52 protein-coding genes (2 of these 52 only partly in view) are annotated in these 57,671 nt (G+C 58.6%); 45 read left to right on the top strand and 7 right to left on the bottom strand.

All coding sequences use genetic code 11. The features are described 5' to 3' along the window. Window positions 1–407, bottom strand: partial view of a DUF349 domain-containing protein gene (locus IEV00_RS01720; protein ID WP_188358613.1) — the 5' portion only. Its footprint begins 880 nt before the window's first position; the window shows 407 of its 1,287 coding nt (coding positions 1–407); its start codon is at window positions 405–407; its stop codon lies off the left edge, out of view. Between the two features lie 995 nt (window positions 408–1,402). Between IEV00_RS01720 and hisS the strand changes: the two genes are divergently transcribed. The 30 genes from hisS to IEV00_RS01570 all read left to right on the top strand — a co-directional run bounded on the left by hisS (window position 1,403) and on the right by IEV00_RS01570 (window position 34,339). Further along, complete coding sequence (gene hisS / locus IEV00_RS01715; protein ID WP_188358612.1) at window positions 1,403–2,761, top strand: histidine--tRNA ligase; 1,359 nt, start codon at window positions 1,403–1,405, stop codon at window positions 2,759–2,761. Window positions 2,762–2,855: 94 nt separating this feature from the next. Then, window positions 2,856–4,634: an aspartate--tRNA ligase gene (aspS, locus tag IEV00_RS01710; RefSeq protein ID WP_188358611.1), complete on the top strand. Its 1,779-nt coding sequence runs from the start codon at window positions 2,856–2,858 to the stop codon at window positions 4,632–4,634. 200 nt (window positions 4,635–4,834) lie between these two features. Continuing rightward, window positions 4,835–5,272, top strand: a complete 438-nt coding sequence (gene dtd / locus IEV00_RS01705; RefSeq protein WP_188358610.1) for a D-aminoacyl-tRNA deacylase — start codon at window positions 4,835–4,837, stop codon at window positions 5,270–5,272. A 38-nt stretch (window positions 5,273–5,310) separates the two neighbouring features. Next, window positions 5,311–6,711, top strand: a complete 1,401-nt coding sequence (locus IEV00_RS01700; RefSeq protein ID WP_373868213.1) for a replication-associated recombination protein A — start codon at window positions 5,311–5,313, stop codon at window positions 6,709–6,711. Window positions 6,712–6,856: 145 nt separating this feature from the next. After that, window positions 6,857–7,648, top strand: a complete 792-nt coding sequence (locus IEV00_RS01695; RefSeq protein ID WP_188358609.1) for a hypothetical protein — start codon at window positions 6,857–6,859, stop codon at window positions 7,646–7,648. Between the two features lie 292 nt (window positions 7,649–7,940). After that, complete coding sequence (gene rpsD / locus IEV00_RS01690) at window positions 7,941–8,573, top strand: 30S ribosomal protein S4 (RefSeq protein WP_188358608.1); 633 nt, start codon at window positions 7,941–7,943, stop codon at window positions 8,571–8,573. Window positions 8,574–8,708: 135 nt separating this feature from the next. Then, a complete protein-coding gene (locus IEV00_RS01685; protein WP_188358607.1) occupies window positions 8,709–9,116 on the top strand; it encodes a DUF948 domain-containing protein in 408 nt (135 codons plus the stop codon). 50 nt (window positions 9,117–9,166) lie between these two features. After that, the gene (locus tag IEV00_RS01680; RefSeq protein WP_188358606.1) at window positions 9,167–9,358 is read left to right on the top strand and encodes a hypothetical protein; all 192 of its coding nucleotides are present in this window, start codon (window positions 9,167–9,169) and stop codon (window positions 9,356–9,358) included. A 51-nt stretch (window positions 9,359–9,409) separates the two neighbouring features. Continuing rightward, the gene (alaS, locus tag IEV00_RS01675; protein ID WP_188358605.1) at window positions 9,410–12,091 is read left to right on the top strand and encodes an alanine--tRNA ligase; all 2,682 of its coding nucleotides are present in this window, start codon (window positions 9,410–9,412) and stop codon (window positions 12,089–12,091) included. Window positions 12,092–12,124: 33 nt separating this feature from the next. Beyond that, on the top strand, window positions 12,125–12,658 hold the full coding sequence (gene ruvX, locus IEV00_RS01670; RefSeq protein WP_188358604.1) for a Holliday junction resolvase RuvX: 534 nt from the start codon (window positions 12,125–12,127) through the stop codon (window positions 12,656–12,658). 56 nt (window positions 12,659–12,714) lie between these two features. Continuing rightward, window positions 12,715–13,866, top strand: coding sequence for an endolytic transglycosylase MltG (gene mltG / locus IEV00_RS01665; protein WP_373868212.1), 1,152 nt, complete (start codon window positions 12,715–12,717; stop codon window positions 13,864–13,866). Then, window positions 13,866–14,825, top strand: a complete 960-nt coding sequence (locus IEV00_RS01660; RefSeq protein ID WP_188358602.1) for a shikimate dehydrogenase family protein — start codon at window positions 13,866–13,868, stop codon at window positions 14,823–14,825. The genes mltG and IEV00_RS01660 overlap by 1 nt, the downstream gene beginning before the upstream one ends. 111 nt (window positions 14,826–14,936) lie before the next feature. Next, window positions 14,937–16,151 carry a chorismate synthase gene (aroC, locus tag IEV00_RS01655; RefSeq protein ID WP_188358601.1) on the top strand — a complete coding sequence of 405 codons (1,215 nt, stop codon included), beginning with the start codon at window positions 14,937–14,939 and terminating at the stop codon, window positions 16,149–16,151. A 5-nt stretch (window positions 16,152–16,156) separates the two neighbouring features. Further along, the gene (locus IEV00_RS01650) at window positions 16,157–16,780 is read left to right on the top strand and encodes a shikimate kinase (RefSeq protein WP_188358600.1); all 624 of its coding nucleotides are present in this window, start codon (window positions 16,157–16,159) and stop codon (window positions 16,778–16,780) included. After that, a complete protein-coding gene (gene aroB / locus IEV00_RS01645; protein WP_188358599.1) occupies window positions 16,777–17,871 on the top strand; it encodes a 3-dehydroquinate synthase in 1,095 nt (364 codons plus the stop codon). Before IEV00_RS01650 ends, aroB begins: the two co-directional genes overlap by 4 nt. Before the next feature lie 101 nt (window positions 17,872–17,972). Continuing rightward, window positions 17,973–18,536 carry an elongation factor P gene (gene efp / locus IEV00_RS01640; protein WP_188358598.1) on the top strand — a complete coding sequence of 188 codons (564 nt, stop codon included), beginning with the start codon at window positions 17,973–17,975 and terminating at the stop codon, window positions 18,534–18,536. Between the two features lie 12 nt (window positions 18,537–18,548). Continuing rightward, window positions 18,549–18,959 (top strand): transcription antitermination factor NusB, encoded by a 411-nt coding sequence (gene nusB / locus IEV00_RS01635; RefSeq protein ID WP_188358597.1) that lies wholly within the window; start codon window positions 18,549–18,551, stop codon window positions 18,957–18,959. 149 nt (window positions 18,960–19,108) lie between these two features. Next, window positions 19,109–19,678 (top strand): bifunctional pyr operon transcriptional regulator/uracil phosphoribosyltransferase PyrR, encoded by a 570-nt coding sequence (pyrR, locus tag IEV00_RS01630; RefSeq protein WP_188358596.1) that lies wholly within the window; start codon window positions 19,109–19,111, stop codon window positions 19,676–19,678. Window positions 19,679–19,682: 4 nt separating this feature from the next. Further along, the gene (locus IEV00_RS01625; protein ID WP_188358595.1) at window positions 19,683–20,663 is read left to right on the top strand and encodes an aspartate carbamoyltransferase catalytic subunit; all 981 of its coding nucleotides are present in this window, start codon (window positions 19,683–19,685) and stop codon (window positions 20,661–20,663) included. 24 nt (window positions 20,664–20,687) lie between these two features. After that, a complete protein-coding gene (locus tag IEV00_RS01620; protein WP_188358594.1) occupies window positions 20,688–21,992 on the top strand; it encodes a dihydroorotase in 1,305 nt (434 codons plus the stop codon). A 35-nt stretch (window positions 21,993–22,027) separates the two neighbouring features. Beyond that, window positions 22,028–22,540, top strand: coding sequence for a PH-like domain-containing protein (locus tag IEV00_RS01615; protein ID WP_188358593.1), 513 nt, complete (start codon window positions 22,028–22,030; stop codon window positions 22,538–22,540). A gap of 39 nt (window positions 22,541–22,579) precedes the next feature. Further along, window positions 22,580–23,743 (top strand): glutamine-hydrolyzing carbamoyl-phosphate synthase small subunit, encoded by a 1,164-nt coding sequence (gene carA / locus IEV00_RS01610; protein ID WP_188358592.1) that lies wholly within the window; start codon window positions 22,580–22,582, stop codon window positions 23,741–23,743. 27 nt (window positions 23,744–23,770) lie between these two features. Beyond that, complete coding sequence (gene carB / locus IEV00_RS01605) at window positions 23,771–27,079, top strand: carbamoyl-phosphate synthase large subunit (protein WP_188358591.1); 3,309 nt, start codon at window positions 23,771–23,773, stop codon at window positions 27,077–27,079. After that, a complete protein-coding gene (pyrF, locus tag IEV00_RS01600) occupies window positions 27,072–27,926 on the top strand; it encodes an orotidine-5'-phosphate decarboxylase (RefSeq protein WP_188358590.1) in 855 nt (284 codons plus the stop codon). The genes carB and pyrF overlap by 8 nt, the downstream gene beginning before the upstream one ends. A gap of 246 nt (window positions 27,927–28,172) precedes the next feature. Further along, a complete protein-coding gene (mihF, locus tag IEV00_RS01595; protein ID WP_188358589.1) occupies window positions 28,173–28,487 on the top strand; it encodes an integration host factor, actinobacterial type in 315 nt (104 codons plus the stop codon). Between the two features lie 22 nt (window positions 28,488–28,509). Further along, window positions 28,510–29,076: a guanylate kinase gene (gene gmk, locus IEV00_RS01590; protein WP_188358588.1), complete on the top strand. Its 567-nt coding sequence runs from the start codon at window positions 28,510–28,512 to the stop codon at window positions 29,074–29,076. Between the two features lie 287 nt (window positions 29,077–29,363). Next, window positions 29,364–29,759, top strand: coding sequence for a DNA-directed RNA polymerase subunit omega (rpoZ, locus tag IEV00_RS01585; RefSeq protein WP_188358587.1), 396 nt, complete (start codon window positions 29,364–29,366; stop codon window positions 29,757–29,759). Window positions 29,760–29,780: 21 nt separating this feature from the next. Next, window positions 29,781–31,025 (top strand): bifunctional phosphopantothenoylcysteine decarboxylase/phosphopantothenate--cysteine ligase CoaBC, encoded by a 1,245-nt coding sequence (coaBC, locus tag IEV00_RS01580; protein WP_188358586.1) that lies wholly within the window; start codon window positions 29,781–29,783, stop codon window positions 31,023–31,025. Window positions 31,026–31,065: 40 nt separating this feature from the next. After that, window positions 31,066–32,271: a methionine adenosyltransferase gene (metK, locus tag IEV00_RS01575; protein WP_188358585.1), complete on the top strand. Its 1,206-nt coding sequence runs from the start codon at window positions 31,066–31,068 to the stop codon at window positions 32,269–32,271. Window positions 32,272–32,281: 10 nt separating this feature from the next. Beyond that, the gene (locus IEV00_RS01570; RefSeq protein WP_188358584.1) at window positions 32,282–34,339 is read left to right on the top strand and encodes a primosomal protein N'; all 2,058 of its coding nucleotides are present in this window, start codon (window positions 32,282–32,284) and stop codon (window positions 34,337–34,339) included. Here the strand turns inward: IEV00_RS01570 and IEV00_RS01565 are convergent. Further along, window positions 34,336–35,433, bottom strand: a complete 1,098-nt coding sequence (locus IEV00_RS01565; RefSeq protein WP_188358583.1) for a glycosyltransferase family 4 protein — start codon at window positions 35,431–35,433, stop codon at window positions 34,336–34,338. The genes IEV00_RS01570 and IEV00_RS01565 overlap by 4 nt on opposite strands. Then, entirely contained in the window at window positions 35,430–36,359 is a 930-nt protein-coding gene (locus tag IEV00_RS01560; RefSeq protein ID WP_188358582.1) for an alpha/beta fold hydrolase, read from the bottom strand. Before IEV00_RS01560 ends, IEV00_RS01565 begins: the two co-directional genes overlap by 4 nt. A 140-nt stretch (window positions 36,360–36,499) precedes the next feature. Here IEV00_RS01560 and leuS point away from each other — a divergent pair, with 140 nt between their 5' ends. The 6 genes from leuS to holA all read left to right on the top strand — a co-directional run bounded on the left by leuS (window position 36,500) and on the right by holA (window position 44,535). Next, complete coding sequence (gene leuS, locus IEV00_RS01555) at window positions 36,500–39,037, top strand: leucine--tRNA ligase (protein ID WP_188358581.1); 2,538 nt, start codon at window positions 36,500–36,502, stop codon at window positions 39,035–39,037. Window positions 39,038–39,121: 84 nt separating this feature from the next. Further along, entirely contained in the window at window positions 39,122–40,015 is an 894-nt protein-coding gene (locus IEV00_RS01550) for a DegV family protein (RefSeq protein ID WP_188358580.1), read from the top strand. A gap of 134 nt (window positions 40,016–40,149) precedes the next feature. Continuing rightward, window positions 40,150–41,007, top strand: coding sequence for a helix-hairpin-helix domain-containing protein (locus tag IEV00_RS01545; protein ID WP_188358579.1), 858 nt, complete (start codon window positions 40,150–40,152; stop codon window positions 41,005–41,007). Continuing rightward, the gene (locus tag IEV00_RS01540) at window positions 41,004–42,563 is read left to right on the top strand and encodes a ComEC/Rec2 family competence protein (RefSeq protein WP_188358578.1); all 1,560 of its coding nucleotides are present in this window, start codon (window positions 41,004–41,006) and stop codon (window positions 42,561–42,563) included. The genes IEV00_RS01545 and IEV00_RS01540 overlap by 4 nt, the downstream gene beginning before the upstream one ends. Next, window positions 42,560–43,468 (top strand): ComEC/Rec2 family competence protein, encoded by a 909-nt coding sequence (locus IEV00_RS01535; RefSeq protein ID WP_188358577.1) that lies wholly within the window; start codon window positions 42,560–42,562, stop codon window positions 43,466–43,468. The genes IEV00_RS01540 and IEV00_RS01535 overlap by 4 nt, the downstream gene beginning before the upstream one ends. Before the next feature lie 56 nt (window positions 43,469–43,524). Further along, window positions 43,525–44,535, top strand: coding sequence for a DNA polymerase III subunit delta (gene holA, locus IEV00_RS01530; protein WP_188358576.1), 1,011 nt, complete (start codon window positions 43,525–43,527; stop codon window positions 44,533–44,535). A gap of 85 nt (window positions 44,536–44,620) precedes the next feature. Here holA and rpsT read toward each other — a convergent pair whose 3' ends face one another. Both rpsT and IEV00_RS01520 read right to left on the bottom strand, forming a co-directional pair. After that, entirely contained in the window at window positions 44,621–44,884 is a 264-nt protein-coding gene (rpsT, locus tag IEV00_RS01525) for a 30S ribosomal protein S20 (RefSeq protein WP_188358575.1), read from the bottom strand. A gap of 181 nt (window positions 44,885–45,065) precedes the next feature. After that, window positions 45,066–45,629, bottom strand: a complete 564-nt coding sequence (locus IEV00_RS01520; RefSeq protein ID WP_188358574.1) for a type II toxin-antitoxin system PemK/MazF family toxin — start codon at window positions 45,627–45,629, stop codon at window positions 45,066–45,068. 174 nt (window positions 45,630–45,803) lie between these two features. Between IEV00_RS01520 and lepA the strand changes: the two genes are divergently transcribed. Beyond that, a complete protein-coding gene (gene lepA / locus IEV00_RS01515) occupies window positions 45,804–47,660 on the top strand; it encodes a translation elongation factor 4 (RefSeq protein WP_188358573.1) in 1,857 nt (618 codons plus the stop codon). Then, the gene (gene hemW, locus IEV00_RS01510) at window positions 47,657–48,910 is read left to right on the top strand and encodes a radical SAM family heme chaperone HemW (protein WP_188358572.1); all 1,254 of its coding nucleotides are present in this window, start codon (window positions 47,657–47,659) and stop codon (window positions 48,908–48,910) included. Before lepA ends, hemW begins: the two co-directional genes overlap by 4 nt. A 50-nt stretch (window positions 48,911–48,960) precedes the next feature. Here hemW and IEV00_RS01505 read toward each other — a convergent pair whose 3' ends face one another. Both IEV00_RS01505 and IEV00_RS01500 read right to left on the bottom strand, forming a co-directional pair. After that, complete coding sequence (locus IEV00_RS01505; RefSeq protein WP_229723010.1) at window positions 48,961–49,374, bottom strand: DUF4870 domain-containing protein; 414 nt, start codon at window positions 49,372–49,374, stop codon at window positions 48,961–48,963. Between the two features lie 140 nt (window positions 49,375–49,514). Next, window positions 49,515–50,381, bottom strand: a complete 867-nt coding sequence (locus tag IEV00_RS01500) for a DUF3097 family protein (protein WP_188358571.1) — start codon at window positions 50,379–50,381, stop codon at window positions 49,515–49,517. 153 nt (window positions 50,382–50,534) lie between these two features. Between IEV00_RS01500 and hrcA the strand changes: the two genes are divergently transcribed. The 7 genes from hrcA to IEV00_RS01465 form a co-directional block, all read left to right on the top strand. Next, window positions 50,535–51,533: a heat-inducible transcriptional repressor HrcA gene (gene hrcA, locus IEV00_RS01495; RefSeq protein WP_188358570.1), complete on the top strand. Its 999-nt coding sequence runs from the start codon at window positions 50,535–50,537 to the stop codon at window positions 51,531–51,533. A gap of 61 nt (window positions 51,534–51,594) precedes the next feature. Then, on the top strand, window positions 51,595–52,719 hold the full coding sequence (gene dnaJ, locus IEV00_RS01490) for a molecular chaperone DnaJ (protein ID WP_188358569.1): 1,125 nt from the start codon (window positions 51,595–51,597) through the stop codon (window positions 52,717–52,719). 18 nt (window positions 52,720–52,737) lie between these two features. Further along, window positions 52,738–53,502, top strand: coding sequence for a 16S rRNA (uracil(1498)-N(3))-methyltransferase (locus IEV00_RS01485; protein WP_188358568.1), 765 nt, complete (start codon window positions 52,738–52,740; stop codon window positions 53,500–53,502). A 152-nt stretch (window positions 53,503–53,654) separates the two neighbouring features. After that, window positions 53,655–54,743, top strand: coding sequence for a PhoH family protein (locus IEV00_RS01480; RefSeq protein WP_188358567.1), 1,089 nt, complete (start codon window positions 53,655–53,657; stop codon window positions 54,741–54,743). 3 nt (window positions 54,744–54,746) lie between these two features. After that, a complete protein-coding gene (gene ybeY / locus IEV00_RS01475; RefSeq protein ID WP_188358566.1) occupies window positions 54,747–55,253 on the top strand; it encodes an rRNA maturation RNase YbeY in 507 nt (168 codons plus the stop codon). Between the two features lie 9 nt (window positions 55,254–55,262). Continuing rightward, the gene (locus tag IEV00_RS01470) at window positions 55,263–56,537 is read left to right on the top strand and encodes a hemolysin family protein (RefSeq protein ID WP_188358565.1); all 1,275 of its coding nucleotides are present in this window, start codon (window positions 55,263–55,265) and stop codon (window positions 56,535–56,537) included. A gap of 107 nt (window positions 56,538–56,644) precedes the next feature. Beyond that, window positions 56,645–57,671, top strand: the 5' portion of a protein-coding gene (locus IEV00_RS01465; protein ID WP_188358564.1) for a GTPase Era. 59 nt of this gene lie beyond the right edge of the window; the window shows 1,027 of its 1,086 coding nt (coding positions 1–1,027); it begins with the start codon at window positions 56,645–56,647; the stop codon falls past the right edge of the window.

Genomic DNA, 57,671 nt, shown 5'->3' with positions numbered 1-57,671 from the left:
GCCTGCAGGGCAGCCTCACGCGCCTGCTCCTGGTTCTTCTTTTCTGTCTCTGCCAGCTCGTTAATCTGACCGATGATGGTGGTCAGGCGCTCCTGTAGGTTAGCGTAGTCACCCACCATGTTGCGGTTGGCAACCTGGGCACCCAGCTGCTCCACCGACTTGTGGAGATCTTCGGACGGCGCTCCGTGCTTCACGCGGGATTCAAGCAGGGCTACCTGCGCCTCAACATTTTCGAACTTGCGGGCAAAGTAGGCCAGAGCTTCGTCGGCGGTGGCGTTGGGTAGCTGACCTACCGCGTATTCTTCGCCTTCAACAATAACGAAAACGTGGCCGTCTTCGGAGACTCGGCCAAACTGGCGGGCCTTTTCAAGGTTTACCTTCTGGGTGTCGTCGGATTGAGTAGTCACCGCTATAACTCTTTCGCATCGGGGCACGAGTGCCTTTTAAACAAAGAAAAATCGCATTTGATGCCTGTACCCCTGCGTATCAGGGGTCTCGAAGCAATCGAATACGCACTGCCTAGAATATCGGGTTCCGGTGGGTGGAGGCAAGGCTGGCGGCTCGAAGGGTGGGGTATGGGGCAAATCTGTGTTCCGCCCCGGGTATCGCTCGAGATGTGCGCAGAAGAACACCTCTCTTCACATACTGGGTCTCTACCAAGAGCGGGCAAGCTCGCTGAGTCGCTGAAGCAACTCAGTGAGACAGAGCAACTATAAACTGCTTAGATTGCCGAGAGGCCATTTTTGTACCGTTTTTGGCTGATTTTCGGTATAAAAATGGCCTTTCGAGGGAGGGGCGGCAGAGAGAGTACAAGTTACTTCTTGCAGGGTAGTCAAGGGTACAAGCAGAGTCCCTGAGTACAAGTATTGTCTTGTACCTGGGGGCCCCGCTTGTACCTTGGGGCATTAGTGGGAGCTTGCTTGTACCCAGAGCCTGGTTCGGCTCAAAATTCAGAGGCACCGCACACCGCAGGTGCTGGAATTCTGGGTGCTAGAAGGTTGAGGACACAGATTTGCCCTATCACCCCCTTAACGCTAAAAAGCCTGCACACCGCGTCTAGGGGGAACGCGGCGTGCAGGCTTTTCAGTGCAGCCAATTATGGGGGACTTGGCTGCATTGAGGGGTATCAATCCTCATATCTTTTGATCACTGAGAGATCAAAATCAACAACACACAAATTATTGTGGGGCATGTTGGGGGTAAAAGTAAAGTTTCTAAGGAAAATTTTTTAAAAAAGTTCTGGCTACTCAGGGTACCCTTACCCGTGGGTAACATGCATTACACTCGGCTTGGCAATCCGGGAGCCTGGCTGTTAGGGGTTTTGCCCTTGGAGCGAGTAGGCTTTAAGAGACTGAATGTAAACCCGGTTCACCCGGTATCCGTGCTCATCTAAGGAGAGTTAATGGCTCGCAAGGCTTCACTGTCAGGTTTTCCAGAACTGCTTCCCGAGGAACGCCTGGTGGAGAACCACGTTCTTGATACCCTGCGCGAGACCTTTGAACTGCACGGTTTCTCCAACATTGAGACTCGCTCGGTTGAGACCGTAGACCAGCTACTGCGCAAGGGCGAGATTGATAAAGAGGTGTACGGTATCTCTCGCTTGCTCGACGACGAAGCCGACTTGGTGCCGTCCAAGAAGGAAAAAGAGAAGCTGGCCCTGCACTTTGACTTGACCGTGCCCTTCGCCCGCTACGTGGTGGAAAACGCCGGCTATCTGAACTTCCCCTTCATGCGCTATCAGATGCAGAAGGTCTGGCGCGGGGAGCGCCCCCAGGACGGTCGCTTCCGCGAGTTCACCCAGGCAGATGTTGACGTGGTGGGTGACGGCGCGCTGGACTTCCGCTATGACGTGGAGCTCGCTCTGGTGGTGGTTGATGCGCTTTCCAAGCTGAAGATTGGCGATTTCAAGCTGCGCGTGAATAACCGCAAGCTCTCCGAGGGTTTCTACAAAGGCATTGGTCTAGACGACACCGCCGGCGTGCTGCGCTCCATCGATAAGCTTGAGAAGATCGGTGCCGAGGCTGTGGCCCAGCTGCTCAAGGATGAGCTGGGCGCCACCGATGAGCAGGCTCAGGCAGCGCTGGCCCTGGCCCAGATTCGGGCAGAAGATACCTCTTTTGTGGAGCAGGTGCGCGCGCTGGGTGTTGAGCACGAGTTGCTGGAACAGGGCCTGATCGAGCTTGAAACCGTGGTGGGCCAGGCTGCCAAGCGGGCGCCGGGTAGGGTCATTGCCGATCTCTCTATTGCCCGCGGGCTGGACTACTACACCGGCACCGTCTATGAGACCGTGCTGGTGGGCCACGAGAAGCTCGGCTCTATCTGCTCGGGCGGCCGTTACGAGTCCCTGGCTTCTAACGGTAAGCGCACCTTCCCGGGCGTGGGTCTCTCCATTGGCGTGACCCGCCTGGTCTCCCGCATTATTGCTGAGAACATGGCAAGCGCTAGCCGCAAGGTTCCCACCGCCGTCTACATTGCCCTGACCAACGATGAGATGTGGGCAGATGCCCAGGATATTGCCGTTGCCCTGCGCGACCGCGGTATCGCCTGCGAGGTTTCGGCTAATGCCGCTAAGTTCGGCAAGCAGATTAAGTACGCTGAGAAGCGTGGAATCCCCTTCGTCTGGTTTACCTCCAAGGACGACGCGGGTCAGCTGGTGCACGAGGTCAAAGACATTCGTTCGGGCGAGCAGGTATCTGCTGACCCCGCTTCATGGGTACCGGCAGATGACGATTTGCATGTTCAGGTCACAGCCGCTGAATAAGGTACTCGGGCTTCAAAACCGCTAAAATAGCTCAAGAATTTGATAAAAACCCTCGCTGTTGAACCCAAGGAGAGCGGGGAAGGAAAGGACTCACGTGCTACGCACCCACACCCTCGGTGAACTCACCGCCGCCAACATTGGCGAAACCGTAACCCTGACCGGCTGGGTTTCCCGCCGCCGTGACCACGGCGGTGTTGCTTTCGTTGATTTGCGTGACCGCGAAGGCGTAACCCAGTGCGTGTTCCACAATGAAGCTGACTTTGATGCCCTGCGCAACGAGTACGTGCTTAAGGTGACCGGTGAGGTAACCAAGCGCCCCGAGGGTAACGAGAACCCCAACCTGACCACCGGCGAAATCGAGGTTGAGGTTAAGGAAACCGAGGTGCTGAACACCGCAGCACCCCTGCCCTTCCAGATCGACGAGCACGTTGAGGTGGGTGAGGAAGCCCGTCTGCGCTACCGCTACCTGGATCTGCGGCGTCCTGAGCCTGCCCGACTGATGCGCCTGCGTTCCGAGGCCAACCGCGTGGCTCGTGAGGTTCTGGCGGCTGACAAGTTCACCGAGGTGGAAACTCCCACCCTGACCCGCTCCACCCCCGAGGGTGCCCGCGACTTCCTGGTGCCTGCCCGCCTGGCTCCCGGTTCATGGTACGCCCTGCCCCAGTCACCCCAGCTCTTCAAACAGCTGCTGCAGGTGGGCGGTATCGAGAAGTACTACCAGATTGCCCGCTGCTACCGCGACGAAGACTTCCGCGCTGACCGCCAGCCCGAGTTCACCCAGCTGGACATTGAGGCATCTTTCGTAGACCAGGAAGACATTATCGACCTGGGTGAGCGCATTGTTGAGGCCGTGTGGAACCTGATTGACGTTAAGGTTCCCCGCCCCATCGAGCGGATTACCTACAAGGACGCCATGGAGAAGTACGGCTCTGACAAGCCCGATCTCCGCTTTGGCCTGGAACTGACCGAGCTGACCGACTACTTCAAGAACACCACCTTCCGCGTCTTTAAGGCCCCCTATGTGGGTGCGGTTGTGATGCCCGGCGGTGCCTCCCAGCCCCGCCGCACCCTCGATGCCTGGCAGGAATGGGCCAAGCAGCGCGGTGCTAAGGGTCTTGCCTACGTTCTGATTCAGGAGGACGGCGAGCTGACCGGCCCCGTTGCCAAGAACATCACCGATGAAGAGCGTGAAGGCCTGGCAGAGGCTACCGGTGCCCAGCCCGGCGACTGCATCTTCTTTGCCGCTGGTACCGCCAAGGAATCCCGTGCCCTGCTCGGCGCTGCTCGCGTGGAAATCGGCCACCGCACCGGTTTGATTAAGGACGGCGACTGGTCCTTCGTGTGGGTGGTGGACGCTCCCATGTTTGAACCCGCTGCCGACGCAACCGCATCAGGTGACGTAGCACTGGGTAACTCCGCTTGGACCGCCGTGCACCACGCCTTCACCTCGCCCAAGCCCGAGTTCCTCGATACTTTTGACCAGGAACCCGGTGAGGCTCTGGCTTACGCCTACGACATCGTCTGCAACGGTAACGAAATTGGTGGCGGCTCTATTCGTATCCACCGTAAGGACGTTCAGGAGCGAGTCTTCAACGTCATGGGCATTGGTGAAGAAGAGGCCCAGGAGAAGTTCGGCTTCCTGCTGGACGCATTCTCCTTCGGTGCACCTCCCATGGGCGGTATCGCATTTGGCTGGGACCGCGTGCTCCAGCTTCTGGGCGGCACCGACTCCATCCGCGACGTCATTGCCTTCCCCAAAACCGGCAACGGTTTCGACCCGCTCACCGCGGCACCTGCCCCCATTACTGCCCAGCAGCGTAAGGAAGCAGGCGTGGACTTCAAGCCTAAGAAGGACGAAAAGAAAGACGCATAAATCGCGTTAGAACTTTCTGTCTCTCAAGACTGAAATCGGGGGAGCGTGCCGCCCAAACTGCTCTAGGCTGATAAGCCTCAGGGGAATTCGGGCGGTACACTCTCCCGATTTTTATCTAAGTTCTTCAACTTCAATACTCCTTCGCAAACAGAAAAGTGGCTACAAGAAGCTGCTTGCGAGATTAAAGGTGGTCAATAATTATGCGCGTGGTTCTTCAGAGAGTAACTGAGGCTCAGGTTGAAGTAGAGGGAAAAATCGTGGGCCAAATTCAGGGGCCTGGGCTGGTAGCTCTGGTAGGAATTACCCACGACGACGGTGAGGCTGAAATCAATAAGCTGGCGGAGAAGACCCTCAACCAGCGCATCTTTGAGGGGGAGAAGTCAGCTTCAGATCTTGGGGCACCGGTATTGGCCATTAGCCAGTTCACCCTCTATGCCGATATGAAGAAGGGCCGTAGGCCCTCCTGGTCTAAGGCGGCACCCGGCCCTATCTCCGAACCTCTCTATGAGCAATATGTGGAAAAGCTCAGGGAGCTGGGAGCTCGGGTTGAAACCGGAATCTTCGGCGCTGAGATGAAAGTGAGCCTGACCAATGACGGGCCGGTGACTCTCATTTTAGACTCAGAAGACCTGCTTTAAACCTGCAAAAATAAAGTCTTTCAATCAGAGGAAAAACCGTGCCAGACCTCTTCGACACCCTCGATGACCCCGAAGAAACTCCCGAGCCCACCCGGGCGCGGGCACCTCTGGCTGTTCGAATGCGCCCGCGGAATCTCAACGAGATTGTGGGGCAAAAGCACCTGCTCCATGCGGGTTCGCCCCTGCGTGTTCTGGCAGGTGAGGGTGGAAATACCCCCGCCAATGCCCAGTCGGTGATTCTTTGGGGGCCTCCCGGCACCGGTAAAACCACCCTTGCCAACGTGATTGCCCGCTCGGGCGGGCGCAAGTTTGTGGAGCTCTCGGCTATTACCGCCGGCGTCAAGGACGTGCGGGCGGTGATGGAGCAAGCTCTGCAAGACCGCGACCTGCTGGGCGTGACCACGGTTTTGTTTCTCGATGAGATTCATCGGTTCACCAAGGCCCAGCAGGATGCCCTGCTACCCGGAGTTGAAAACGGCTGGGTCATCCTGATTGCCGCCACCACCGAGAACCCTTCTTTCTCGGTGATTTCACCCCTGCTTTCGCGCTCCATTCTGCTAACGCTAACCGGTCTCAACGATGAAGATATTCTGGAACTTCTGGAAAGAGCTGTTGCTGATTCCCGTGGGCTGAGGGGTGAGGCGGTTCTGTCTGATGAAGCGCGGGACCACCTGGTGCGCACGGCGGTAGGGGACGCCCGCAAGGCGCTGACCTCCCTGGAAGCCGCGGCGGCTGTAGCCTTTGGACGCGCGGCTGCTGAAGTTTCTGAGGACGGCGAGGGGGAGTCTGCTAGCGGCGAGCCGGTTGAGATCACTCTTGAAGATGCCCAGCAGGCCCTCAACCAGGCATCGGTGCGCTACGACAAAAATGGCGACCAGCACTACGACGTCATTTCGGCCTTTATCAAGTCAATCCGCGGCTCCGATGTTGATGCTGCCCTGCACTATCTGGCGCGTATGATTTCGGCGGGGGAGGACCCCCGCTTTATCGCCCGCCGCCTGGTGGTTCATGCCAGTGAAGATATTGGTATGGCTGACCCCACCGCCCTCACCTCGGCGGTCAATGCGGCCCAGGCCGTTCAGCTCATCGGTATGCCCGAGGCCCGTATCAATCTTGCCCAGGCAACCATCCACCTAGCGACCGCCCCCAAATCAAACGCCGTCATTACCGCTATTGATGAGGCGCTGGCAGACGTTAAAGCCGGCGGTGCCCGCCCGGTTCCCCTGCACCTGCGCGATGGTCACTACGGGGGAGCCGCCCAGTTCGGGCACGGGGTGGGCTACGTCTACCCCCACGACGTTGAGTTTTCTGTAGCGGCCCAGCAGTACCTTCCCGATGAGTTGGAGGGCAGAACCTACTATCGGCCCACGACTAACGGGGAAGAGAAAAGGGTCAAAACCAGGCTTGAGAAGATTTTTCGGATTTTGAAGGGACGATGAGGCCTTAACGACCGTCAAAAACTATGAAGATTCTCATATGGCAAGATAGGCATGATATTTGAACCAGTTGGTTGAAATAATGGGTTTATTCTAGCAATATCAATGAGAAATCTTCTTCGGCTCCCTACCCCCAACCTTAGAGACTATGACTGAGAAAATTTCGCGCCGCACTTTGACCAAGGGCATGGCCTGGTCTGTCCCCGTTATTGCAGCTACCTCGGCAGTGCCTGCCTATGCCGCCTCCTATTGCTCCACCGAAAACCAGGCCCGGATTGACAGAGCTTTTACTGAGGCTGCCGCCATGTATCAGTGCAACGGCCAGCCATCTCAGCTGGAAATTAACGTTTACCAGCCTGTTGGGGCTATCAACGGCTATGTTGCCGGCACGGCGATTAACGTGAGAAACATTTCAGGCTGCGACCAGGTCTTTACCGAAGATAACCCCTTGCATTTGACCGTTGAAATCCTCAATAACAATGTCATCGATAACGTGGGGCGCGGTCTGGCGGTTCCCTCAACCTCAAACGGTACTCTCACCTATGAGGACTTCGGCAGCATGGCAAATAAGCCGGTGGGAACAGTGCAGCGCAGAATCGAATGGTATTTCGTAGGAACTCTCAGGGACGGCGCTGAGGAAGACCTAGCCGTTAGTTTCGGTGACGGCGCTACCGGTGTAGGCCGTTGGACGAACTACATGGTGATTACTCCCGGAGAGACCTCGGGCGCACCCACCTACGATTCGCTCAACCTTTCCAATGAAGAGTGCCGCGAATACTTTGACGCCAAGATGGAAACCTGGGTTCCCACCGTGAACTGGGTTTTCCGAGGCCGAGGCGATGCCACCTATCCCATTCCCTACGGATCCGGTATCGATACCCGCGTTACCGGTAACCACTCATCAGGGGTAGGTTCTAATTCTCAGGACGGCATCTGGTAAGCGCCAAGAAACCGGTGTTAGTGAAAGCACTAGCACCGGTTTTCTTTAATGGCTGACAAAGGCAGGCGAAAACTGTAAGCTTGAAACTTGGCTGGCAAGCACGCCAAAACGCACCCTTAATGGAAACAGACAGGGTGATCACCGACGTGTTGTAGTTCTCCGGTGCGGCTGCCGGAAACTCTCCACCGCACAAATTCGTGTGCGGTATGAAGGTAGGAGGCCAGTTCACACAGAAAAAATGAACCCCAGCGCATCCGTTTTGCTTGGGTTCAACCGCTATGAAAGGCAAATTGTGGCAAGCAATTACCGTACCCGCCGCACTGTGCGTCACTCACGCGCACTCGGCATCGCACTGACCCCCAAGGCAGAGAAGTACTTCGAGCGCCGTCCTTACGGCCCCGGCCAGCACGGCCGCGCCCGCAAGAAGGCTGACTCCAACTACGCAGTTCAGCTGCGTGAGAAGCAGCGTCTGCGCGCTCAGTACAACATCCGCGAGGCTCAGATGCGCCGTGCATACCTGGAAGCAAAGCGTCTTGAAGGCCAGACCGGTAAGAACCTGGTTGAAATCCTCGAGACCCGCCTCGACGCGCTGGTTCTGCGCGCAGGTTTCGCACGCACCATCGCTCAGGCTCGTCAGCTGGTTGTGCACCGTCACATCATGGTTGACGGCGTTCGTGTTGACCGCCCCTCCTTCCGCGTGAAGCCGGGCCAGCTCATCCACGTACACCCCAAGTCTGAGAAGATGACCCCGTTCCAGATTGCAGCAACCGGTGAGCACCAGGCAGTTCTGCCCGACACCCCTGCATACCTGAACGTTGAGATCGAAAAGCTTCACGCAAAGCTCGATCGTGCACCCAAGCGCGAAGAAGTACCCGTGATCTGCGAAGAGCAGCTCGTGGTTGAATACTACTCACGCCTTGCATAATTAAAGCGTCTGAGGAGGGCTCGTGCCGTTGGGTGCGAGCCCTCCTTTGTGTCTTGAGTTCTTTAAGTATGTACCGGCGTACGGTAGGATTGTTATCAAATCGTGTTCTAAGTTTCGAATAAGCGGGGGAGTCCTGTGACAGGTGGAGACATAGCGGGTCTGATTGCCGCAGCAGTTTTTGCAATTCTCGTTGCTCTGCTGGCTCTGCCCATCATCAAACTTGGTAAGGTCTTTGATGAACTCACCGCAACCATTAAGTCTCTCAACAGCGAGGCAACCCCGCTCTTGGGGGAGGTCACCAAAACCGTTTCCACCACCAATGCCCAGCTGGCTAAGGTAGAAGACATCACCAATAACTTCTCCGATGCCTCAGCCAACGTCTCAGCCCTGTCTTCTCTTGTGAGCTCAACCGTTGGCCAGCCCCTGATTAAGGTGGCCTCCTTCTCGCACGGTTTGCGCAAGGCCATGAAGCAGGACGGCGCCGGCGCAGCTGAGAACTCCGGGGCAACGAGCACACCAAAGGCAGGCCCGTGGGAATCCTAGACCGCGCTATTAGGCAGGCAGCAGATTTTAGGGACAGAGTGAAAGCGGGAATGTCTGAGCGCGAGACAGAGCTTAAAGAACAGTATGGTCTGCGCACTCAGCCCAAGACCAAAATCAAGCAGGTAGATGAGAAAACCCGCCCGGCGGCGTCCCGCCTACCAGAAGATACTCAGAACACTCAAGCAAAAATTCGAGAACGAATCGCCCGCGATCGGGCGCTAGGTGAAGACTTTTTCGCCTAATCTTGAACATTAGGTTTTAGTACACAACGAAGGAAAAGGAACAAAAGTTTCATGCTTTCACAGGAAATTTCAAAGCGCTGGCTTGAATTCTTCAAGGATCGCGGCCACACCGTGATCCCCAGCGCTTCCCTGGTTTCCAATCAGCCCGGTGCAATGTTCACCATCGCCGGCATGGTTCCCTTTATCCCTTACTTCCTGGGGCAGGAGACCCCCGAATTTTCGCGTGCGACTTCTGTTCAGAAGTGCATCCGCACCCTGGATATTGACGAGGTGGGCAAGACTGCCCGCCACGGCACCTTCTTCCAGATGGCAGGTAACTTCTCCTTCGGCGACTACTTCAAGGCTGAGGTTATTCCCTGGGCCTACGAGCTGCTGACCACCTCGGTTGATCAGGGTGGCTTTGGTCTTGACCCCGAGCGCCTGTGGGTGACTGTCTACGAGGGCGACGACGAAGCCTACGATATTTGGACCAACAAGGTCGGTTTCCCCGCCGAGCGCATTCAGAAGATGGGCATGGGTGAGAACTACTGGTCAACCGGTCAGCCCGGCCCCGCTGGCCCCGACTCCGAGATTTTCTACGACCGCGGCCCGGCCTACGGTAAGGACGGCGGCCCGGCGGTAGATGACGACCGCTACATCGAAATCTGGAACCTGGTCTTCATGCAGTACCAGCGCGGTGAGGGCACCGGCAAGGATTCCTTTGAGATTCTCGGTGAGCTGCCCAAGAAGAACATCGATACCGGTCTGGGTGTAGAGCGCCTGGCCATGCTGCTACAGGGTGTTGAGAACTTCTACGAGACCGACCAGGTGCGCCCTGTGCTCGATGCCGCCTCTAAGCTCTCCGGTAAGAAGTACCACGGTTCTGAAAACGCTGATGACGAGGGCTATGAGGACGACGTGCGTATGCGCGTGGTGGCAGACCACATCCGTTCCTCCCTGATGCTGATTGCCGACGGCGTGACCCCCTCCAACGAGGGCCGCGGCTACATTCTGCGCCGTCTCATGCGTCGCGCGATTCGCGCCATGCGCCTGCTGGGCGTTACCGAGCCCTGCCTGCCCGTGCTCTTCCCGGCCTCCCGCGATGCTATGGGCGGTGCCTTCCCCGTGGTCATCAACGATTTCGAGCGTATCTCCCGCATCGCCTACGCCGAAGAAAAAGCCTTCCTGCGCACCATCGAGTCAGGCACCGAGCGCCTGGACGAGGCTGTGAAACACGCTAAGGCATCGGGTCAGGCAATGGTCTCCGGTGAAGAGGCCTTTACCCTGCACGATACCTACGGTTTCCCCATCGACCTCACCCTGGAAATGGCTGAGGAAGCCGGCGTTAAGGTAGACGAGAAGGCCTTCCGCGAACTGATGGAAGAGCAGCGCCACCGCGCCCAGGCAGACGCCAAGGCTAAGAAGGGTGCCCACGCTGACCTCTCCGCTTTCCGCGAGCTGGCCGACGAACGCGGCTCAATCTTCACCGGCTACGACGAGCTCAAGACCGAAACCACCCTGCGGGCTATTCTGGTAGACGGTGCCACCGTGCCCGCCGCTAAGGCAGGGGATAAGGTTGAGATTGTTCTGGACGAGACCCCCTTCTACGCTGAGGCCGGTGGCCAGGCAGCAGATACCGGCACCATCTCCGGCAACGGCTTTATCATTGACGTCTCCGACGTTCAGCAGCCGGTCAAGGGCCTGAGCGTGCACCGCGCCGTCGTCCGCGAGGGTGAAGTAGCAACCGGCGCTACCGTTACCGCCCACGTGAATGAACAGCGCCGTTTTGACGGTGAAAAGGCCCACTCCGGTACCCACATCATCCACGCCGCCCTGCACCAGGTTCTGGGCAACGAAGCTACCCAGCGAGGCTCCTTCAACAAGGAGGGCTACCTGCGCTTTGACTTCGCCTGGAACGAGGGACTCTCCGAGTCCGCCAAGCAGGAAGTGGAGGAAGTCGCCAACACCGCAATCCGCGACAACCTGCAGACCGTCACCCGAGAAATGCCCCTGGCAGAAGCTAAGAAGCTGGGTGCTATGAGCCTCTTCGGTGAGAAGTACGGCGACATAGTGCGCGTGGTGGAGATTGGTGGAGACTTCTCCCGCGAGCTCTGCGGTGGTACCCACGTTGGTTCCTCCGCTGAGATTGGCTCACTGAGCCTGCTCACCGAGCAGTCGGTTGGTTCGGGTAACCGCCGTGTTGAAGCGCTGGTTGGTCTGGACTCCTTCAACCACCTGGCGGCCGAGCGCACCCTGGTGAACCAGCTGACCTCCATGATGAAGGTGCAGAAGTCTTCCGACCTACCCGCCAAGCTCACCGAAACCCTTGATAAGCTCAAGCAGGCTGAGAAGGAGCTAGAGAAGCTGCGTAAGGAGAAGCTGCAGGCCCAGGCTGGCAAGCTCACCGAGTCAGCCGAAACCATCGGTTCCGTGCGCGCCCTGCTGCACAACGCCGGTGAACTCTCGGCTAACGTGGTACGCGAACTGGCTCTTGACCTGCGCAACCGCCTCGGCGCTGAGGCTGCCGTGGTTGCCGTTTGCGGTGTCAACAATGGCCGCCCCGTGATTCTGGTGGCCACCAATGAGGCCGCCCGCGAGGCCGGCGTCAAGGCCGGTGCCCTGGTGCGCGTTGCTGCCGGAGTGCTCGGCGGTGGCGGCGGCGGTAAGGACGACGTCGCCCAGGGCGGTGGCCAGGATCCGGCTAAGATCGACGACGCTTTTGCGGCAATTCGTACCGCGATTGCAGAAAGCTAAGCCGAGCCGGTGAGCTTTACACGAGGTGTACGCATGGGAGTCGACGTGGGCAATGCCCGCGTCGGCCTCGCCCTGTGCGACCCCGACGGTATTCTGGCAACCCCGCTGAAAACTTTGCGCCGTGACCTCAAGAAGAATTCAGACCGCAGGGTGTTGCGGAAGCTTCTTGAGGTACACGACGTCACCGAGATTTTTGTGGGCTTGCCCAAGACCATGAGGGGCGGCGAAAGCGCCTCAACAGAAATGGCCCGTGACTATGCCTTGCAGCTCAAACGCGAACTGCTGGCAGAGAACCGTGACCTACCCATCTGGCTCGTTGACGAGAGGCTGACCACGGTGAGCGCTCATCGTTCCCTCCACGAGGCGGGTGTCTCTTCCCGAGACTTTAAAACTATGGTGGATCAGGTGGCAGCGGTGAATATTCTGCAATATTCTTTGGATTCCATCAAAGCCGGTCACTCCTTACCCGGCACTCAGGTTGAAATCGAAGACGAAATCCCCACGTCAGTTACTGAACACGCTGAGCCTGCTGAGAACGAATTAGACGAGACGGAGAACCCCGAGTGAGCGATTTTACGAACTCGAGACATTCCAAGCGTGATGAGGGACCCGAAAACCTCAGTATGCTTTTGAGCTCAACTGAAGAAGATGAGCGAGAGGGCTTTCTCGGCCTAACGGTAGAGCACGAGGAATTGACTGACGAGGAACGCCGCCGCATCCACAAGCGCCGCCGAAATACCCTGATTACCGCCATGCTGGTCTTCGGTGTTGCGCTGGTGCTTATCGTTGCTGTGCTGGCTCCCCAGTACGGCTGGTTCAAGCGTAAAGATTACCGCGGCGACGGTAACGGCACCGAGGTTTCTTACTCGGTGGATTCGGGTGTCTCGATGTACCAGATTGCCGCTGACCTGGAGAACCGTGGAATCATTGCAGATGCTAACCGTTTCGTTGAGACCTATAACGATATGGGCGAGGATCTCTTTATTCAGCCCGGCGACTACCAGCTTCAGGAGAAGATGAGCAGCGAAGCAGCTCTTAACACCCTGCTTCAGTTGGATCGGGCAGATCAGATTTATGTAGCGGTCAACCAGACCCTGCGTATGAACGAAACCTTCGACAATCTCTCAAAGACCACCGGTATTCCGGTCGGTGAGTTCAACAAGCTCAATGATAATCTTGAGCAGTTTGGTATTCCCTCTCAGTTCCCCACCCTAGAGGGCTGGCTGCATCCCGGTGAGTACCATTTTGATCCCGATGCTTCTGCAACCGAGATTGTACAGACCATGGTTGATCGCACCAAGCAGGATCTAGCTGATGCAGGTGTTGAAGGTGATGACCGTATCTTCCACGTGCTCACCGTTGCGTCGATTCTAGAATTTGAGGGCATTCCCTCTGACTACGCTCCCATTGCGGGCGCTATTGAAAACCGCATGAACAACCCCGAGGGTGAAACCGGCGGTTACCTCCAGTCCGACGCCACCGTGGCCTACGGCCTGGGAGAGAAAACCTACGAGCTCACCACCGAGCATAAGAACGATCCTGACAACAAGTACAACACCTTCTACTACAAGGGTCTGCCCGCAGGCCCCATTGGCTCACCAGCTATTGATGCGGTGAGGGCGGCAGCTAACCCCGATGACAACAACTACTACTTCTGGGTGACCGTCAACCTCGATACCGGCGAAACCAAGTTTGCCGAGACCTACGAGGAACACGAGAAGAACGTTGAGGCATACCAGCAGTGGTGTAGCGACAACGAAGGTAAGTGCTCCTAATGTCTGACTTCGAGTTCGACTCGGCTCTACTATCGGGTGGTCAAGCCTTTGTGCTGGGCCACCCGGTTGAGCATTCACTCTCACCGGATTTGCACACCGCCGCCTACCGCTTTCTTGGCCTGGATATCAGCTACCGGCGGCTCGATACCGTTGAAGACCAGCTGCCCGAGCGGTTTGCGATGGCTCAGAGCCAAAGGAATGTTCTGGGCTTCTCCTGCACCATGCCACTCAAGAGCGCCGTCAAAAAGTTTTTGGACGAGCAGACCGACTTTGCGCAGGCGGTGGGAGTGGTCAATACGGTCTATTGGCGTCAAGGGCAGGACGCCGCCCCTAAAGTTTGCGGCCACAACACCGATGTCTCGGGGATAGTCAACGCCCTGGATTGGGCGGGTGCCTCAGAGCAACAGAGCATTCGCGCGGCTATTGTAGGCGGGGGAGGCACCGCCACCTCGGCGGTGGCTGCCCTGCGCGTTTTGGGCGCTAGCTCAATTGACGTATTTGTTCGCTCCGAAGCCCGTGCTCAGCGGGTGAAAGAGGTAGCAGAGCGAATCGGCGTTCTCTTGAACTTCTATCCGCTGGATTCTTTCCCGGCTCACAGTGCCGGTTACACCACCGCGGTCTCCACGCTGCCTGCCGGTGCAGCAGATCCCTTGGCGGAGCAGATGCAGACTCCGCTGAATGGAGCCCTGCTGGATGTTTCCTATGACCCCTGGCCTTCAGCCATTGCCCTGCGCTGGCAAGAGCTGGGAGGTTCTGTGGTTTCGGGCAAAGACATGCTCATGTACCAGGCGGTTGACCAGGTGAAGCTGTTTATTGGCCTGAGCCCCGAAGACCGGCTGGACGATGAGCTTCAGATGATTAATTCCATGTGCGCTGCCATCGGGCTAGAGGAGCGAACCCGTCTGCCCCAGACGGTCTCTTCTATCCGGCAACTTAAGCTTTCCGAGCGCTATCAGTAGCCGGTGTACACAGTGTGACACAGGATTTGAATTATCCTTGCAAGCTTGCGAACCTATATGTAATTGACGATGTTGGCTCAACATCGCCCATAGGTGTAAAGGAAGTAATCCATGTTGCGTTGGCTAACCGCAGGTGAATCACACGGTGAGGCACTGGTTGGAATTATTGAAGGTGTACCTGCCGGGGTAGAATTGACCTCAGAGATGGTGCGCTCTGCTCTTGCCCGCCGTCGTCTGGGTTACGGCCGCGGCGCGCGGATGAAGTTTGAAGAAGATCGGGTTCGCCTTTTGGGCGGTGTGCGCCACGGTAAGACCATGGGCGGCCCCGTTGCCATTGAGATTGCCAACACCGAGTGGCCCAAGTGGCAGGACGTCATGAGTGCAGACCCCGTTGACCCCGCTCTGCTTGAGGGCAAGGCCCGTAACGCTGCCCTCACCAGGCCCCGCCCCGGTCACGCAGATTTTACCGGTATGCAGAAGTACGGCTTCGACGAAGCCCGGCCGGTTCTGGAACGTGCCTCTGCGCGAGAGACGGCAACCCGCGTCGCCCTGGGCGTGGTTGCTGCGCAGATTCTCAAGGCTCTCGGCGTTGAGCTGGTGAGCCACACCACCGCTATCGCCGGTGTAGAAGCGCCCCTGGATGCGCCCCGCCCCAAGCCCTCTGATGTTGAGACGCTCGATGCTGACCCCGTGCGCTGCTTTGACGCGAAGACTTCTGAATCAATGGTGGCAACCATTGACGAGGGTAAGAAGAACGGTGAGACCCTGGGCGGCGTGGTAGAGGTTCTGGCCTACGGTATGCCCCCTGGACTGGGTTCTTTTGTGCACTGGGACCGCCGCCTGGACGCGCGGCTGGCAGCTGCCCTGATGGGTATTCAGGCTATCAAGGGTGTTGAGGTTGGTGACGGTTTCCTCACCGCAGCCCGCCCCGGTACCGCCGCCCACGATGAGATTTCAATCGGGGAGCACGGGGTCACCCGCGACTCTAACCGCGCCGGCGGTATCGAGGGCGGTATGAGCATCGGTGATCTGCTGCGGGTTCGCGCTGCCATGAAGCCCATCGCCACCGTTCCCAAAGCTCTGAAAACCGTTGACACCTCAACCGGTGAAGAAGCCCGGGCCCACCACCAGCGCTCAGACGTTTGTGCAGTGCCGGCAGCCGGCGTGGTGGCAGAGGCTATGGTGGCCCTGGTTCTGGCTGAGGCAGCTCTTGAAAAGTTTGGGGGAGACTCCATTACTGAGACCCGCCGCAACATGGATTCCTACCTGGCCAACATTCCCGAATCCCTGAACTGGGAATCTAATGTGAGCGGTTGGGACGCATAAGCCCTATGCCCCCACACGACTCTTCAGTCTCAGAAACCCCTTCTGCCTCTGTCGATCCGCAACAGGTTCGGGAAATGCAGGAGGGCTTTCTTGACAGACAAAGACCAATCATCATGATTGGGCCCATGGCTGCGGGCAAATCCTACATCGGTTCGCACCTGGCGCGTTTCTACGGCTACAAATTTATCGATGCCGATACCTACTTTGTTGAAAAGTTTGGGCCAATTCCCGATTTTTTTAGAGAACACGGTGAGGCAGCTTTCCGCAGGGCCGAAACCGAAGTGATTCGGGAGGTTCTGGAATCGCCCGCTTTTCGGAACTGTATCTTCTCTCTGGGCGGGGGAGCGCCCATGACCGATTCTGTCGCCGAGATGCTCCGGGGCGAGACGGTAATTTACGTGCAGGTGGACGCCGAGACCGTGCGGCCGCGCATTGAGGGAAATAAGACACGCCCCCTGCTTCAGCCCAACCCGGTGCAACGGTGGAAAGAAATCATGAATGACAGGCGCAGCCGGTATGAGGAACTGGCCAGCTACGTCTTGGATGCACGAGGAAATCCCGGTATTTCACAGATGACTGCCGAGATTCAACAGTTCATTCTTTCTCGAAAGACAAGGAGTAGTAAGTGACCGATCAGGAGATCACTACGCTTAAGGTAACCGGCAAGCAACCCAGCGAGAACTATGACGTTCTGGTGGGGCACAACCTGCTGGGAAAGTTGCCGGGGATTCTGGGCGCCCAGACCCAGCGAATCCTGGTGATTCATCCCCGGGCTCTGCGCTCTACCGGCGAGCTGGTGATGGAAGACCTGCGTAAGGCAGGCTATGAGTCTTTCAGCGCGGAGATTCCCGATGCCGAAGAGGGCAAGCACCTACAGGTTGCAGGTTTCTGCTGGCAGGTGCTGGGCCAGAACGACTTCACCCGCACCGACGCCATTATTTCGGTGGGCGGTGGCGCCGTCACCGACCTGGCGGGTTTTGTCGCCTCCACCTGGCTGCGCGGGGTGAAGGTGGTTCACATTCCCACCACCCTGCTGGGTATGGTGGATGCAGCCGTGGGCGGCAAAACCGCGATCAACACCGCCGAGGGCAAAAACCTGGTCGGAACCTTCTACCCTCCCGCCGCCGTCCTCTGTGAAATCGGCACCCTGCGCACCCTTCCCGAAAACGAATTGCTCACCGGCCTGGCAGAGGTTATCAAGTGCGGCTTCATTGCCGACCCAGAGATTCTGGACATCATGGAGGCCAACCCCGAAAAACTGCGTGACTCCCAGTCAGCGGTAATTCGCGAACTGATCGAGCGCTCTATCGCCGTCAAAGCCGAGATTGTCTCTGCCGACCTACGGGAATCCGGCAGGCGGGAATTCCTCAACTACGGCCACACCCTGGGTCACGCCATTGAGCGGGCCGAACGCTACCAGTGGCGGCACGGGGCAGCGGTTGCTGTAGGCATGGTGTATGCGGCAGAGCTCTCGCTGGCGGCGGGCTACCTCGATGAGGCCACTGTAGACCGCACCCGGAAAATCTGCGAGTCAGTGGGTCTACCCACCACCTACCGGGCAGACCAGTGGCAGAAACTTCTCGAAGCCATGCGCCGGGACAAGAAAACCCGCGGCAACCAGCTGCGCTTCGTGGTACTCGAACGTCTGGGCAAGCCCCGTATCTATGAGGTTCCCGACGACTCAATCCTGATGACGACCTACCTGGAAATCTCTGCTTAGAGTGACATTGGTAAAAAGACACCCCCTTTCGGGCGCGGGCACGTTACAATTGCCAATGAATCATTTGATTATTGATAATTCCACACAAGAAGGAGAGTCGGTTGGCAACTACCAACGACATCAAGAACGGTACCGTACTCAAGATTGACGGCCAGCTCTGGTCTACCATTGAGTTCCAGCACGTCAAGCCCGGTAAGGGTGGCGCTTTCGTTCGCACCAAGCTGCGCAACGTGCGTTCTGGCAAGGTTGTAGACCGCACCTTCAACGCCGGCGCTAAGATTGAGACCGCGACCGTTGACCGCTCTGACTACCAGTACCTGTACCAGGACGGCGATTCCTTCGTGTTCATGGATACCAAGACCTACGATCAGATTAACGTTCCCGAACTGGTAGTGGGCGATGCAGCCAACTACATGCTGGAATCCCAGGTCGCAACCATTGCAATGCACGAGGGTGAGCCCCTCTACATTGAACTGCCCGCATCCGTGGTTCTGGAAATCACCTACACCGAGCCCGGCCTGCAGGGCGACCGCTCCACCGGCGGAACCAAGCCCGCAACCCTGGAAACCGGCGCTCAGATTCAGGTACCCCTCTTCCTGGAGCAGGGCACCAAGGTGAAGGTTGACACCCGCACCGGTGATTACCTGGGCCGCGTTAACGACTAAGTTTAGGACACAGTGAATTCACGCACTAAAGCCCGCCTGAGAGCTCTTGAGGTTCTCTTTGAGGCGGAGCAGAGAAACGACGACATCATGGATGTGCTCGTGCGGCGTCGGATGTACACCTCGGCTCAAATCTCGCCCTATTCCGAGGCGATGGTGCGCGGTGTGCGTGATCATGACGAAGAAATCCGCGAGTACATTGAAACCTACTCACAGGGCTGGACTATGGACCGCATGCCCAGTGTAGACCGCGTGGTGCTTCGACTGGGTGCCTGGGAACTTCTCTTCAATGACGACGTTCCCGACCCGGTAGCAATTTCAGAGGCTACCGGTCTGGTGAAGCTGCTCTCCACCGACGATTCACCCAAGTTCGTGAACGGTCTTCTCGACCGTCTGCGTCAGGTGAAGACCACCCTGCTGGCATAAAACAGGTTGATTCTTGCAGAGGCAACACTTTTGTGTTGCCTCTGTTTGTTTTAAGTAATCTGACCATCTTGGGTCGGTGGGCATGATAAATTATTGAGAAGCAAGCAACCTTTAAGTCCGTCCTGTGAGGCGGGGAAGGAGGCCGGCACATGTCAGATTCAACGGTGCACACCCGCACCATTCTGTCTGTAGCCGACATCGACCGTGCGCTGACTCGAGTTGCGCACGAGATTCTAGAAGGTAACAAGGGCGCCGAAAACCTTGTTCTGATGGGTATTCCCCGTAAGGGAGTTCCCCTGGCTGAGCGTTTGGCAGAAAAGATTGCTCAGACCGATTCTTCTTTTTCAGTTGCCGACTGTCTGGGGCAGTTGGATATCACCATGTACCGCGATGATTTGCGTTCTATTCCCGGGCGTTCCCCGCAACCCACCAAGCTACCTCCCAGCGGTATTGACTCTAAAACCGTGGTGTTGGTAGACGATGTTCTCTTCTCAGGCCGCACCATTCGGGCAGCTTTGGATGCTCTCAACGATTACGGCCGCCCCGCCCTGGTTCGCCTGGCTGTACTCGTTGACCGGGGCCACCGCCAGCTTCCTATTCGGGCTGATCACGTGGGTAAAAATCTACCGACCTCTTCCGATGAGAAGGTTAAGGTCTATCTGAGCGCTCTTGACGGTAGCGAAGACCGGGTAGAGATTATTTCAAAGGCGGGAGACTAAAACGGTGAAGCACCTACTCGATACTCGCGACCTCACCCGCGAAGAAGCCATTAATATTCTCGATACCGCTGACTATATGCGGCAGGTGGGCCTGCGAGAAGTCAAGAAACTTCCCGCCCTGCAGGGCCGCACGGTGGTCAACCTCTTTTTTGAAGACTCAACCCGAACCCGGCTTTCTTTCGAGACCGCAGAGAAGCGCCTCTCCGCCGACGTCATTAATTTTGCGGCAAAAGGATCCTCGGTCTCCAAGGGCGAATCCCTCAAAGATACTGCCCAGACCCTAGCGGCTATCAATGCCGATGCCATTGTGGTTCGCCATTCAGCCTCGGGCGCACCGCAGCGCCTGGCCGAGGCGGGCTGGATTGACGCCCCGATTCTCAATGCCGGTGACGGCACTCACGCCCACCCCACCCAGGCCCTGCTCGATGCCATGACCCTGCGCCAGTTCCAGGAGCAGTCTCGGGGCATCGAAACCCGCGGTGCCGCCCTCGAAGGTATGCGTGTGGCAATCGTGGGCGATATTTTGCACTCGCGGGTGGCCCGGTCTAACCTCTGGCTGCTCACCACCCTGGGAGCAGAGGTTATCTTCGTGGCTCCGCCCACCCTGTTGCCGGTAGACATTGATGACTGGCCCTGCCGGGTTTTCTATAGCCTGGACGAAGCTCTCAAAACCGAGCCCGACGCCGTGATGCTACTGCGAATTCAGAAGGAGCGCATGCAGGCGGCCTTCTTCCCCTCGGGCGAGGAATACACGCGTCTCTGGGGCCTCACCCCCGAGCGTTTCGCCCAGCTTGACTCCGCAGATCACGAGACCGCCATTCTCCACCCCGGTCCTATGAACAGAGGCCTAGAAATCTCGGCTGTTGCCGCTGACTCTGACCGCTCCTGGGTACTCCGCCAGGTCAATAACGGTGTCTCCGTGCGCATGGCGGTGCTCTACCTGCTCATGACCGGCGGAAGCGCTGACGACTTTTACTCGCACTAGAGCCAACACCGAAAGAGAACAACCATGACTGAAAAATATCTCATTCAGAATGCCTCGATTTTGGGGGAGCACACCGCAGACCTGTTGGTTGAGGATGGCAAGATCACCGGTGTTGGTGAGGACTTGGACGCCGCCGGGGCGACCGTCATTGGTGCGACGGGTTTGATTGCCCTGCCGGGCCTGGTCGATTTGCACACCCACCTGCGCGAACCCGGCCTCGAAGATGCCGAAACCGTTGAGACAGGTAGCCGGGCTGCTGCCCTGGGCGGTTACACCGCTGTTTTTGCCATGGCCAACTCCAACCCGGTGGCAGATACCGCCGGTGTGGTGGAGCAGGTCTTTCAGCTGGGGCAGAACTCCGGCTGGGTGCAGGTGCAGCCGATCGGCGCCGTCACCGTTGGCCTGAAAGGGGAGCGCCTTTCAGAAATTGGCGCCATGGCCTCCTCCCGCGCCCAGGTGCGGGTTTTCTCGGACGACGGCATGTGCGTGTGGGATCCTGCGCTGATGCGCCGGGCCCTTGAGTACGTCAAAACCTTCAACGGGGTGATTGCCCAGCACGCCCAGGAGCCCCGTCTGACCGAGGGTGCCCAGATGAACGAGGGTAAGGTTTCCGCAGAACTGGGGCTGGCAGGCTGGCCGGCAGTTGCCGAAGAATCCATCATCGCCCGCGACGTTCTGCTGGCAGAGCACGTGGGCTCCCGCCTGCATATCTGCCACCTCTCCACCAAGGGCTCGGTTGAGATTGTGCGCTGGGCTAAGCAGAGGGGCATTCAGGTGACAGCCGAGGCAACCCCGCACCACCTGCTGCTGACCGACGAGCTGGTGCGCACCTACGACCCGGTCTACAAGGTCAACCCCCCGCTACGCACCGAAGAAGACGTGATGGCTCTGCGCCAGGCGGTAGCCGATGGAACCATTGACATCATCGGCACCGACCACGCACCCCACCCCGTTGAATCCAAGGACTGCGAGTGGGACTGCGCGGCCAACGGCATGACCGGCCTGGAACAGGCGCTGTCGATTATTCAGAAGACCCTGGTAGACACCGACATGATTTCCTGGGCAGATGTTGCTCGAATCATGAGCAGCAAGCCCGCCGAAATTGGTTTGGCAGAGAACCAGGGCCGCCCCCTCGAGGTGGGCGAACCGGCCAATATCGTGCTGGTTGACCCTGCGGCGAAGCGGACTATTAAGCCCGAGGAACAGGCAACCAAGGGCAAGAATAACCCCTACCGCGACCTTGAGGTTCCCGGTGCCGTGGTTGCCACCTTCCTGGGCGGGCACCCCACGGTGCTAGACGGTCAGCTTGCCACCCCCAAAGTCCACTAATTATTCTCGGAAGAAAATCAAAGAAGAAGGTTGAGATGGATCCTAAGCTAGCAACCGCCCTCATCAGCGGCGTCCTGATTGTGATTGCCCTGGCCCTGATCGTCTGGGGCTGGAACAATCGCAAAAAGCGACAGAGCGACTGGGGGAGGCTAGCTGAGGTTCCTGCCCGTTACGAATCCATTGAACCCCTGGCGGTTTTCCCCGGCACCTATGTTGCCACCACCAGCGAGGGCGACTGGCTAGACCGCATAGCCGTTGACTCCCTCGGCTATAAGGCGGTATCCCACTTCTTCGTCTTCAGCGATGCTGTGCTTATCGCCCGCGAAGGAAGCCGGGATATTTGGATTCCTGCCGAAGACCTCACTGGTGCGCGCACCGAGTCCGGTATGAGCGGTAAGTTCGTAGAAAAAGACGGGCTGGTGGTAGTGACCTGGAACTTCAACGGCAAGGCGGTGGACACCGGCTTCCGCACCCGCTACGCAGAAGATAAGGGTTCCCTGCTTGAAGCAATCCAGACAGTTTCAGATCAACCTCTCGCATCTCGATAACCAGATTTCAGCGACACCACGCAGATAAGGAAATTCAACATGACACACCTGGCCAAGAATTCCAGTGTTGCATTGCTCGTTTTGGAAGACGGTACCGTCTTCCAAGGAAAAGCCTACGGCCGGGAAGGAAAGACCCTGGGTGAAGCTGTCTTTTCCACCGGTATGACCGGCTATCAGGAGACCCTAACCGACCCCTCCTACGCAGGGCAGATCGTCGTCCAAACCGCCCCCCACATTGGCAACACCGGCGTGAACGCAGAAGACGCGGAATCCCGCAAGATTTGGGTTGCCGGCTACGTGGTGCGCGATGCAGCCCGCCGCCCCTCTAACTGGCGCTCCGAGCAGAGCCTTGAAGACCACCTGAAAGAGCAGAGCATTGTGGGCATCGAGGGAATTGATACCCGGGCACTGACCCGCCGCCTGCGCAGCTCAGGTTCCATGCGGGCCGGTATCTTCTCTGGTGCTGAGGCCCAGCGCAGCGAGAAGGAGCTTCTCGATGAGGTGCGTTCCTCCGCAGAGATGGCTGGTCAGAACCTGGCAGATTCAGTCTCGATTGACTCCGCCTACGTGATTGAACCCAGTGACCACGGTTTTGAGGGTGAGGTGCGCGGAACCCTGGTGGCTGTGGACCTCGGTATCAAGTCCATGACCCCCGTGCGCTTCGCAGAACGCGGTATTAGGGTGCACGTTGTTCCCGCTACCGTGACCCTGGATGAAATCAACGCTATTGGGCCCGACGGCGTATTCTTCTCCAACGGCCCCGGTGACCCCGCCACCGCAGACACCCAGGTGGAGCTGTTGCAGTCTGTACTGCGCCAGGGCACCCCCTTCTTCGGTATCTGCTTCGGCAACCAGCTGCTGGGCCGGGCCCTGGGCTTTGGCACCTACAAGCTGAAGTTCGGCCACCGCGGTATCAACCAGCCGGTGATGGACCGCACCACCGGCAAGGTGGAAATCACCGCCCAGAACCACGGTTTCGCCGTAGACGCCCCGCTAACCGGCGCCGTCACCGCCCCCAACGCCGAGTTCGGCAAAGTGGAGGTCTCGCACGTGGGCCTCAACGACGACGTCGTGGAGGGTCTGCGCTGCCTGGACATTCCCGCCTTCTCGGTGCAGTACCACCCCGAAGCCGCGGCCGGTCCCCACGACGCCGCCTACCTGTTTGACCGTTTTATCGATTTGATGCTGAGCACCAAAAACTAGTTACGAGTTCAAGGAAAGATAAAGACTATGCCACGCAGAAAAGATCTCAACTCCGTTCTGGTTATTGGTTCTGGCCCCATTGTGATTGGGCAGGCAGCGGAGTTTGACTACTCGGGTACCCAGGCGCTGCGCGTTCTTAAAGAAGAAGGTGTGCGCGTTATTCTGGTGAACTCCAACCCGGCAACCATTATGACCGACCCCGAGTTTGCCGATGCAACCTACATTGAACCCATTACCCCCGAGGTATTGGAGCGGGTGATTGCCAAGGAAGAGCCCGATGCTATTTTGCCGACCCTTGGCGGGCAGACCGCGCTGAACGCCGCCATTGCCCTGGATGAGGCGGGCACCCTCGAAAAGTACGGGGTAGAGCTGATTGGCGCCAACATCGAGGCCATTAACCTCGGTGAAGACCGCGAGGCCTTCAAGGGTGTGGTGGAGCGCGCCGGCGGCGAGTCAGCCCGCTCTGAGATTGTCCACTCCATGGAAGAGGCTCTGGCCGCCGCCGAGAAGCTGGGCTACCCGATGGTGGTTCGCCCCTCCTTCACCATGGGTGGTCTTGGATCGGGTATGGCCTACAACGAAGAAGATCTTTACCGCATTGCCGGTGCCGGTATTCAGTACAGCCCCACCAGCGAGGTACTTCTGGAAGAGTCCATTCTGGGCTGGAAGGAATACGAGCTGGAGATGATGCGCGATAAGAACGACAACGTGGTGGTTGTCTGTTCCATCGAGAACTTCGACCCGGTGGGTGTTCACACCGGCGACTCCATCACCGTGGCCCCGGCGCTGACCCTGACCGACCGCGAGTTCCAGAAGCTGCGCGACATCGCCATCAACGTTATCCGCGAGGTAGGCGTTGATACCGGCGGCTGCAACATCCAGTTCGCTATCGACCCGGCCACCGGCCGCGTGATCGTTATCGAGATGAACCCCCGCGTGTCTCGCTCTTCGGCCCTGGCTTCTAAGGCAACCGGCTTCCCGATTGCTAAGATTGCCACCAAGCTTTCGCTGGGCTACACCCTGGACGAAATCCCCAACGACATCACCCAGAAGACCCCCGCTTCCTTCGAGCCGACCCTTGACTACGTGGTGGTTAAGGTTCCCCGCTTTGCCTTTGAGAAGTTCCCGGCGGCTGACCCCACCCTAACCACCACCATGAAGTCAGTGGGCGAGGCCATGGCTCTGGGCCGCAACTTCACCGAGGCCCTGCAGAAGGCCATGCGGTCGCTGGAACAGAAGGGCTCAGCTTTCTCCTTTGCCCCGGTGAAGGACGACGAATCGGTGGAGGAGCTGCTGGAGGCTATCAAGACTCCCACTACCGAGCGGATTCACCAGGTTCAGCGGGCACTCTTTGCCGGTGCCAGCGTTGAGCAGGTTTTTGAGGCGACCAAGATTGACCCCTGGTTCCTCGACCAGCTGGTGCTGCTCAACGAGGTAGCGGCAGAGGTCGCAGACCACAAGAACCTGGATGAGCAGACCCTGACCCTGGCTAAGCGCCACGGCTTCTCCGACGCCCAGATTGCCGAAATCGTGGGCTACCGCGAGGAAGTTGTGCGCGGTATCCGCCACGCTCTAGGTATTCGCCCGGTCTTCAAGACCGTGGACACCTGTGCTGCGGAGTTTGAGGCATTTACTCCCTACCACTATTCTTCCTACGACCAGGAAGATGAGGTGCAGCCCCACGAGAAGCCCTCCATCATGATTCTGGGTTCGGGCCCCAACCGTATTGGTCAGGGTATTGAGTTCGACTACTCCTGTGTGCACGCCTCGATGGTTCTGCGTGAGGCAGGCTATGAGACGGTCATGGTCAACTGCAACCCCGAGACTGTCTCGACCGACTACGACATCTCCACCCGCCTCTACTTTGAACCGCTGACCTTGGAAGACGTGCTGGAAATCGTGGAGTCGGAGCGACGCACCGGCGGCCTGCTCGGCGTCTTCGTGCAGCTGGGCGGCCAGACCCCACTGAAGCTGGCTAAGGAACTCAAGGACGCCGGTATTCCGATTCTGGGTACCACCCCCGAGGCTATTGATCTGGCAGAAGACCGCGGCGAGTTCTCCCGCGTGCTGGAAGAAGCCGGCCTGGTTTCGCCCAAGAACGGCACCGCCTTTACCTTCGAGAGCGCCAAGAAGATTGCCGATGAAATCGGCTACCCCGTGCTGGTGCGCCCCTCCTACGTGCTGGGCGGCCGCGGCATGGAAATCGTCTATGACGAGGCAAACCTGGCCCGTTACCTGGAGAACGCCACCGAGGTCTCACCGTCTCAGCCGGCTCTGATTGACAAGTTCCTTGAAGATGCTGTGGAGATTGACGTCGATGCCCTCTATGACGGGCAGGAACTCTACCTGGGCGGCGTCATGGAGCACATCGAAGAGGCCGGTATTCACTCCGGTGACTCCGCCTGCACCCTGCCCCCGGTTACCCTGAGCCCCGACATTATCTCCCGGGTGAAGGAGGCAACCCGCAAGATCGCTGAGGGCGTGGGTGTAGCCGGTCTGATCAACATCCAGTTTGCGGTGGCCTCTGAGATTCTCTACGTGATTGAGGCTAATCCGCGAGCTTCCCGTACGGTTCCCTTTGTCTCCAAGGCAACCGGCGTTCAGCTGGCCAAGGCAGCGGCGCTGATTGGAACCGGCAAGACCATCGCCGAGCTCAAGGCCGACGGTGTTCTGCCCAAGAATATGGACGGCGCCAGCCTGCCCGATGAGACTCCCATTGCTGTCAAGGAGGCCGTGCTTCCCTTCAGCCGCTTCCGCACTCCCGCCGGTGTGGTGGTGGACTCCCTGCTGGGCCCCGAGATGCGCTCAACCGGTGAGGTCATGGGCCTTGACAAGCACTTCGATACCGCCTTCGCCAAGGCTGAAACCGCTGCCGGGGTTAAGCTCCCCACCTCGGGTAAGGCCTTCGTTTCGGTGTCTAACCGCGACAAGCGCAACTCCATCATCTACGTGAAGATGCTTCAGCAGTACGGCTTCGAGATTGTCTCGACCGGCGGCACCGCCGATGTGCTCAAGCGCAACGGCGTCAAGTCCACCGTTGTATCCAAGATTGCCGAGACCGCTGAGGGGCAGCGCTCCATCGTCGATATGGTGGCAGACGGAGAAATCAACCTGATCTTTAACACCCCCTCGGGTGGTCAGGCCCGCGGCGACGGCTACGAGATCCGCGCGGCAGCCACCTCGGTCGGCTGCCCGATTATGACCACCGTTTCCGAGTTCGGCGCGGCAGTGCAGGCGATCAACGCCCTGCGCGAGTTCACCTGGGACATCCTGAGCCTGCAGGAGCACAGCCGGTCCCTAGAAGCAGCGCAGGCTGAGCGGGGTTCCCATGACTAAGGCTCTCGGTTTCGGGGATCAGCTGGCACTGGCAATGGGGCAGTACGGCCCCTTGTGTGTGGGAGTTGATCCCCATCCCGGCCTGCTGGAGCAGTGGGGACTTGAGGACGACGCCGCTGGGCTGGAGTCTTTCTGTGCAACTGTGCTTGAGGCGGCGGCGGGGCGGGTCGCCCTCCTGAAGCCGCAGGTTGCACTTTTTGAGCGCCACGGCTCTGTTGGCCTGGCGGTGCTGGAGTCGCTGCTGGCTGAGGCCCGCTCTCGGTCGCTGCTGGTGGTAGCCGATGCCAAGCGCGGCGATATTGGTTCAACTATGCAGGCCTATGCCGATGCCTGGCTGGGGGAGAAGTCACCCCTGGCCAGTGATTCGGTAACGCTGAGCCCCTACCTGGGTTTTGAGTCCCTGCGCCCGGCCCTAGATCTGGCCCATGAACAGCAGAGGGGAACCTTTGTTCTAGCGCTGACCTCTAATCCCGAGGGTAAAACCGTGCAGCATGTCGGCGGAGAACGTTCTGTTGCTGCTCAGATTATTGCCTCTGCCGTGGCAGAGAACAATGCCCGGGACTTTCTGAACATGGGGCCCTGCGGTCTGGTAGTGGGGGCTACCGTCGGCAGGGCACTGAAGGAGCTTCAGATAGACCTTTCGACCTTCAACGGCCCTATTCTGGCACCGGGCTACGGTGCTCAGGGGGCCAGTGCCAAAGATCTCTATGCAGTTTTTGCCGGGGTAGAAGACCAGGTAGTGGTCAATTCTAGCCGGGGAATTTTGCAGGCCGGGCCGACAGCTCAAGCTTTGGTAGAGAAAATCGAGGCGGCAAATGCTGACTTAGTTTCGGCGCGGAATAAATAAAAGGCTACAAACTGCCTGAAGAATGTATATTAGGCTCTGTGGTTAGGGGAAATACTTCCTTTACTCATCGGTAATTTATGTATTTTGCCATTAGAGCTGGTAGTTTTAGATACTGCCTGGAGCAAGTGCCTGCACCTGATCAGGGTGTAGGCACTGCTTTCTAAATACGTTTATTAAGTAAGCTCCTCAAACATTAATTCGCATTATTTAAGTAATCATTTTTCGCATATTAAAGAGGAATTTGTTATGGCACTGCGCCCCCTGACCGAAGAAGAACGCGCCGCTGCGCGCGAGAAGGCCAAGCAGGCACGTACCGTTCGTGCCGAGGTTAAAGAGGCTATTAAAAACCGCGAAACAAGCATCGCTGACGTGTTGAAACGTTCAGAAACAGACGAGGCTGTGAGTAGACTAAAGGTAACGGATTTGCTGATGGCTCTTCCCAGTATCGGAGAAGTACGCGCAGAGGCTATCCTTAAAGAACTTAACATCGCGCCGTCCCGCCGCCTCAGAGGGCTGGGAATTCACCAGCGGCGCGCTCTGGTTGAGTACCTGCAACGATAGACAGCGAACAAAGGTAGAAACCATGACTGAGAACCATAAGCCTACTCTGACCGTGCTGGCTGGGCCCACCGCTGTGGGCAAGGGAACCGTCTCCCAGTACATTCGCGAAAACTACCCGCAGGTGTGGTTCTCAGTCTCCGCTACTACCCGTGATCCCCGCCCCGGCGAAGAAGAGGGCGTGCACTACTACTTTGTCTCTGACGAAGAGTTCGACTCCATGGTGAACAACCGCCAGATGCTGGAGTGGGCTAAGGTTCATAACTCCTACCGCTACGGCACCATGCGCTTGCACGTTGAAAACGCCCTGAAGTCGGGCAAGAACGTCTTGCTGGAAATCGACCTGCAAGGCGCTCGTCAGATTCGTAACAGCATGCCCGATTCGACCTTTATCTTCCTGGCGCCCCCGAGCTGGGAAGAGCTGGTACGCCGCCTGACCGATCGTGGTACCGAAACCAAGGCCCAGCAGGAGCAGCGCTTGGATACAGCCAAGATTGAACTTGCTGCGGAACCCGAGTTCGACCACACCGTGGTCAACGACTCGGTGGAGCGGGCGGCCCAGGAAATCATTGAGATCATGGGTCTTAAATAGAGGCTTATTCAAGAGGTCCCACAAGGCAGCCCGAGCGCGTCGGGTCAACTGGCATCGGGGCTGGGGTTTAAGGGAGGTTGACCCGCGCGCTCGGGCTGGCTAACCCACCTTTTGAAATAGGTCTAGAGTCTCTGAACCTAAAGTCTGGTGGTCTTGTGATATGGTCAAGACCACCAGACTTTTCATATGCGAATCCCTCGCGGTTCGATATAATCTAACCTTGTCTTGTGCAATCGCTGAAGAGCGCTTCAGAACCGATTGTAAGTGATCAACATATTGGAGTATTCGTGGCTAACGCACACAATGAAGAAGGAATCATCAACCCCAGTGCAGACTCACTGATTGGTAAGGCCGAGTCTAAGTACGGTCTGGTGATTTTCGGTGCTCGTCGTGCCCGCCAGATCAACGCTTACTACTCACAGCTGCATGACAACCTCTTTGAGCATGTTGGCCCTCTGGTTGAGTCTGAGCCCAACGAGAAGTCCCTCTCTGTGGCCATGCGTGAAATCAACGAAGGCCTGATTGAGGCTCACCATATTAAAGACGGTAAGTTCGACGAAAACGGCGACCTCATCCACGAGGAAGAGGCATCTGCTTTCTTGACCGGTGACTTCTACGCTGAAGAGTTCGGTGAAGAGCCCGTGGTTGAATTCGTCGATGCAGACGCTGAAAACAACGAGTAAACAAACTTAGAGAATCTAGCAATGCGTATTGTTGTTGGAATCGGAGGGGGTATCGCTGCCTACAAGGCAACGGTGCTCCTTCGTCTTTTCTCCAAGGCTGGTCACGATGTCGTGGCTATGCCTACCGAAGCGGCCCTGGAGTTTGTGGGTAAGCCCACCTTTGAGGCTCTCAGTGGCAACCCCGTGTCGAGCTCGGTGTTTGAGCGGGTACCCCAGGTTAACCACGTGCGTCAGGCTGAAGAAGCCGATGCCGTGGTAATTGCTCCGGCAACTGCCGACCTCATGGCGCGATTGGCCCAGGGTAGGGCCGATGATCTTCTGTCTGCTACCGTGCTGACCACCCACGCGCCGGTTATTCTTGCCCCCGCTATGCACACGCAGATGTGGGAGCATCCGGCGACGGTGCGGAACGTGGCGACCCTGCGCGACTTTGGCTACCACGTGATTGAACCGGCGGTAGGTCGTTTGACCGGCCCGGACTCGGGTGCAGGCCGACTTCCTGAGCCCGAAGACATTTTTGAAGAGGCTATGGCTTACCTGGGGCTAGAGTCTGCCTCCCAGGGTGCCTCTGACCCCAAGCCCCTTGCAGGACGCCGCGTGGTGGTGACCGCCGGCGGAACTCGGGAGCCGCTGGACCCTGTTCGTTTTTTGGGTAACCGTTCCTCGGGCAAGCAGGGAATCGCAATAGCCGACCAGGCGCTTCAACTCGGTGCCGATGTCCTGCTGATTCACGGTCACATCGAGGTGGAGGTTCCTGCCCACCTGACCACCGTAAGCATCTCAACCGCCGACGAGCTACGCGATGCCGTGCTTGAGTACTCAGCCGGGGCTGACCTTCTGGTGATGGCCGCCGCTGTGGCCGACTTCAAGCCCGCAGATTATGCCGAGTACAAAATCAAGAAGACCGAGCACAGCGACGACGCCCCGGTAATTAGGCTGGTGCGGAACCCCGATATTCTCAAAGAGACGGTGGTGCGCAGACAGCAGAACCCCGAGCTTGGCCCCACCCTCATTGCCGGTTTCGCGGCAGAAACCGGGTCTGCCGAGCACACGGTCTTAGAGCTGGGCCAGCAGAAACTGCAGCGGAAGGGCTGTGATTTTCTGGCGGTCAATACGGTGGGCCTCAGCCAGGGCTTTGGCGCTGAGGAAAACGCGCTGACCGTTTTGAGCTTGGACGGCGAGCAACCTTTTGAAACAAGCGGTAGCAAAGCTCAGGTGTCGCGGGATCTCCTGCTACATATAGCGAAACATTTTGACGAAAAGTAATCGCCTGTCTGTCGACAGCGAATGATTGTAAAGTAGAGACGTGACTTCATCTAATACTTCTCATCTGCGGTTGTTCACCAGTGAATCTGTCACTGAGGGACACCCCGATAAAATCTGCGACCAGATTTCAGACTCCATTTTGGATGCTCTGCTAGAGAGAGACCCCGACTCAAACGTTGCGGTTGAAACCATGGTTACCACCGGCCAGGTTCATGTTGCCGGTGAGGTATCCACCAAGGCATATGTGGATATCCCGGCAATTGTGCGTCAAACTATTTTGAACATTGGCTACAACTCATCGACCCACGGTTTTGACGGTGAGTTCTGCGGCGTCTCCGTTTCTATCGGTGAGCAGTCGCAGGATATCCACGATGGTGTATACACATCGTTGGAGGCCCGCACCGGTTCTGAGGATGCCCTGGACTCCCAGGGTGCTGGCGACCAGGGCATTATGTTCGGCTACGCCACCAATGAGACCGAGTCGCTGATGCCGGCTCCTATCTGGCTGGCCCACCGGCTCTCGGAGCGTCTGACCGAGGTGCGCAAGAACGGCACCCTGCCCGACCTACGCCCCGACGGCAAGACCCAGGTGACCCTCGGTTATGACGGCGATCGGCCGGTGACCGTGGATACCGTGGTGGTTTCTTCCCAGCACGCCCGTGGCTACGACCTCAAGCAGCTTGAAGCCGACATTCTGGAACACGTGATCAATCCGGTGCTAGCTGATATTGACCTTGATGTTTCCGAGGCCAAGTTTATTATCAACCCCGCAGGTCAGTTTGTTCAGGGTGGCCCCGTGGGTGATGCCGGTTTGACCGGCCGCAAGATTATCGTTGATACCTACGGCGGCTTCTCCCGCCACGGTGGCGGCGCTTTCTCCGGTAAGGATCCTTCTAAGGTTGACCGGTCGGCAGCCTACGCTATGCGCTGGGTTGCCAAGAACGTGGTGGCAGCCGGTCTGGCTGACCGGGCAGAGGTTCAGGTTGCCTACGCCATTGGCAAGGCGGCCCCCGTTGGCCTCTACGTTGAGACCTTCGGCACCGAAAAGGTAGACCCGGTCAAGATCGAGAAGGCTATCCGTGAGGTCTTTGACCTGCGCCCGCTGGCCATTATTCGTGACCTTGAGTTGCGTCGTCCTATCTACGCCAAGACCGCAGCCAACGGCCACTTCGGCCGCAACGAACCCGGCTTCACCTGGGAACGCACCAACCGCGTAGATGCGCTCAGGGCAGCGGTTAATGCATAATAGATAAACTATGACTGCTCAAGAATCCCCTCAAACCGATCTGTTTGAGGGGATTTCTGACTTAAAAGCTCCGCAGACTCTGGGCGGGCGCGAAGTGGCCTCCCAGTATCCGGTGGCTCAGGTGGTTCTTGAATCCGATGTGCCCCACCTTGACCGTCTCTTCGACTACCTCGTGCCTGCTGATCTCGACGAGCTCGCCCAGCCCGGCACCCGTGTTCGGGTGAAGTTCGGTGGGCAACGCATGAGTGGCTACCTGCGCAACCGTGTCGAGACCAGCGGTTATGCGGGGAACCTGAAGTTTCTTGAACAGGTGGTTTCACCTATTCCCGTGGTGCCGCCGGAGACCTTTGAACTGGGCGACCTGCTTGCTGCCCGGTGTGCCAGTGTGCTCTCCAATGTGCTACGGCTGGCTGTTGTTCCGCGGATTGCCAGCGTGGAAAAGCCCTATCTTGCCGCCGACTATCAACCGCAGCCACCTGCTCGGCTCGAGCCGGTTGACCTGAACGTCTTTGAATTCTACGAGGGGGGTATGAACTTTGCGCAGGCGCTCACAGCGGGGCAGGCACCACGGGCAGTAATGACCGTTCTTCCCGGCTCTGCTCGGTCTAGCTGGGAAGACATTCTCGCCCGCTCTCTGGTGGCTGCGGCAGCTACGGGCCGTTCTGCTATCGCCGTGGTGCCCGACTACAAAGACCTAGCCCGGTTGGAAAAAGCCCTGGATCGGCTGGTGGGTGCAGAAGCGTATGCGACCCTGACCGGCCACCAGAAACCCGCCGACCGCTACCGCAGCTACCTTCGCGCTCTCTACGGTGAGGTTCGGATTGTGGTGGGCACCCGCTCGGCCGCCTATGCGCCGGTGGAGAACCTTGGGCTGGTGGTGTGCTGGGACGACGGCGACTCCAACCTGGTTGAGCAGCGTTCGCCCTACTGCCACGTGAGGGACGTTCTTTTGCTTCGAGCCAGCCAGACAGGGGCGGCGGCGCTCTTTGCTGGCTTCGCGATGAGCAGCGAGGCCGCTCGGCTGGTCAAGACCCGCTGGGCTACCTATCTGGGGGCTCCCCGCCAGCTCCTACGCGAGCATACCCCCCACGTTCTTTCGACCGGTGACGACCTTCAGCTGGCCCGGGACCCCCTGGCAGCTGTAGCCCGAATACCGCACCTTGCCTTTAGCGAGGCTCGCAAGGCACTGGCCCGCGGGCCGGTGCTGGTTCAGGTCTCCCGTGCCGGTTACGTACCCACCTTTGCCTGTAGCCGCTGCCGAATGCCCGCCCGCTGTACTACCTGTCGGGGACCCCTGCGGCAGCAGGGGGCCAATGGCGTGATCTCCTGCGGTTGGTGTGGCCGGTTGGTGCACGACTGGCACTGTACCGAATGCGGCTTTGACCGCTGGCGCACCACCTCCGCCGGTGCCCTGCGCACCGCCGAAGAACTGGGCAGGGCCTTTCCCAATGTGCCGGTGGTTTCATCCAGCGGTGAGCATATTTTGACCGACGTGGGGCCCGAGCCCGCACTGGTAGTTGCCACCCCCGGGGCTGAACCGGTCGCCGAGGGCGGCTATGCGGCCGCCCTGCTGCTGGACGCCGACTCGATGATCCAAAGAGATTCCCTCCGTGCACCCGAAACAGCCCTCAGAAAGTGGCTGAACGCGGCAGCGCTGGTGCGCCCGCGCACCGCCGGGGGCACCGTCGTCATCACCGCGGGCCAGTCGATGGCGCTGGAAGCCCTGATTCGCTGGGACCCCACTCGTTTTGCCCTGTGGGAGCTGGAAGAGCGGGCGGAGCTCTCCCTACCGCCCGCTGTGCGCACAGCCTCCATCACCGGCACCGAACAGGCGGTTCTGGCCTTTCTTGAGCTGGCCCAGCTACCCGAGAGCGTGACGGTTCGCGGGCCGATTGAGGTTGAATCCTTTGGAGAGCAGGCCGAGCAAGAGCTCAGCCGGGCCCTGCTCTTCTTTAGCTATGCCTCAGCGGCCGAGGTCACCTCCCAGCTGCGGGCTACCCGAGCATCGAGTGCGGCGCTGAGGCTGGAGAGCGTCAATATCCGCTGTGACGGCCTGGATATTCTCTAGCTGAGGTTCTTGAGCAGGTTCAGCAGCTTCAGCGCTGAGTCTTGCCAGCTGAAGGCGGCGGCGTCCTCAAGGCCGGCGGCTATGATCTGCTTCTGAACATAGGGTTCCTCGAGAGAGCGCACCGCGGCCGCGAACTCTTCGGCAGAATCGGGGGAGCAGTGCAGGGCGTGGGGGGCGATTTCCCGGAAAATCTCGATGTTGCTGATGACGGCGGGGCAGCCCGCCGCCTGTGCCTCGACCACCGGCAGACCGTAGCCCTCATCCTGGGAGGCTGTGAGCAGGGCGGCGGATTCCGCTAGCAACTGAGCGTAGCGCTCGTCCGAAACCCCGTTCTCAAAGACCACGTTGGCCCCGGCGATTTTCTCTAGTTCCGCCCGACGGGCCGGCTGAATTTTTGAGAGCAGATGCAGGGTGTAGTCGGGGAGTAGGCGCATGGCGCCGATGAGGTTTTCCACGTTTTTATAGGGCATGAAAGAGCCCATATAAATCAGCTGCTTGGTGCGGGATGGGGCAGACTTCAGCGCTGCCTCCAGCGAAATAAGAGAGTTGCTCACGGGCGCGTTGGGAACCACAAAGAGGGGCTGGCGGGTGAGGCGGTGGCGGCGAATCAGCCCCGCGGTGGTCTGCGACACGGTTGCAACGGCATCAGCGCGGTTGAGCAGAAGTCTTTGGGGCAGAAAGCTCTTATGGAAGATGCGCCAGCCCCACTGCACGGGCTTGGGCAGAAAACTCGGCGGGGTGGGGTGGGCGTAGTAGATCAAATCGTGCAGGGTCAGTACCAGCTTAAACTTTCTGCCCAGGCTACCGATGGTCTGCATGGGAGAGAACACGACGTCGGGGCGGAAGCGGTTAAGTTGAATGCTGGCAAAGGGTTCCAGCGGCCCGGTGGGGGAGCAGATTTTTACGTAGGGTAGCTCCGGCAGCATGTGGAGCTGGCGGGGGTCAGAAATCGCCATGACCACGTCCAGCCCCTCGGCGGCAGGGTGCTCCGTCTCCATGAGCTCTTTCAGCGCTGTGAGTAAGGACGACGTGAAGCGGCTAATACCGTCGTGGAAACCGATGCGGGTGTAGCGGGCGTCAACGATGAGCTTCATGGTGTTTCAACCTTACTAACAGTCTCAGAATGAAAATCGGTCAGGAGGGTAGCGGCCCGCAGGGGAGTCTCGTAGTGAATCAGGTGGCCCACCGCAGGAATCAGGTCAAACCTGCCCTTCTTGAGCCCGGCAAACATTTGGTGCTGAAGCTCTAGGCTGCCCAGGTCATCTTTTTCCGCCACGATCATCTGCACGGGTTCGCGGATACCAGACGAGAATTCGGCGGCGGTGTGAGTGATAGAAGCCCGGTAGGCTTGCAGCACTGTTTCCCTCGACGAGAAGGCTCCAAAGTAGGCATCATGCTGGCCGTTAATAAATTTTCTCAGCTCGGGGTCGGAATTTTTCATCATGAACTCGCTGGATAGCCGGGTGACCAAACCCGAGCGCAGCAGGCGGAAGCCGAGCGGGGCAGGCAGCCGCGCCCCGGCGTCGTAATAGAGGGTCGCAAGGGCGGAGACAAGGCGCTGGTCGCCCTCGAGGGCGGGCTGGCAGATGGGGTTAATGAGGCTGAGTGCGGCCACAAAACCCGGGCGGGCGTTGAGCGCGTAGGAACAGATAATGGAGCCAAAACTGTGGCCGACCAGGTGGACGGGCTCCCGGGGCGCAACCGCGCCGACAAAGTCAATCAGCCAGGAGGCATAGGTGCTCACCGTGTGCTCTGCACCGGGAATCGGCTCGCTTCTTCCGAAACCGGGAAGATCGGGGATAATCACCCGAAAGCTACCCAGGCCGGCGGCGATGAGTTCGAGGCCGTGGTGGTCACCGCGGAAACCGTGGATGAGCACCAGGGGAGAGCCCTGGGGGTTACCGTATTCCCAAAAGCGGGTGCGGGCTCCCTGAATCATTATCTCCCGCATGGTACCGCCGGAATACTCCCGCGGCACAGACTCAAAAATTGGCTGCTGACTGGCTAGCGCGCCGTCCATTGACTTCCCCTTCCGAAACCATAGCTAGATAAAACCCTAGCAGTATGTTCTGGGTAACCCGGTCACGAATAACAGCTGGCTCAAATTCGCGATAGACTGGAAAGAAAATCGTGGACACCACGGAGCTTCCGTGCGCCCCGATGCGTGCACATAACACCAACAGACCTGAAGGAAATACCGCTGTGTCAGCTGAGGTAGAACCTACCGCATCCACCGAGTCGACCTACGACTTTAAAGAAATCGAAGCCAAGTGGCAGAGCTATTGGGAAGACACCAAGATCTTTGAACCCACCCTTGACGAGGGTAAGGAACGCCGCTATGTGCTAGATATGTTCCCCTACCCTTCGGGTGACCTACACATGGGCCACGCTGAGGCTTTTGCGATTGGTGATGTGACCGCCCGTTTCTGGAAGCAGCAGGGCTACGACGTGCTGCACCCCATTGGCTGGGACTCCTTTGGTCTGCCGGCTGAAAATGCGGCAATCAAGAACAACACCCACCCCAAGGAGTGGACCTACAAGAACATTGAGACCCAGGCGGGCTCCTTCAAGCGCTACGGGATTATGGTGGACTGGTCACGCCGCCTGCACACCTCCGACCCCGAGTATTACAAGTGGACCCAGTGGCTCTTCCAGCAGTTCTACAAGAAGGGCCTTGCCTACCGCAAGTACTCTAAGGTGAACTGGTGCCCCAAGGATCAGACCGTTCTCGCCAACGAACAGGTGGTCAACGGTGCCTGTGAACGCTGCGGCACCACCGTGACCAAAAAAGACCTCAACCAGTGGTACTTCAAGATTACCGACTACGCCCAGGAACTTCTGGACGACATGAAGCAGCTCGAAGGCCACTGGCCCGAGCGGGTGCTGGCCATGCAGAAGAACTGGATTGGCCGTTCTGAAGGCGCTGAGGTTCGCTTTGACGTGGAGGCCGGCGGCGGCAAGGAAGCCACCGACATCACCGTCTTTACCACCCGCCCTGACACCCTCTACGGCGCAACCTTCTTCGTGGTGGCGGCTGACTCTGACCTGGCTCTAGAGATTGTTGCCGAAGAGCAGCAGCAGGCCCTGGAAACCTACCGCGAGCAGATTAAGGCGCTCTCCGATATTGAGCGCCAGTCGACCGAACGCGAGAAGACCGGCGTCTTCACCGGCCGCTACGCTATTAACCCTCTCACCGGCGCCAAGCTGCCGATTTGGGCTTCTGACTACGTGCTCTCTGATTACGGTACCGGCGCTATCATGGCTGTTCCTGCCCACGACCAGCGCGACCTCGACTTTGCCAAGAAGTTCGATATTCCGGTGGTCACCGTGGTCGACACCGGCGAGGAAGACCCGGCTGAAACCGGCATTGCCACTGCCGGTGACGGAAAACTCATCAACTCCGGTGAGCTGACCGGCCTTTCCAAGGCCGAGGGTATTGCCCGGGCGATTGAGATTGTAGAGAAGGCAGGCACCGGTGAGGGCAAGACCATCTACCGCCTGCGTGACTGGCTGCTTTCCCGCCAGCGTTTCTGGGGAACCCCCATTCCCGTCATCCACTGTGAAGACTGCGGTGAGGTTCTGGTTCCCGAAGACCAGCTGCCCGTGCAGCTGCCCGACAACCTTAAGGGTGAGGATTTGGCGCCCAAGGGCCAGTCGCCCCTGGCAGCCGCTTCCGACTGGAACACCGTAGACTGCCCCCAGTGCGGCAAGCCCGCCAAGCGGGATTCCGATACCATGGACACCTTCGTGGACTCCTCCTGGTACTTCCTGCGCTTTGTCTCTCCCCGTTTTGACCAGGGCCCCTTCGACCCCGAGGCCATGCGCCAGTGGGGTGCGGTCGATATGTACGTCGGCGGCGTCGAGCACGCCATTTTGCACCTGCTCTACGCCCGTTTCTTCACCAAGGTGGTGCGCGACCTCGGCCTGATCGAGCACGGCGAGCCTTTCAAGGCACTGATGAACCAGGGCCAGGTGCTCAACCAGGGCAAGGCAATGTCTAAGTCGCTGGGCAATGGCGTTGACCTGGGCGAACAGCTTGACCGGTTTGGTGTGGACGCCGTGCGCACCACCATGGTCTTTGCCTCCCCGCCCGAGGACGACGTCGACTGGGCTGACGTCTCGCCCGGCGGCGCCCAGAAGTTCCTGGCGCGCGCCTGGCGCCTGGCCAATGACGTTGCCAGCCAGCCCGGTGTTGAAGGTGCCAGCGGCGATGCCAAGCTGCACCAGCTGGTGCACCGCACCATCCACGAGGCCACCGAGAACGTTGAGAACGGTAAGTTCAACGTGATGGTGGCTAAGACCATGGAGCTGGTCAACGCCACCCGCAAGGCAATCGATTCAGGTGCCGGTGCGGCAGACCCCGCAGTACGCGAAGCTACCGAAGCCGTAGCGATTCTGCTCTCCCTCTACGCCCCCTACACCGCAGAAGACATGTGGCACAAGCTGGGCTTTACCACCCCGGTGCTGGCAGCGGGGTGGCCCGAGGTTGACCCTGCCCAGCTGGTCGATGACACCGTGACTGCTATCGTTCAGATCAAGGGCAAGGTCAAAGACCGCCTGGAAGTCTCCAAGGATATTTCCGAGGCAGACCTTGAGAAGGCCGCTATGGAGTCAGAGGTCATCCAGAAGCTACTGGAGGGCCAGGAAATTCGCAAGGTAATCGTGCGAGCACCCAAGCTCGTGAACATCGTGATCTAGTAAGATAGCCGAGAACGCGGGGCTGGAACCAACCGGCTCCGCGTTTTCTGTACCGCCAAACGTCTGTACCAGCAAAGGAAGTCTATGAGCTCCGTAGCCATTGTGACCGATTCGGGCGCAGCCATTCCCGATGAGCTTCTTCAGACCCTGCAAGCTGACGGCGGTCTAGAGGTGGTGCCCATGCCGGTGACCATCGGGGAGCGAACCTTTGACCAGAATCAGGGAACCTCGGTCTTTGACGAAATCGTGCTGGCCCATGCGCTGGGCCAGCAGGTGCAGACCTCTTCACCGGCGCCCGGTGCGTTCTCCGCTGTCTACCGGAAACTAGCTGCCCAGGGCTATTCAGCGGTGGTCTCTATCCATCTCTCCTCTGAGCTATCCGCCACCTATAATTCGGCGCGCATAGCCGCGGAGGAGGCCCCGATTCCCGTGTTTGTGATTGATTCGGGCACGGTCTCCTTTGCCTACGGCCAGGTGGTCTGCGGGGCCGTTGAACTGGCCCGGCAGGGTATTTCGGCTACCGAGTTAGCTGCAATTGCTCTTGAGATGTGCGAGAACAGCACCCTCTTTTTTATGATTCCAACCCTCGATGCCATTCGCCGGGGCGGCAGGGTGCATCCCGCCCTAGCTCGGGTGGGCCAACTGCTTCAGATTCGACCGGTGGGAACCGTGGAAAATGGCAAACTGGTCTACCTCGAACGCCCCCGCAGCCTAGAAGCAGCCCAGCAGATTCTGGCCGAGCTCACCGAAACCGAAGTGCAGCGGCGTCATCATTCACCGGCGGAAATGGAACACCGCCGCACCCCGCAACCCAGCGGCCGTCTCAGCGCTGTGCAGTTCTGCGGTAACGACTCTCAGGCTCAGACCTTTGCCGCCGATTTGCAGTTGGCGGGGGAGCAGAGCCCCCTGATTTCACCCCTGCCACCCGTACTTTCTGCCCACACGGGGGTGGGGGCTCTGGCCATCATCATTTACTAGGCTTTCTTCTGTAGCTGGGCACATGTGATTAACTCGTGCACCGAAAACCTGTGGATTGCGAAAAAATCCCGGGAGTTATCCACAGATTCTGGGGCGGGCCTTTCTTCGCTTCTTCGGAGCCTTATCGTGGTGGCATGAGAAGAGATGATGTCACTGATGTTTGGGATCCGCCCAGCCTTGAGTTAGAGCGCCGGAGGCTAGCCCGGCGCAGGCGGGAGATAGGTGCAGATGAGGACGCCGCCGCTAGCCGGGGCGAACGCACCGGTGGGCAACTTGCCGACCTACCGCCGGCGGCCGAAGATGAGCAGGAGGTTCTTTCCTCTCGCAGGGTGGTGCGCTGGAAGCTACCGGCCTCCCTGCTGGCGGTGGTGGGAGCCCTGATTCTGGCTCTGACGGTTTTTAGTTTTGTCTCCAAGAGCGGGCAAGACTCCCGAATCGTGGCTGAGCTACCCAGCCAGCAGGGAACACCGGCGTCAAGTGGGCAGGACGAAGCCCCGGTATCGGTCAGCGAAACTTCCGCTGAAGCCGTTGCGGCCAGTGCCTGGGTGCACGTAGCGGGAGCGGTTACCCACCCCGGTCTCTATGAGGTGGACGGCGATGCCCGCCTGTCCCAGGCGATCGACGCTGCCGGTGGTCCCGCTGAGAAGGCAGACCTCAACAGGGTCAACCTGGCGGCCCACGTTCAGGACGGCCAGCAAATTTATATACCGGAGGTGGGGGAGACGCTTCAGTCTCCACCGCTTGACGCACCCGAGGCTAGCCCTGCCGGTACGGACCTGGTTGCCGGTGAGGCGGGCGCTCTTGTTAACCTCAATACCGCCAGCGCCGAGGAACTGGAAACCCTGCCGCGGGTTGGCCCAGCCACCGCGGAGAAAATCATTGACTGGAGAGAAGCCAACGGGGGCTTTCAAACAGTTGAAGAGCTAGACGCTGTACCCGGTATCGGCCCCGCCATGCTTGAGGCTCTGACGCCCCTGGTGACGGTATCATGACTGCCCAGCTTGTCTGGGCGGGGCTGGGCAAACGGTGGAGGGAAGACCGCCGCCGTCGTGACCATCGATTAGAGCTGGGCTTTCATACCGATATGAGACTTGCGGGTATCGCGGTGGTTTTGTGGTGCTGGACTGCTCTGGGCTTTGCCCGACACTGGCAGCTCGGCCAGCACGTCTTTGAGCTGGCCCTAGCCCTGATTTTCACGGTCGCGTTAGCGTTCCTGGGATTGGCTCTAGGGCGAAAGGGACTAGCCACCGTGGTGGCGGTCTGCTGCGCCGTCGTCCTACTCCAAACTAGCAATGTCGAAGCCCGCAATATAGCCGAATCCAGCAGGGCGCTCTGGGCTCTTGAGGGCCAGCAGGTGCGCATCAGGGGCACAGTGACCCAGGCCCGGAAAATTGATGCCACCACCCAGCTGGTGACGGTTCGTGCCGATGAAGTGCAGTATCGCCAGACCCGGGCCCCTCTCAACCGATCCATCACTTTCTTCAACGAGCAGTCGCAAGTGGTTGCGGGCGGGGAGATAGAGGTGCTCGGTGAGGTTCGCACCGAGGCCAGCCGAATTACTCTGGCGAGGCCCTGGACTAGGTCGCAGGAGCAGGCTGAACCTAAAATTCTCAGCTTCAAAAATGATTTATCCGCCTATTTACAGCAGCGAATCGGCAGCGACCCCGCCGCGCTCACCCTGGGCCTAGCCTACGGCGACGACTCTCTCCTGGGCGATACCGCACGGGAGAACTTCAAGGTTTCTGGGCTGACCCACCTCACCGCGGTCAGCGGCTCTAACATCTCGCTGATTTTTGTGCTGGCCTACAGAGCCCTACAGTATTTCAGGATTCCTAGGAGGTTCATTATCGGGGTAGCTCTACTTTCAACCCTGCTCTATGCGGTTTTTGTGGGCTGGGAAGGCTCGGTGATTCGTTCCTGGACCATGGGTAGTCTGGGAGCGTGGGCCCTCGTGCTGGGGCACGGCAAAAATATCACAGCGGTTCTCTCCACCACCGTCACCGCCCTGCTGCTGGCCTTGCCCGAGCTTGCCCTCAACCTGGGTTTTCTTCTCTCGTCGCTAGCCACCGCAAGCCTCATCTTGCTGGCACCGGCGCTGGCTAGACTGATTGCGGTTTTCCTGCCCCAGCCTCTCGCAGAGCTGCTGGCTATACCCAGCTCGGCAACTATCTGGTGTACCCCGGTACTTATACCCCTGCAAGAAAAAATCGGTTTCTACTCGGTCTTTGCCAATATGCTAGCTACTCCGTTAGTCCCCGCGCTGACTCTCTGCGGCCTGTTGCTGGCCCTGGCCTATCTGACCGGTCTCGGTACTCTAAGCGATCTGCTGGCAGATCTTGGGCAGAAGCTGGCTCAGCTGCTTCTTCACATTGCCGAGTTCTTTGCAAGGGCTCCGGGCGCCTCCCTTGAGGTGGAGCATCCGCTTCAGGCGAGCCTTCTTGCCCTGTTACTGGCAGTTCTGGTCAGCGGCGTAACCGTGGTGGCTGATTTTCTTCTCTTCGGCAAGCCCAGCACTTCAGTCTTCGAACGGAAGTCTCTTTCCCTATGACCAGTCATTTTTATCAGCGTGAGCAAAGAAAGTTCCCGTGGAGCGTCATTCTGGCGATTCTGCTGGTCTTGCTCGCCTGCTATCTTCTGCTTCGTACCGCACCGGACCATCGGGCCGATTCCCGCTGGCAGCTGGTGGTTTGTGATGTGAGCCAGGGCAGTGCGGCCCTGGTACGCACGGGCGAGGCTTCGGCCCTGGTGGTGGATACGGGGGAGAAGGACGGTGCTCTGCTGGCCTGCCTGGATTGGGCGGGGGTGGAGGCGGTCGATGCCGTATTCCTTTCTCACTCCCACGCAGACCACACCGGCGGTTTGGGTGCGGTGGCCCAAAGAGTCTCCTCTCAAAACTCGCTTGAAATTTTCTGCCCGCAGGCCATGGGTGCCAACTGTTCCAAGGAATCGCTGGCTTCGGGAGCGCTTTCCTTCGCTTCCACCCAGAACCTCGTGGCGGGCCAGCACCTGACAGCGAAAAACACGAGTATCGATGTGCTGGCACCGCAGGCAAACGAGACAGACAGCAACCCGAATGCCAGCTCCCTGGTTCTGAGCGTTTCGCTAGGGGCCCCTGATGACCAGGGCCACTTTGAGGCTCTTCTGCCTGCTGATTCTGAAGAGGAAACCCTCAACCGTGCCCTTGCCGCCAGCTCCATTGACGAAGAAACAGATCTGCTGGTGCTGGCCCATCACGGCTCAAGAAATTCGGGAACCGACTATATCAGTGAATCTACTGCTCAAATCGCCGTGGTTTCTGCGGGAAAGAACAACAGCTACGGGCACCCCCACCAAGAAATCGTTGATAGCCTGCGTAGAAAACATATTGAGCTACTCTCCACCGCAGAGAGCGGTCACCTCGCTTTCTATCTCGAAGACCAGCAGCTGGTAGCCAGTCCCCAGAGAAAGGAATAGCGATTCCGTGAGAAGATAGGGAGTTAGAACAAACCCACCCACACCAAGGGGACTTTATGCCGCGCAAAACCCAACCGACAGCGTCGTCCGGCCTACAGAGCTGGCGCTCACTCTCCCTCGCACCGGCAACCCTGCTCTACGGCCCCAACGAGTATTTTGCCTCCCGTGCCCGGCAGCAACTCAAGAACCTGTTTCGGGCGGAGCGGGGGGAGGTTGAACTTGAGCAGCTTTCCGCCAAGGACTACAAAAAGGGTCAGCTTGCCGTGCTGACCAGCCCCTCTCTGTTTGGGTCGGCCAAGGTGATTGAATTTAGCCTGGCGGCCTCCATGAGCGAGGATTTCCTCACCGATATGCTTGCCTACCTGAAGGAGCCAGACGACTCTAGTCTGATCGTCATCCACCACTCGGGCGGAAACAGGGGCAAGAAGCTCATTGACCACTTCCGCGCCAGCAGGGGCCTAAATTTTATCGAGTGCAAAGAGCTCAAGCGCGACCAAGACAAACTTGATTTTGTGCTCTATGAGTTCAGAGAACGCGGTAAAAAAATAGATAAAAGAGCTGCCGAACTCCTGGTAGCGGCGGCGGGGTCAGAAACCTCAGAGCTCGCCTCTGCCTGCGCGCAGCTGGCTCAAGACGGCCCCGAGCTGATCACCGAAGAAATCGTGGATAAGTACTTTGGGGGCAGAACCGAGGTCACGGCCTTTCGGGTGAGCGATGAAGCGGTGAAGGGCAACGCCGGCCAGGCTATGGCGATGCTGCGCCACGCTTTGGATACGGGTGTGGAGCCCATTCCTCTGGTGGGCGCACTGGCAGCGCGGATTCGCACTATCGCCCGGGTGCACGGTTCCCGGCAGCCGGCAGCGGCCCTGGCTAGCGAATTCAAGCTGGCTCCTTGGCAGGTTGAACAGGCCCAGCGCGATGGACGCCGCTTCTCTGACGCAGACCTGGCGAAGATTCTCAGGGTGCTGGCTGACGCTGATGCCCAGCTCAAGGGTGAGTCAATTGACCCGCTTTTTTCCGTGGAAAAGGCGGTGCTGACCATCGCCACAGCGGGCAGAAGCCGATAGTTTAAACACGTTGGCCCCTCGGGATTCCCGAGGGGCCAACGGTCACTTCGCTAAAAGACAACTAGGTGAGAGAACCTAGAGAAAATTAGGAAAGCTTGTTCACGCGTGCAGCAAGACCGGACTTCTTGTTTGCAGCGTTCTTCTTGTGAAGAACACCCTTGGAAACAGCCTTGTCCAGCTTGCGGCTTGCAAAACGAAGAGCTTCGGTTGCTTCTTCCTTGTTCTGCGCCTCAACAGCCTTCACTACCTTGCGGATAGCGGTCTTCAGCTCTGACTTGTAAGCGTTGTTACGCAGGCGAGCCTTTTCGTTGGTGAGGATGCGCTTCTTCTGAGACTTGATATTAGCCACGATTAAAACTTTCTTTTGTCTTATTGGTCGGTGAGGGCTATGCTGACCGGTCATCGACTGAGCGGCGTGGGGATGCCTATGGCAACCAGTCAGCAGTGCCCGATGACCATCGGACACACAAGTGATGACTCTACCAGAAAACTCTCGATAAATCAGCAGAGATTTAGCTTACAGAGCGGGCTTATCTCAGGCGCTTGAAGGCTTCTTCAACCCGGGTGAAGGTGGCGTGATCCATCACCGCCCCTTCCCGGCGCATAGCCGAGGGGAGCAGACGAATCACCCGGTCGAGTTTCACCTCTGAATCCCGGTGAGAAGAGTCCCAGGCGCCGCTTCCAATATCGAGGTAGTTGCGGTTGTGATGGGCGCTGTTGTTCTTGTCTTTGCTGGTAAGCATCAGGCCCAGCAGGTATTCTCGGTCGCGACCCACCAAGAGCAGCGGGCGATCCTTGCCCTGGGTGTAGTCCTCCTCGAAGGGCACCCAGGCCCAAACGATTTCGCCGGGGTCGGGGGCGCCGTCCACGTCGGGAGCGTAGGCGAAGTCTACCTTTCCCGTGTAGTCGCCGGGGTAGAGGTTCTGGCCGCGACCGGTCTGAGGGGAGGACGCCGCCCGCCCGGCTGAGTGTCGGTTGGCACCGCTGGGTCGGGGCTGGGGTCGGGTGGATTGCCCCTGGATTTTCTTAATTTCACGGTAGGCGCGCTGACCGAGGGAGACGGCTTGACGAAGGGTTCTTAGATTGAACTGCATACCTCTAATCTAGTGATTTTTGCACTCAGAGGGGAGAGGCAGGGCGGAAGAAGGTGACGAAGAAACGGTGGCCAAGCCGGCTAAAAACTGACAAAGGGTAAACAAACATGGGAAACTAGATAACTGAATTGTTTGTTCTGGCGAATTTTTTCGTGGCAGAGAGGAAAACCATAGGTGTCACCCAAGGCTGCTAACGCACCCGTTCCTGCGGCAACGAATCCGGAAATTCTGCGCAATTTCTGCATTATTGCCCATATTGACCACGGTAAGTCAACCCTTGCTGACCGTATGCTTCAGGCCACCGGCGTGGTTACTCCCCGCGAGATGAAGGCCCAGTACCTTGACCGCATGGATATTGAGCGCGAGCGCGGTATCACCATTAAGTCCCAGGCCGTGCGTATGCCCTGGGAAGTCGATGGGCAGGCCTATGCACTGAACATGATCGATACCCCCGGCCACGTGGACTTTACCTATGAGGTTTCCCGCTCTTTGGCGGCCTGTGAGGGTGCGCTTCTGCTGGTGGATGCTGCCCAGGGCATTGAGGCCCAGACCCTGGCGAACCTGTACCTGGCCATGGAAAATGATTTGACCATTATTCCGGTGCTGAACAAGATTGACCTTCCCGCGGCTATGCCCGATAAGTACGCCGAGGAGCTGGCGAACCTGATTGGGTGTGAGCCTCACGAGGTGTTGCGGGTCTCCGGTAAAACCGGTGAGGGCGTTGAGGAGCTTCTCGACCGCATTGTGGAGCAGATTCCCGCCCCCGAGGGTCGGGCAGATGCCCCCGCCCGCGCCATGATTTTCGATTCGGTCTACGATTCCTACCGCGGTGTGGTGACCTACGTGCGCGTGGTTGACGGCAGGCTGGAACCCCGCCAGAAGATTAAGATGATGTCTACCGGTGCCGAGCACGACCTGCTAGAAATCGGCGTCATTTCACCCGAGCCCATTCCCACCGAGGGCCTGGGCGTGGGCGAGGTAGGGTATCTGATTACCGGCGTGAAAGACGTGCGCCAGTCCCGTGTGGGCGATACCGTCACCAGCTCCACCAGGGGAGCAGAGGAATCGCTGGGCGGCTACGAGGACCCCAAGCCCATGGTGTTCTCGGGCCTCTTTCCCATTGACGGTTCTGACTATCCGGTGCTACGCGATGCCCTGGATAAGCTCAAACTCAACGATGCAGCGCTCGTCTATGAACCCGAAACCTCGGTTGCCCTGGGTTTCGGTTTCCGCTGCGGTTTCTTAGGCCTGCTCCACCTTGAAATTGTGCGTGAGCGCCTGGAACGCGAGTTCAACCTGGATCTGATTTCTACCGCCCCCAACGTTATCTATGACGTCGTCGACGAGTCCGGTAACGCGCGGCGGGTGACCAATCCCAGCGAGTTCCCCGAGGGCAAGATTGCCCAGATTCGCGAACCCATGGTGGCCTGCACCGTGATTGCTCCCAGCGAGTTTATCGGTGCCATTATGGAGCTCTGCCAGTCCCGCCGCGGCCAGATGGGCGGCATGGACTACCTCTCCCAGGATCGTGTGGAGCTGCGCTACCGCCTGCCCCTGGCCGAGATTGTCTTTGACTTCTTCGACCAGCTCAAGTCCCGCACCAAGGGCTACGCTTCGCTGGACTGGAAGCTGGACGGCGAGGAAGAGGCTGATCTGGTCAAGGTAGATATTCTGCTCCAGGGAGAGAAGGTTGATGCTTTCTCTGCCATCACCCACCGCGATAAGGCCTACTCCTACGGCGTGATGATGACCGGCAAGCTACGCGAGCTAATTCCCAGGCAGCAGTTTGAGGTGCCGATTCAGGCGGCGATTGGTTCCCGCATTATTGCCCGCGAGAACATCCGTGCTATCCGCAAGGACGTGCTTTCTAAGTGCTACGGCGGCGACATCTCGCGTAAGCGCAAGCTGCTGGAGAAGCAGAAGGAAGGCAAGAAGCGCATGAAGATGGTGGGCCGTGTGGAGGTTCCCCAGGAAGCCTTTATTGCAGCGCTCTCTTCGGGCGAGGAATCAAAGGACTCTAAGAAGAAGTGACCCCGGCTCAACCTCTGGGGAATCCTGCCCCCGCTAACGGCAGGATTCCCGCCGCTTCTGCCCGCCTGACCCCCGAGAGGGATTTCAGCCTCTACGTTCACGTGCCCTTCTGCTCGGTGCGCTGCGGCTACTGCGACTTCAACACCTATGCCGTGGACGACTTCGGCAACGGGGTGGGGCTGGCCCAGTATGCCGACGACGCCGTGGCGGAGCTGGACTTCGCCCATCGGGTCATGCAGGAGTCGGGAGTGGCGGTGCGCCCCATGTACTCGGTCTTCTTTGGCGGGGGTACCCCCACCAAGCTGCCGGCTAAGGAGCTGGTGAAGATTCTCCAGCACGCTATCTCTCTCTTCGGCCTTGAGGAAGGGGCAGAGGTCACCACCGAAGCCAACCCCGATTCTGTCACCGCAGAGGATTTGAAGATTTTGGCGCAGGGCGGTTTCACCAGGGTCTCCTTCGGCATGCAGTCTGCGGTGCCCGAGGTCTTGGCGGTGCTTGACCGCACCCATACCCCCTCTAACGTTCCCAAGGTGGTGGACTGGGCCAAAGAGGCAGGGCTACAGGTCTCTGTGGATTTGATTTACGGTACCCCGGGGGAGACCCTGGACCAGTGGCGGCAGTCCCTTTCTGCCGCCGTCTCCTATCGGCCAGATCATATCTCTGCCTACTCGCTCATTGTTGAAGAGGGCACCAAGCTCTGGGCACAGATTCGCCGGGGCGACTACTCCATGCCCGATGATGATCTGATGGCAGACATGTACCTGGCAGCAGACGAGATACTCTCCGAGGCCGGCTATAGCTGGTATGAGGTCTCAAACTTCTCCAGCTCGCCAGAGACCAGAAGCAAGCACAACCTCGCCTATTGGCACAACCAGGACTGGTGGGGGATTGGCCCCGGCGCCCACTCCCACATGGCGGGTACCCGCTGGTGGAACGTCAAACACCCGGTTGCCTACGCGGGCAGGGTTCGGGAAAATCTTTCTCCGGCAGCTGCCCGAGAGGTTCTGCCTGCCCAAACCCAGGACTTTGAGAAAATTATGCTGGAGTTGCGCATTCTCGAAGGGCTTGAACGCGACTACCTGGAAAAAGTCCACGGAGCCCGGGAGCTCGATGCCAAGCTCACCTGGCTGGTCAATCAGGGGCTTATTGACGCCGAGAGCCTGGCAGAACACAGGAGGGTTAGGCTTACCCTTCGGGGCAGACTGTTGGGGGACGCCGTCACCCGTGAACTCCTGCCCGACACTGACTAAACAAAAAGGGGCTGGCTCGTTCTCACGAGCCAGCCCCTGCTTATTTCACCCTACTTTTTACGGGCGGAAAGCTTATCGAAGAGAGCGGTGTTGAGCCTGTACTGGTAGGGGTTTCCCTTATTGGTCTTGATGCCTGCAACCAGCGACATAAAGGCGATATAAGCCCACAGCAGGGCGGCAATCAGGCCGAACAGCCAGCCCACCGCGGGCAGGGAGGCAAGGAACATGGAGACCACAATAACCAGGGTGGGCAACAGTGTGAAATTGAAGGCTTCACGGGATTCCTGCTCGGTGAAGGGGCCCCGGCCGCGGTAAAGGTAGAAGATAATCCCCGAAGGAATGCAACCCAGAAAGCCTCCAAAATGGGCCAGGGTGGCAATATTGCGATCTTCGTGTACGGTCAGTTTTTTAGCGGTGGGGGCAGAACCTTCAAACTTAGAGTCGGGGGCGATGGCGGTCTTCAAAATCTCACTCTTCTATATAATCCCTAAAAACTCTCAGCGAGCGTGAGAGCTACGTGGTCTATTCTAGGGGGTCACCGGTGCTTGAGGAAGCACCTGTGATTGAACTCAGCCCGCTTTAAAGGGTGATGTGAATCATCATGCTATTCGGGTTCGGTCAAAAAATCGATGAGCTGCTCAACCGGTCCGAGAATGCTCGGCTCAAGGTCGGCATAGGAATTCACAGCCGAGAGTATGCGTTGCCAGCCCGCAGCTACATCTGCCTGGTCGCGGTGGGGCCAACCAAAGGCTTTCAAAATACCTTTCTTCCACTCCTGGCCCCGGGGGATTTCGGGCCAGGCATCTATGCCCAGGGTCCGAGGCTTCACTGCCTGCCACACGTCAACGTAGGGGTGGCCCACAATCTGAACATTCCCGGCAGCTCCGGGAACCGCCAGGGCCTCAGCCACAATCCGAGATTCCTTGGTGCCGGCTTTCAAGTGATCTACTAGAATTCCCAGCCTGCGTTTACGGGTGGGGGCGAAAGAAGTCACTGCTGAAGCTAGGTCATCCACACCGTGCAGGGGCTCAACTACAATTCCCTCAACCCGCAAGTCGTGCCCCCAGACTTTCTCCACCAGCTCCGCATCGTGGGTGCCCTCCACCCACAGCCGAGACGGCAGCGCAACCCGGGCTGCGGCGTCCTGCACCACCCTAGAACCCGAGCGCGAAATCAGTTTCTTGGCCGGGGCGGGCTTGCGCACCGGGGCAACCACCTTCACCGGCTCGCCCTCCAGCAAAAATCCGAAGCCCAGGGGAAAAGTCTTGACCTTACCCCTGGAATCTTCCAGGCGGATCACCCGCATACCGCCGATAGTTTCAAGGGAAACCACGACTCCCACCCAACCGCTTTGAACGTCCTCAAGTAACAGGCCGGGCTGCACGGGAACCTCTCGCAGGGCCTTGGGCTTGGAACGGGAGGTCAGGGCAGATAGATCCTGGGCGCCCCAGGACGAATAGGAATCAGACACGGTAGAGCCTCCAGCCGGGAATTATTGACCGGTCAAAACCTTAGCCCAGAGCGTACGGTCTAGGTCTCTTCGGTTCAGAGTATTACAGTAGTTTTAGCACTCAGCATACCTAAGTGCTAGAAATAAGCCAGTCAGACAAGGGAAGGGAGCACCGTGACCGAAGCCAGGCGACAGCTGGTTCTTCAAGCCATCGTGGAGGATTACGTCAGCTCCCGCGAACCCGTTGGCTCTAAGGCTCTGATTGAACGGCACAACCTCAAGGTATCTAGCGCCACGGTGCGAAATGATATGGCGGTACTGGAAGAAGAAGGTCTTATTACCGCCCCTCATGCTTCGGCCGGCCGAATTCCCACCGAGAAGGGCTACCGCTACTTTGTAGACGAAATCACCAGCCCCCGGCCCCTGACGGCGGCGGAAAAGCGGGCTATCCACCGTCTGCTGGGAAGCTCAGATTCGATGGAAGAGGTCTACGCGCAAACCGTGCGCCTGCTCTCTCAGCTCACCCACCAGGCGGCCGTGCTTCAGTACCCGGTTACCCCGGTTAACACCATCCGCCATATCGAACTGGTGCCTCTGGCAGAAACCCAGATTACGGTGATCGTGATTAGCGACTCGGGCAGGGTACTGCAAAAAATCGCCACGGTACCTGCCTACACCGATGAGCAGCTGACCTCCCTCAAAACCGCCCTGCTCAAGAAGCTCTCTCACCAGCCCTTAAGTTCCCTGCAGGGTATGGCTAGCCTTGAAGGTTTTGAGCCGGCTGACCTTGCCTCAGAAGTGCTCAAGGCTCTGGGCCACTTTGCCGAAGCCGAGCAGTCCTCCAAACTTTTAATTTCGGGCACGGCCTATCTGGCGCAGGCAACCTCTGATTTCTCCTCCAGCATTGCCCCAATTCTTGATGCGCTGGAGGAGCAGGTCACCATGCTGCACCTGCTGAACGAGATGGCAGAAGACGCCCGCGGCTTTGCGGTGCGCATCGGCACTGAGAACGAGCCAACGGAGCTGGCCGAGACCTCAATCGTCACCAGCACCTACGGGTCTGAGCACCCCACCCGCCTGGGCGTGATAGGCCCCACCCGCATGGACTATCTGACCACCACCTCGGCGGTTCGGGGTGTCGCACGCTACCTCTCAAAGATTTTGGGCAGCTAGACCCACCCACTAAAATTTCAACAGATTCCAGAATTTATACACAGACAGAAAGAAGTTTTGAGTGAGCGATCATTACGAAACACTCGGTGTTCCCCGAGACGCGAGCGCAGAGGACATTAAGAAGGCCTACCGCAAGAAGGCCCGCAAGCTGCACCCCGATATCAACCCCTCGGCTGAAGCTGCCGAAGAGTTCAAGCGCGTCTCCCACGCCCACGATGTTCTTTCCGATCCCGAAAAGCGCCGTATCTATGACCAGACCGGTAACGAAAACGGCCAGGCTGCCGGAGGCTTTGGCGGTGGCGGTTTCGGTGGCTTCGGCGGATTTAGCGACATCTTTGAGACTTTCTTCAACCAGTCGCCCTCGGGCCCGGCTAGCCGCACCCGCCAGGGCCAGGATGCCCTGATTACCGTGCGCATTGACCTCAAGGACGCCGTTTTTGGCACCAACAAGCCGATTACCGTTGATACGGCTGTGACCTGTGATGTCTGCCAGGGTGAGGGTACCGCCCAGGGAACCCACCCCGAGACCTGCGAGGTCTGCCACGGCCAGGGCTACATGGCCCGCCAGGTGCAGTCCATTCTGGGCACCGTGATGCAGCAGGTAGAGTGCTCTGCTTGCCACGGCTTCGGTACCGTTATTAAGCACCCCTGCCCCGAATGCTACGGCGAGGGTCGCGTGCGGGAGCGCAAGCCGCTGACCATCAAGATTCCCGCCGGCGTCAACAACGGCGCGCGCATCCGCTTGGCCGGCCAGGGCGAGGCAGGTATTGCCGGTGGTCCCAACGGCGACCTTTACGTGGAGCTGAGGGTCAACCCCGATCCCACCTTCTCTCGGGACGGCGATGATCTGCACGCCACCGTCAGTATCTCGATGGCGGCGGCAGCCCTGGGCACCACCATTACTCTGGAGACCTTTGACGGCCCCCAGGAGATCGAGGTGAAGGCGGGAACCCAGTCGGGCGACGTCGTCACTCTCAAGGACCTAGGCGCAACCCGCCTGCGCGGCGGCGGCCGCGGCGATCTGCGGGTGCACCTGCAGGTCAATACTCCCACCGACCTCACCGAGGAGCAGCGCGAGCTCCTGCGCCAGTTCGCCGAGCTACGCCATGAAGACTTGCAGGCGGGGGAGACCGTGACCGAAAAACACGGCTTCTTCTCCCGCTTCAAAGAGCGGTTTGAAAAGTAAATTCTTCAAGGAAAAAGTATGACCTCACCGATTTTCTACCTGGATGCCGAGACCGTGGAGGCAGCTGAACCGGGCTCATCCGTTGAGCTCACGGGCGCTGAGGGCCACCACGCCAAGAACGTCAAGCGGTTGGAAATCGGTGAGGCCGTTGACCTTGCTGACGGGCAGGGAACCCGGCTGGTCTGCACCGTGGAATCTCTTGAGGACGACGGTCTGCGGCTTCTGGTCTCAGAGCGAGTTTTCGAGCGCCCCACCCCGCAGATTTATCTGGTACAGGCCCTGGCCAAGCACGATAGAGATCTGATGGGAATCGAAACCGCTACCGAATTGGGGGTGTGCGGGGTGGTTCCCTGGGCAGCTGACCGCTCCATTGTGCAGTGGAAGGGGGCGCGAGCTGAAAAGGCTCACGCAAAGTGGGAAAAAACCGTGGTGGCTGCCGCTAAGCAGTCCCGGCGGGCTCTGATTCCCACGGTTTTTGACCTCTACAGCACCAACCAGCTGGCAGATTTTATCAGGGAGACCAGGGCTGAGGGCTCAGCGGTTTTCGTTCTGCACGAGCGGGAAAACCAGCAGCTGACCGATCGACTGCGCGCTCTTTCTTCGGAAGCCCCTGCGGAAATCTATCTGGTGGTTGGCCCCGAGGGCGGTATCAGCGACCGAGAAATTGAACTTTTCTCAGCGGCGGGGGCCCAGCCGGTTCTCTTAGGCAGCGAAATTCTGCGCTCATCAACAGCCGGTTCTGCCGCTATTGCGGCTATCAATACCATTCTTGGCCGCTGGTAGAGGGCATCATAATTCTGCTCTCGGCTTGAGCTGAATCATTGCCGGTTGGCCAAAACCTTGAAAGAATTCAAGAAAGCTGGGCTGAGACCGGTTATTCTAAACATGACGAGACACGCTCGCACTAAGGAGCTCTGATTAGGCGCAAGCCGACTATGACAACAACAGTATCGGGCGTGAGCCGCCCGCTCTCCGTTGCCAGAACTTTCACATTTTCATCACGCGCCACCATGGTTGCTGTCATGGGGCCCTCAGATTCAAGCATCACCCTGATTGAATCGAACTTTCCCACCGTCACCCTGCGCCCCAAGGATTTAGATGTGGTGGTCACCGGCCCCTCAGAGGCTGTTGCCACCATCATCCGTCTGCTGAGCGAGCTTTCACGTTTGGCTCAGCAGGGCATGAGCATTTCAGCCGATACCGTATCGCGCGTTATCTCAATGCTGACGGCAGAACTGGCCCACCCGGCGTCCGCCATCAGCCAGAATATTCTCAGCTCCCGCGGCAAGAACATCCGCCCCAAGACCACCAACCAGAAGAAGTACGTGGATGCCATTGACGACCACACGGTTGTTTTTGGAATTGGGCCGGCCGGTACCGGTAAAACCTACCTGGCCATGGCCAAGGCGGTGCAGGCCCTCCAGGCAAAAGAGGTCAGCCGTATTATTCTGACCCGCCCTGCCGTTGAGGCGGGGGAGCGACTGGGCTATCTGCCCGGTTCCCTCAACGATAAAATTGACCCCTACCTGCGGCCCCTCTACGATGCCCTGCACGACATGATGGATCCCGAGTCGATCCCGCGTCTCATGGAGGCGGGCACCATTGAGGTAGCACCCCTTGCCTATATGCGCGGTCGTACCCTCAACGACTCCTTTATCGTCCTGGACGAGGCGCAGAACACCACCGCCGAGCAGATGAAGATGTTTCTGACCCGTCTCGGTTTCGGCTCCAAGATGGTGATTACCGGCGATATTACCCAGGTTGACCTACCCAACGGCCAGGCCTCGGGGCTCAAACAGGTTCGGCAGATTCTTGAGGGAGTTGAAGACATTAGCTTCTCTCTCCTCGAATCAACCGACGTGGTGCGCCACTCGCTGGTTTCCAACATCGTTTCGGCCTATGACCGCTGGGACGAAGATAAGACCGCCATGGAACGCAAGCGGAAGCGCAAGGTCAAGCGGCAGACCATTGAAGCCGCGGCAGAACGTCTGCTAGAGAAGAATGGAATTGAGGCGGGGGAGTAAACCGTGGCTGTTGAATTTGACATCGAAGAGCTGCCCGACGGCGCTGATCAGTTTCTGCGCGAGTCTTTTGCCGCTTTCGACGAGGAGACTCTCACCCGGCTGGTTGCTTTTGCCTTTGACCGCATGAAAGTCTCACAGAACACCGAGTTGTCTGTGGCCCTGGTGGGCGAGCAGGAGATGGAGCGTATCCACCTTCAGTGGATGGATCTTCCCGGCCCCACCGACGTCATGTCTTTTCCCATGGACGAGCTGACCCCCGGCACCGAGGAGCAACCTGCTGAAGGCGTGCTGGGCGATATTATTCTCTGCCCCACCGTCGCTGCCCGCCAGGGGAGGGAGGCCGGCCACTCCACCCTCGATGAGATGTGCCTGCTGACCGTTCACGGTATTCTTCACTGCCTGGGCTATGATCACGCCACCGCTGAAGAAGAAGCTGAGATGTTCGGTATCCAGCGTTCCATTCTGGAAGATTTCTTGGGCCGCCCCGCCCCTGTCGAGACCCGTTACTAACCCTAAAATATGACTCCTTTTATTCTGATTTTTGGCGCTTTCATTGCTGCGGTCTTGGGCTTTGGCCTCACCTCGGCAGAAGCCGCCTTCACTTACCTTCCCCAGGCTGAGGCAGACAAGCTCACAGCCGACGGCAAGCGCCGTAAACTGACCAGGATTTTGGATAATCATGACTCGGTCATGTTCTCAATCCGCCTGTGGAAGGTTATTTTTGAGACCCTCTCCACCATCCTGCTCTTCTCTTTCCTGGATCTTCTGATTGGGGTGCTCTGGGTGAGCGCAACGGTGACCACCCTGGTGATGGTTGTGGTGGGCTTCCTCATGTTCGGTGCGCTTCCCCGCAACCGCGGCCGAGCCTACCCCGAGAAGGTTGTTAAGAACGCGCACGGGCTGGTTTATTTTCTCAGCCTGCTCTCCAAGCCCCTGAGCACCTTTGCCCAGGAGAGGGCGAAGGAGAACGAGTCTGAGCACGGTAAAGACAACTCTCTCACCGAAGAGGAACTTCGCGAGTTCGTTGACCGCGCTAGCACCTCGGAGGAGATTGAAGACGACGAAGCTCAGATGGTGCACTCCATCTTTGAGCTGGACGAAACCCGCATCCGCGCCGTCATGGTGCCCCGAACCGACATGGTGACCATCGACCACGATGAAACCCTGGACAACGCGCTGAACCTCTTTATGCGCTCGGGTTATTCCCGAGTGCCTGTTTTGGGTGATGATTTTGACGACGTGCGGGGCTTCCTCTACCTCAAGGACGTGATGGAGGCCTTCGTCGCCCAGACCCGGGGAGCTCCTGCCCAGTCTGTTAGCGACCTACAGCGGTCGGCTCGTTTTGAGCCCGAGTCCAAGCGGGTGATGGACCTGCTGAAAGAAATGCAGCGCGAGGCAACCCACGTGGCCGTGGTGGTCGATGAGTACGGCGGAACTGCCGGCCTGGTCACGCTCGAAGACCTGATTGAAGAGCTGGTGGGGGATATCTCTGACGAGTTCGATAACGAAAAGCCCGAGATTAAGATGGACGGCGACGGAACCTTCAAGATTTCCTCCCGCCTGGGAATCGAAGAGCTCGGAGAGCTGTTCGGCGTGATGATTGAGGACGACGACGTGGATACGGTCGGCGGCCTGCTCTCCAAGCACCTGGGTAGGGTTCCCATTATCGGAAGCCAGGTTACCGTTGACGGTATTAGCATTCGGGCGATTGGTACCCGCGGCCGCAGGAACCAGATTGGTACCCTGCTGGTGTGGGCTGAAGATCAGCTGGCTAAGGCTGAAATCGATCGCTAGCAGCACCGGCAAAAACTTGTCAGGGGGCACACCGACAAAGGTGGGCCCCCTGAAGTGTTCGGGGTAGAGTTAAGCTAGTTTTATTTGGTACTTCAGAAGGAGATCGCTTGGATTTCGCACCTTTTCCCGAGGACTTTTCGGCTGGCTTTGCCGTGCTGGTAGGCCGCCCGAACGCTGGAAAGTCAACCCTCACCAATGCTTTGGTCGGGCAGAAGGTTGCTATCACATCTAACCGACCCCAGACCACCCGCCATACCATCCGAGGTATCGTCCACCGCGATAAGTTTCAGCTGATTCTGGTAGATACCCCAGGTCTGCACCGGCCCCGCACCCTGTTGGGCGAGAGGCTCAACGATATGGTGGCTGAGGCCCTGGCTGAGGTGGACGTCGTGGGCTTCTGTATTCCCGCCAATGAGGCTATTGGCCCCGGTGACCGCTATATTGCTTCGCAAATTGCTGCTTCGGGAAACAAGCCGGTGGTGGCTATTGTGACCAAGGCCGATACTGTCTCCTCTGAACAGCTGGCCCAGCAGTTACTTGCGGTCAGCGCCCTGGGCGAAGAAGTCATGAGTGCAGAGCGTGCGGCCCGTCGTGCCCGGCTGGCACGAAAAGAGAAGTCCAAGACAGCAGACTTGCCCTTCCGCAAAGATTCGGGCCCGGCGGCCCAGCGGCAGAAGTCTCAGGGACAAGAGACCCGCCAGCCGGCCAATGATGGCCAGGGTGGTTGGGCCGATATTATCCCGGTGTCCTCAACCAAGGATTTCCAGGTGGAGGAGCTGGCAAACCTCTTCTCTACCTACCTCCCCGATTCGCCGCCGCTTTACCCCGACGGGGAACTAACCGACGAACCCGAGGCAACCCTGGTGGCAGAGCTGGTGCGCGAAGCTGCCCTGGAAGGTGTGCGCGACGAGCTACCCCATTCGGTGGCGGTCACCGTTGAAGAAATGCAGTTGCGAGAAGGCCGTAGCGAGAACAACCCGCTCTTAGACGTTCACGTTAACCTCTTTGTAGAACGCTCCTCTCAGAAAGCCATTATTATCGGTAAGGGCGGATCTCGCCTGCGTAGCATTGGAGCCGAAGCCCGCAAGAATATTGAGGCGATACTGGGCACCAAGGTCTACCTTGATATCCACG

This window comes from Rothia aerolata, assembly GCF_014635585.1.
GTDB lineage: Bacteria > Actinomycetota > Actinomycetes > Actinomycetales > Micrococcaceae > Rothia > Rothia aerolata.
Note: the sequence above shows the minus strand (reverse complement) of the source record. Positions and strands in the feature narration are given on the sequence as shown.

Coding starts and splice junctions, on each gene's coding strand:
- carB (WP_188358591.1), top strand. CDS start 23,771: ATGCCACGCAGAAAAGATCTCAACTCCGTTCTGGTTATTGGTTCTGGC.
- mihF (WP_188358589.1), top strand. CDS start 28,173: ATGGCACTGCGCCCCCTGACCGAAGAAGAACGCGCCGCTGCGCGCGAG.
- dtd (WP_188358610.1), top strand. CDS start 4,835: ATGCGCGTGGTTCTTCAGAGAGTAACTGAGGCTCAGGTTGAAGTAGAG.
- IEV00_RS01545 (WP_188358579.1), top strand. CDS start 40,150: ATGAGAAGAGATGATGTCACTGATGTTTGGGATCCGCCCAGCCTTGAG.
- coaBC (WP_188358586.1), top strand. CDS start 29,781: ATGCGTATTGTTGTTGGAATCGGAGGGGGTATCGCTGCCTACAAGGCA.
- IEV00_RS01520 (WP_188358574.1), bottom strand. CDS start 45,629: ATGCAGTTCAATCTAAGAACCCTTCGTCAAGCCGTCTCCCTCGGTCAG.
- carA (WP_188358592.1), top strand. CDS start 22,580: ATGACACACCTGGCCAAGAATTCCAGTGTTGCATTGCTCGTTTTGGAA.
- IEV00_RS01550 (WP_188358580.1), top strand. CDS start 39,122: ATGAGCTCCGTAGCCATTGTGACCGATTCGGGCGCAGCCATTCCCGAT.
- IEV00_RS01695 (WP_188358609.1), top strand. CDS start 6,857: ATGACTGAGAAAATTTCGCGCCGCACTTTGACCAAGGGCATGGCCTGG.
- alaS (WP_188358605.1), top strand. CDS start 9,410: ATGCTTTCACAGGAAATTTCAAAGCGCTGGCTTGAATTCTTCAAGGAT.
- IEV00_RS01565 (WP_188358583.1), bottom strand. CDS start 35,433: ATGAAGCTCATCGTTGACGCCCGCTACACCCGCATCGGTTTCCACGAC.
- gmk (WP_188358588.1), top strand. CDS start 28,510: ATGACTGAGAACCATAAGCCTACTCTGACCGTGCTGGCTGGGCCCACC.
- IEV00_RS01535 (WP_188358577.1), top strand. CDS start 42,560: ATGACCAGTCATTTTTATCAGCGTGAGCAAAGAAAGTTCCCGTGGAGC.
- IEV00_RS01570 (WP_188358584.1), top strand. CDS start 32,282: ATGACTGCTCAAGAATCCCCTCAAACCGATCTGTTTGAGGGGATTTCT.
- IEV00_RS01560 (WP_188358582.1), bottom strand. CDS start 36,359: ATGGACGGCGCGCTAGCCAGTCAGCAGCCAATTTTTGAGTCTGTGCCG.
- pyrR (WP_188358596.1), top strand. CDS start 19,109: ATGTCAGATTCAACGGTGCACACCCGCACCATTCTGTCTGTAGCCGAC.
- IEV00_RS01480 (WP_188358567.1), top strand. CDS start 53,655: ATGACAACAACAGTATCGGGCGTGAGCCGCCCGCTCTCCGTTGCCAGA.
- IEV00_RS01485 (WP_188358568.1), top strand. CDS start 52,738: ATGACCTCACCGATTTTCTACCTGGATGCCGAGACCGTGGAGGCAGCT.
- IEV00_RS01470 (WP_188358565.1), top strand. CDS start 55,263: ATGACTCCTTTTATTCTGATTTTTGGCGCTTTCATTGCTGCGGTCTTG.
- ruvX (WP_188358604.1), top strand. CDS start 12,125: ATGGGAGTCGACGTGGGCAATGCCCGCGTCGGCCTCGCCCTGTGCGAC.
- IEV00_RS01650 (WP_188358600.1), top strand. CDS start 16,157: ATGCCCCCACACGACTCTTCAGTCTCAGAAACCCCTTCTGCCTCTGTC.
- IEV00_RS01660 (WP_188358602.1), top strand. CDS start 13,866: ATGTCTGACTTCGAGTTCGACTCGGCTCTACTATCGGGTGGTCAAGCC.
- IEV00_RS01540 (WP_188358578.1), top strand. CDS start 41,004: ATGACTGCCCAGCTTGTCTGGGCGGGGCTGGGCAAACGGTGGAGGGAA.
- IEV00_RS01680 (WP_188358606.1), top strand. CDS start 9,167: ATGTCTGAGCGCGAGACAGAGCTTAAAGAACAGTATGGTCTGCGCACT.
- holA (WP_188358576.1), top strand. CDS start 43,525: ATGCCGCGCAAAACCCAACCGACAGCGTCGTCCGGCCTACAGAGCTGG.
- hisS (WP_188358612.1), top strand. CDS start 1,403: ATGGCTCGCAAGGCTTCACTGTCAGGTTTTCCAGAACTGCTTCCCGAG.
- aroC (WP_188358601.1), top strand. CDS start 14,937: ATGTTGCGTTGGCTAACCGCAGGTGAATCACACGGTGAGGCACTGGTT.
- IEV00_RS01615 (WP_188358593.1), top strand. CDS start 22,028: ATGGATCCTAAGCTAGCAACCGCCCTCATCAGCGGCGTCCTGATTGTG.
- leuS (WP_188358581.1), top strand. CDS start 36,500: ATGCGTGCACATAACACCAACAGACCTGAAGGAAATACCGCTGTGTCA.
- pyrF (WP_188358590.1), top strand. CDS start 27,072: ATGACTAAGGCTCTCGGTTTCGGGGATCAGCTGGCACTGGCAATGGGG.
- IEV00_RS01620 (WP_188358594.1), top strand. CDS start 20,688: ATGACTGAAAAATATCTCATTCAGAATGCCTCGATTTTGGGGGAGCAC.
- mltG (WP_373868212.1), top strand. CDS start 12,715: ATGCTTTTGAGCTCAACTGAAGAAGATGAGCGAGAGGGCTTTCTCGGC.